54 protein-coding genes, 5 pseudogenes and 1 other annotated feature (1 of these 60 running past the window's edge) are annotated in these 57671 nt (G+C 34.7%); of the genes and pseudogenes, 18 read left to right on the forward strand and 41 right to left on the reverse strand.

The annotated features are described in order from the left end of the window. Together DN393_RS28215 and DN393_RS28220 are read right to left on the reverse strand one after the other, a co-directional pair. On the reverse strand, positions 1-700 hold a 700-nt coding region (locus tag DN393_RS28215), incomplete at its 3' end, for an SH3 domain-containing protein (protein ID WP_255449879.1). Between the two features lie 212 nt (positions 701-912). Further along, positions 913-1404, reverse strand: a complete 492-nt coding sequence (locus tag DN393_RS28220; protein WP_001067769.1) for a hypothetical protein — start codon at positions 1402-1404, stop codon at positions 913-915. Positions 1405-1584: 180 nt separating this feature from the next. Here DN393_RS28220 and DN393_RS28225 point away from each other — a divergent pair, with 180 nt between their 5' ends. Then, positions 1585-2070, forward strand: a complete 486-nt coding sequence (locus DN393_RS28225; RefSeq protein ID WP_149174149.1) for a GNAT family N-acetyltransferase — start codon at positions 1585-1587, stop codon at positions 2068-2070. Positions 2071-2350: 280 nt separating this feature from the next. Next, positions 2351-2635: pseudogene (locus DN393_RS28230) on the forward strand (hypothetical protein); the annotation flags it as partial. Positions 2636-2643: 8 nt separating this feature from the next. Here DN393_RS28230 and DN393_RS28235 read toward each other — a convergent pair. Continuing rightward, positions 2644-3645, reverse strand: a complete 1002-nt coding sequence (locus tag DN393_RS28235) for a DUF2332 domain-containing protein (protein ID WP_255449884.1) — start codon at positions 3643-3645, stop codon at positions 2644-2646. A gap of 425 nt (positions 3646-4070) precedes the next feature. On the opposite strand from DN393_RS28235, the gene DN393_RS28240 reads away from it, so the two are divergent. Then, positions 4071-5573, forward strand: a complete 1503-nt coding sequence (locus DN393_RS28240; RefSeq protein WP_064475616.1) for a malate:quinone oxidoreductase — start codon at positions 4071-4073, stop codon at positions 5571-5573. A 46-nt stretch (positions 5574-5619) separates the two neighbouring features. On the opposite strand, the gene lsrB is transcribed toward DN393_RS28240, so the two are convergent. The 4 genes from lsrB to DN393_RS28260 are packed head-to-tail and all read right to left on the reverse strand — an operon-like array spanning position 5620 to position 10077. Further along, positions 5620-6663 carry an autoinducer 2 ABC transporter substrate-binding protein LsrB gene (gene lsrB, locus DN393_RS28245; RefSeq protein WP_064475617.1) on the reverse strand — a complete coding sequence of 348 codons (1044 nt, stop codon included), beginning with the start codon at positions 6661-6663 and terminating at the stop codon, positions 5620-5622. Next, positions 6660-7649, reverse strand: coding sequence for an ABC transporter permease (locus DN393_RS28250; protein ID WP_064475618.1), 990 nt, complete (start codon positions 7647-7649; stop codon positions 6660-6662). The genes lsrB and DN393_RS28250 overlap by 4 nt, the downstream gene beginning before the upstream one ends. After that, positions 7646-8599: an ABC transporter permease subunit gene (locus DN393_RS28255; protein WP_149174150.1), complete on the reverse strand. Its 954-nt coding sequence runs from the start codon at positions 8597-8599 to the stop codon at positions 7646-7648. Before DN393_RS28255 ends, DN393_RS28250 begins: the two co-directional genes overlap by 4 nt. Beyond that, positions 8596-10077 carry a sugar ABC transporter ATP-binding protein gene (locus DN393_RS28260; protein WP_149174151.1) on the reverse strand — a complete coding sequence of 494 codons (1482 nt, stop codon included), beginning with the start codon at positions 10075-10077 and terminating at the stop codon, positions 8596-8598. Before DN393_RS28260 ends, DN393_RS28255 begins: the two co-directional genes overlap by 4 nt. Before the next feature lie 197 nt (positions 10078-10274). Here DN393_RS28260 and DN393_RS28265 point away from each other — a divergent pair, with 197 nt between their 5' ends. From DN393_RS28265 to lsrF, 4 genes are read left to right on the forward strand one after another with little or no spacing between them, the layout of a single operon-like run. After that, positions 10275-11207: a sugar-binding transcriptional regulator gene (locus DN393_RS28265; RefSeq protein ID WP_098102484.1), complete on the forward strand. Its 933-nt coding sequence runs from the start codon at positions 10275-10277 to the stop codon at positions 11205-11207. Next, positions 11207-12769, forward strand: coding sequence for an autoinducer-2 kinase (gene lsrK, locus DN393_RS28270; protein ID WP_149174152.1), 1563 nt, complete (start codon positions 11207-11209; stop codon positions 12767-12769). The genes DN393_RS28265 and lsrK overlap by 1 nt, the downstream gene beginning before the upstream one ends. A gap of 30 nt (positions 12770-12799) precedes the next feature. Further along, positions 12800-13162 (forward strand): cupin domain-containing protein, encoded by a 363-nt coding sequence (locus DN393_RS28275; protein ID WP_064475623.1) that lies wholly within the window; start codon positions 12800-12802, stop codon positions 13160-13162. 6 nt (positions 13163-13168) lie between these two features. Then, complete coding sequence (lsrF, locus tag DN393_RS28280) at positions 13169-13951, forward strand: 3-hydroxy-5-phosphonooxypentane-2,4-dione thiolase (protein WP_000219778.1); 783 nt, start codon at positions 13169-13171, stop codon at positions 13949-13951. Positions 13952-14089: 138 nt separating this feature from the next. On the opposite strand, the gene DN393_RS28285 is transcribed toward lsrF, so the two are convergent. The 7 genes from DN393_RS28285 to DN393_RS28315 all read right to left on the reverse strand — a co-directional run bounded on the left by DN393_RS28285 (position 14090) and on the right by DN393_RS28315 (position 19763). Further along, the gene (locus tag DN393_RS28285) at positions 14090-14593 is read right to left on the reverse strand and encodes a GNAT family N-acetyltransferase (RefSeq protein WP_064475624.1); all 504 of its coding nucleotides are present in this window, start codon (positions 14591-14593) and stop codon (positions 14090-14092) included. Between the two features lie 357 nt (positions 14594-14950). After that, positions 14951-15346 (reverse strand): VOC family protein, encoded by a 396-nt coding sequence (locus DN393_RS28290; RefSeq protein ID WP_064475625.1) that lies wholly within the window; start codon positions 15344-15346, stop codon positions 14951-14953. A gap of 202 nt (positions 15347-15548) precedes the next feature. After that, a complete protein-coding gene (locus tag DN393_RS28295; protein WP_098102486.1) occupies positions 15549-16253 on the reverse strand; it encodes a nucleotidyltransferase domain-containing protein in 705 nt (234 codons plus the stop codon). 78 nt (positions 16254-16331) lie between these two features. Continuing rightward, positions 16332-16919: a hypothetical protein gene (locus DN393_RS28300; protein ID WP_149174153.1), complete on the reverse strand. Its 588-nt coding sequence runs from the start codon at positions 16917-16919 to the stop codon at positions 16332-16334. 105 nt (positions 16920-17024) lie between these two features. Further along, entirely contained in the window at positions 17025-17351 is a 327-nt protein-coding gene (gene hmoA, locus DN393_RS28305; RefSeq protein ID WP_064475628.1) for a heme-degrading monooxygenase HmoA, read from the reverse strand. 96 nt (positions 17352-17447) lie between these two features. Next, positions 17448-18668 (reverse strand): MFS transporter, encoded by a 1221-nt coding sequence (locus DN393_RS28310; RefSeq protein WP_149174154.1) that lies wholly within the window; start codon positions 18666-18668, stop codon positions 17448-17450. A gap of 51 nt (positions 18669-18719) precedes the next feature. Continuing rightward, positions 18720-19763: an ArsR/SmtB family transcription factor gene (locus DN393_RS28315; protein ID WP_149174155.1), complete on the reverse strand. Its 1044-nt coding sequence runs from the start codon at positions 19761-19763 to the stop codon at positions 18720-18722. Between the two features lie 164 nt (positions 19764-19927). Between DN393_RS28315 and DN393_RS28320 the strand changes: the two genes are divergently transcribed. Further along, complete coding sequence (locus DN393_RS28320; RefSeq protein WP_064475631.1) at positions 19928-21121, forward strand: NupC/NupG family nucleoside CNT transporter; 1194 nt, start codon at positions 19928-19930, stop codon at positions 21119-21121. A 49-nt stretch (positions 21122-21170) separates the two neighbouring features. On the opposite strand, the gene DN393_RS28325 is transcribed toward DN393_RS28320, so the two are convergent. After that, entirely contained in the window at positions 21171-22418 is a 1248-nt protein-coding gene (locus DN393_RS28325) for a glutamate-5-semialdehyde dehydrogenase (protein ID WP_149174156.1), read from the reverse strand. 31 nt (positions 22419-22449) lie between these two features. Further along, the gene (proB, locus tag DN393_RS28330; RefSeq protein WP_149174157.1) at positions 22450-23553 is read right to left on the reverse strand and encodes a glutamate 5-kinase; all 1104 of its coding nucleotides are present in this window, start codon (positions 23551-23553) and stop codon (positions 22450-22452) included. 144 nt (positions 23554-23697) lie between these two features. Next, positions 23698-23908, reverse strand: a binding site (T-box leader). A 339-nt stretch (positions 23909-24247) separates the two neighbouring features. Between proB and proC the strand changes: the two genes are divergently transcribed. After that, positions 24248-25066, forward strand: coding sequence for a pyrroline-5-carboxylate reductase (gene proC, locus DN393_RS28335; RefSeq protein ID WP_064475634.1), 819 nt, complete (start codon positions 24248-24250; stop codon positions 25064-25066). Between the two features lie 201 nt (positions 25067-25267). Here the strand turns inward: proC and DN393_RS28340 are convergent, their stop codons facing one another. From DN393_RS28340 to DN393_RS28350, 3 genes and pseudogenes are all read right to left on the reverse strand, one after another. Next, a complete protein-coding gene (locus tag DN393_RS28340; RefSeq protein ID WP_098102492.1) occupies positions 25268-26908 on the reverse strand; it encodes a M20/M25/M40 family metallo-hydrolase in 1641 nt (546 codons plus the stop codon). Between the two features lie 76 nt (positions 26909-26984). Next, on the reverse strand, positions 26985-27734 hold the full coding sequence (locus tag DN393_RS28345; RefSeq protein WP_098102493.1) for an IclR family transcriptional regulator: 750 nt from the start codon (positions 27732-27734) through the stop codon (positions 26985-26987). Between the two features lie 301 nt (positions 27735-28035). Further along, a pseudogene (locus DN393_RS28350) lies at positions 28036-28158 on the reverse strand (fatty acid desaturase); the annotation flags it as partial. Between the two features lie 2 nt (positions 28159-28160). On the opposite strand from DN393_RS28350, the pseudogene DN393_RS28355 reads away from it, so the two are divergent. Then, positions 28161-28622, forward strand: a pseudogene (locus DN393_RS28355) (amino acid permease); the annotation flags it as partial. A gap of 312 nt (positions 28623-28934) precedes the next feature. Further along, positions 28935-29282 (forward strand): VOC family protein, encoded by a 348-nt coding sequence (locus DN393_RS28360; protein WP_064475637.1) that lies wholly within the window; start codon positions 28935-28937, stop codon positions 29280-29282. A 486-nt stretch (positions 29283-29768) separates the two neighbouring features. On the opposite strand, the gene desA is transcribed toward DN393_RS28360, so the two are convergent. The 3 genes from desA to DN393_RS28375 all read right to left on the reverse strand — a co-directional run bounded on the left by desA (position 29769) and on the right by DN393_RS28375 (position 35473). Then, the gene (gene desA, locus DN393_RS28365; protein WP_064475638.1) at positions 29769-30800 is read right to left on the reverse strand and encodes a Delta(5) desaturase DesA; all 1032 of its coding nucleotides are present in this window, start codon (positions 30798-30800) and stop codon (positions 29769-29771) included. 374 nt (positions 30801-31174) lie between these two features. Then, positions 31175-33559, reverse strand: a complete 2385-nt coding sequence (locus DN393_RS28370; RefSeq protein ID WP_179958539.1) for an immune inhibitor A domain-containing protein — start codon at positions 33557-33559, stop codon at positions 31175-31177. 255 nt (positions 33560-33814) lie between these two features. Beyond that, on the reverse strand, positions 33815-35473 hold the full coding sequence (locus DN393_RS28375; protein ID WP_149174158.1) for an alkaline phosphatase: 1659 nt from the start codon (positions 35471-35473) through the stop codon (positions 33815-33817). Positions 35474-35771: 298 nt separating this feature from the next. Here DN393_RS28375 and DN393_RS28380 point away from each other — a divergent pair, with 298 nt between their 5' ends. Both DN393_RS28380 and DN393_RS28385 read left to right on the forward strand, forming a co-directional pair. Beyond that, the gene (locus DN393_RS28380) at positions 35772-36254 is read left to right on the forward strand and encodes a DUF2975 domain-containing protein (RefSeq protein ID WP_064475641.1); all 483 of its coding nucleotides are present in this window, start codon (positions 35772-35774) and stop codon (positions 36252-36254) included. Positions 36255-36264: 10 nt separating this feature from the next. Then, on the forward strand, positions 36265-36480 hold the full coding sequence (locus DN393_RS28385; RefSeq protein ID WP_064475642.1) for a helix-turn-helix domain-containing protein: 216 nt from the start codon (positions 36265-36267) through the stop codon (positions 36478-36480). 40 nt (positions 36481-36520) lie between these two features. Here DN393_RS28385 and DN393_RS28390 read toward each other — a convergent pair. From DN393_RS28390 to DN393_RS28430, 9 genes and pseudogenes are all read right to left on the reverse strand, one after another. After that, positions 36521-36830, reverse strand: a pseudogene (locus DN393_RS28390) (hypothetical protein). A gap of 113 nt (positions 36831-36943) precedes the next feature. After that, complete coding sequence (locus tag DN393_RS28395; protein ID WP_088046666.1) at positions 36944-37330, reverse strand: DUF3887 domain-containing protein; 387 nt, start codon at positions 37328-37330, stop codon at positions 36944-36946. 2 nt (positions 37331-37332) lie between these two features. Then, a complete protein-coding gene (locus DN393_RS28400) occupies positions 37333-38010 on the reverse strand; it encodes a YhfC family intramembrane metalloprotease (protein WP_149174159.1) in 678 nt (225 codons plus the stop codon). Positions 38011-38099: 89 nt separating this feature from the next. Then, entirely contained in the window at positions 38100-39416 is a 1317-nt protein-coding gene (locus DN393_RS28405) for a GHKL domain-containing protein (protein WP_149174160.1), read from the reverse strand. Then, entirely contained in the window at positions 39416-40150 is a 735-nt protein-coding gene (locus tag DN393_RS28410; protein WP_064475645.1) for a response regulator transcription factor, read from the reverse strand. The genes DN393_RS28405 and DN393_RS28410 overlap by 1 nt, the downstream gene beginning before the upstream one ends. Before the next feature lie 178 nt (positions 40151-40328). Then, on the reverse strand, positions 40329-40907 hold the full coding sequence (locus tag DN393_RS28415; protein ID WP_064475646.1) for an HAD-IA family hydrolase: 579 nt from the start codon (positions 40905-40907) through the stop codon (positions 40329-40331). A gap of 23 nt (positions 40908-40930) precedes the next feature. Continuing rightward, complete coding sequence (locus DN393_RS28420; RefSeq protein WP_064475647.1) at positions 40931-41512, reverse strand: kinase; 582 nt, start codon at positions 41510-41512, stop codon at positions 40931-40933. Continuing rightward, positions 41512-42054: a GNAT family N-acetyltransferase gene (locus DN393_RS28425; RefSeq protein WP_088046664.1), complete on the reverse strand. Its 543-nt coding sequence runs from the start codon at positions 42052-42054 to the stop codon at positions 41512-41514. Before DN393_RS28425 ends, DN393_RS28420 begins: the two co-directional genes overlap by 1 nt. Before the next feature lie 14 nt (positions 42055-42068). Further along, positions 42069-42452, reverse strand: coding sequence for a VOC family protein (locus tag DN393_RS28430; protein ID WP_001049855.1), 384 nt, complete (start codon positions 42450-42452; stop codon positions 42069-42071). Between the two features lie 283 nt (positions 42453-42735). Here DN393_RS28430 and DN393_RS28435 point away from each other — a divergent pair, with 283 nt between their 5' ends. After that, positions 42736-42984 (forward strand): hypothetical protein, encoded by a 249-nt coding sequence (locus tag DN393_RS28435; protein ID WP_000433607.1) that lies wholly within the window; start codon positions 42736-42738, stop codon positions 42982-42984. Positions 42985-43308: 324 nt separating this feature from the next. Here the strand turns inward: DN393_RS28435 and DN393_RS28440 are convergent, their stop codons facing one another. Continuing rightward, positions 43309-43845: a DUF2812 domain-containing protein gene (locus DN393_RS28440; protein WP_000448680.1), complete on the reverse strand. Its 537-nt coding sequence runs from the start codon at positions 43843-43845 to the stop codon at positions 43309-43311. Between the two features lie 7 nt (positions 43846-43852). Continuing rightward, entirely contained in the window at positions 43853-44170 is a 318-nt protein-coding gene (locus DN393_RS28445) for a PadR family transcriptional regulator (RefSeq protein ID WP_000991836.1), read from the reverse strand. Between the two features lie 203 nt (positions 44171-44373). Between DN393_RS28445 and DN393_RS28450 the strand changes: the two genes are divergently transcribed. The 3 genes from DN393_RS28450 to DN393_RS28460 are packed head-to-tail and all read left to right on the forward strand — an operon-like array spanning position 44374 to position 47547. Continuing rightward, positions 44374-45303 (forward strand): AAA family ATPase, encoded by a 930-nt coding sequence (locus DN393_RS28450; RefSeq protein WP_064475649.1) that lies wholly within the window; start codon positions 44374-44376, stop codon positions 45301-45303. Continuing rightward, positions 45300-46463: a DUF58 domain-containing protein gene (locus DN393_RS28455; protein WP_088046662.1), complete on the forward strand. Its 1164-nt coding sequence runs from the start codon at positions 45300-45302 to the stop codon at positions 46461-46463. The genes DN393_RS28450 and DN393_RS28455 overlap by 4 nt, the downstream gene beginning before the upstream one ends. Continuing rightward, positions 46438-47547, forward strand: a complete 1110-nt coding sequence (locus tag DN393_RS28460; RefSeq protein WP_064475651.1) for a DUF4018 domain-containing protein — start codon at positions 46438-46440, stop codon at positions 47545-47547. Before DN393_RS28455 ends, DN393_RS28460 begins: the two co-directional genes overlap by 26 nt. A 57-nt stretch (positions 47548-47604) precedes the next feature. On the opposite strand, the gene DN393_RS28465 is transcribed toward DN393_RS28460, so the two are convergent. Together DN393_RS28465 and DN393_RS28470 are read right to left on the reverse strand one after the other, a co-directional pair. Further along, positions 47605-49062: an MFS transporter gene (locus DN393_RS28465; protein WP_064475652.1), complete on the reverse strand. Its 1458-nt coding sequence runs from the start codon at positions 49060-49062 to the stop codon at positions 47605-47607. Between the two features lie 301 nt (positions 49063-49363). Continuing rightward, positions 49364-50578 carry an aspartate aminotransferase family protein gene (locus DN393_RS28470; protein WP_064475653.1) on the reverse strand — a complete coding sequence of 405 codons (1215 nt, stop codon included), beginning with the start codon at positions 50576-50578 and terminating at the stop codon, positions 49364-49366. Positions 50579-50849: 271 nt separating this feature from the next. Between DN393_RS28470 and DN393_RS28475 the strand changes: the two genes are divergently transcribed. Beyond that, positions 50850-52229 carry a catalase gene (locus DN393_RS28475; RefSeq protein ID WP_149174161.1) on the forward strand — a complete coding sequence of 460 codons (1380 nt, stop codon included), beginning with the start codon at positions 50850-50852 and terminating at the stop codon, positions 52227-52229. 139 nt (positions 52230-52368) lie between these two features. Here the strand turns inward: DN393_RS28475 and DN393_RS28480 are convergent, their stop codons facing one another. The 6 genes and pseudogenes from DN393_RS28480 to DN393_RS28505 all read right to left on the reverse strand — a co-directional run. Then, positions 52369-52881: a hypothetical protein gene (locus DN393_RS28480; RefSeq protein WP_064475655.1), complete on the reverse strand. Its 513-nt coding sequence runs from the start codon at positions 52879-52881 to the stop codon at positions 52369-52371. Positions 52882-52993: 112 nt separating this feature from the next. Next, positions 52994-54748 carry an adenine deaminase C-terminal domain-containing protein gene (locus tag DN393_RS28485; protein WP_064475656.1) on the reverse strand — a complete coding sequence of 585 codons (1755 nt, stop codon included), beginning with the start codon at positions 54746-54748 and terminating at the stop codon, positions 52994-52996. 298 nt (positions 54749-55046) lie between these two features. Beyond that, positions 55047-56213, reverse strand: a complete 1167-nt coding sequence (locus tag DN393_RS28490; protein WP_064475657.1) for a serine hydrolase domain-containing protein — start codon at positions 56211-56213, stop codon at positions 55047-55049. Between the two features lie 258 nt (positions 56214-56471). After that, positions 56472-56978, reverse strand: a complete 507-nt coding sequence (locus DN393_RS28495; protein WP_088046659.1) for a DUF3902 family protein — start codon at positions 56976-56978, stop codon at positions 56472-56474. 276 nt (positions 56979-57254) lie between these two features. Then, positions 57255-57389: pseudogene (locus tag DN393_RS28500) on the reverse strand (AAA family ATPase); the annotation flags it as partial. Positions 57390-57533: 144 nt separating this feature from the next. Further along, positions 57534-57671, reverse strand: the 3' end of a protein-coding gene (locus DN393_RS28505) for a putative quinol monooxygenase (protein WP_064475659.1). The gene runs 156 nt beyond the window's last position; only the last 138 of its 294 coding nucleotides appear in the window; the start codon falls outside the window, past its right edge; it ends in the stop codon at positions 57534-57536.

The raw sequence follows: 57671 nt of genomic DNA on the forward strand, positions 1-57671 counted from the left end.
GGGCTTTCTCTTCTTCCTTAGCCTTCGCTATTTCTTGGGCTTTCTCTTCTTCCTTAGGCTTTACTACTTCTTGTACTTTCTCTTCTTCCTTAGGCTTTACTACTTCTTGTACTTTCTCTTCTTCCTTAGGCTTTACTACTTCTTGTACTTTCTCTTCTTCCTTAGGCTTTACTATCTTTTGTGTTTTAACTTCTTCTTTAGCTTTAACTGTTTTTTGTACTTTCGCTACTTGCTTCATTTTCTCTTCAGCTTTTTTTTCAACTGGTGCTGTACTTGATAGGAAAGAAACATTTATATAGGCTGTTTTTCCTTTATACTCAAATTGCAGCCATCCGTCTTTCACTTGATGCGTTGATTCAATGACATCATCTTTTTTCAATCTGCCAAGGATTTCTGATTCTGTATTTGAATCAGAACGGACATTTAACAAATTCGCTGTTACATGATACACATCTTTTGTAAACTCTGAACTTACAAACACCTCTTTACCGTTTAAATCAATTTTTGACCAGCCATCTTCGGTATTTATTACTTTTAACTCTTGTCCCTCCTTTACTTTTTCGACAACTTTTGATTCCGTAGTCGGTTTTTCACGTACGTTGAGTACATCTGCTGTTACGATCGTTTCTGCGATAGCCGTTGTGGTAAAAGCCCCCAATCCCAAAACAGTTGCTGTTGCTGCGCCAATTACTTTTTTCATATTAGCCTCCATTACGTTTTTTGTATTCTATGAAATATTTCCATAAAATCAGGAAATTCCACAGTGTATCAAAACATTTGCAACAGTATATTAATACCGCTTAATATACTGTTTTTAAAACTTCCTACTTCAATAGTATCAAATTCTCAATTCTAATTCTATACATTATCAATCTCCTCATCTTTTATAAACTCTTCATACCCTTCTTCATACTAAATAGTTGTCGCAATTCCCGCCAAAAATAAACTTACAATTGCTAAAAATTTTGTTCCGACTATAGCCCCTCTTAAATGAAACTTATAATCTTTATAACCCTTCATCCCTTCTGTACTAGGAATAACAACAAATCTCGGGGTAATCCAGCAAAAGATTAGCCAATCAATTATAAACAAATCTACTAAATTGAAAATCATTAAAATACCAAAAGTATGTAAATAGGCATCAACATATAATAATTTTTCATGTTTATGTAGTATATATGTAGAAACGACAGGCGTACCGAAAAGAATAGCATTATATGCAATATTAAAGTAGATTGTTTGCTTCTTTTCATAAATCGATTTTGGAAAAACTACCTTTTGAATATCTTTCGGATATTCAGTTAAAGAAAGACGGGGATTATAATATAAAGATCCTAAAATCATTACGGATAGTACAATAGACATAATGACACCAACGTACATCATTTGCTCAAATGGATTCATATGCTTCATTCACCCTTTTCTGCATTCACTCCATAGTGCACGCACTTAATTACACATTGTATGTACGTTACTAACCAAAAATTAATAATTACCTTTAATAATCTTTTATAATTGAAATTATGATTTACGTGTCATTAAACTTTTCTGAAGAACATTAAAAATTAGTTTGGAGGAGTTATTATGAAGAAACTATATTTTAATAAATTTGAACCAACAGATTTCAATTTATATTTCCAGCTCGTTTCAAATGAAGAAGTAATGGCGCAAATTACCGAACGCGCTATTCCGTTAGATGAAGCAAAAAATGACTTTACAAAGCTGTTAAAGTGCAATGAAACCCATCAACTATTCGGCTCTTATAAAGTATATGATTCTATTACAAATGAATATATTGGTCTTGGACATGTTACGGTAAACGAGGATAATGTTAAAGAAGCTGAAATTGGATATATGATTTTGCCAGAGCACTGGGGAAAAAGATATGGTAGTCCAATCGCAAAAGAATTAATGCATATTGCGAAACAGACAGATGTAATCGTTCTAAAAGCAATTATCGATCCAAATAACATCCCCTCTCGAAAAATTTTACTAAATGTCGGTTTTACATCTGAGAAAGTTTGTGAGATTGATGGATTGCCTGGGGAGATTTTTAGTACATATATTTAACAAAATAAGAAATGCTACTCTTAAACTAAAAGTAGCATCTCTTTACATATTACGTCCTATTCAATCATCGAAAGTAAAACTTTCTCAAGCTCTTTTTTAGAGAACATACTACCATTTATACAGCCATTCTCTTAATTGTACTTCATCCAAAATTACATTCTCCTCTCATAATCTTTCACACTATATTCGCCCGTTTTCTGCAAAAAGTTCATTTTACATAAAAATTTATTTATTACAATAAGAATATAATATATATTAAAAAAAGAGGTGAATTTCAAAAATGAATAAAGAGGATAAATGTCACGCTGAAAAAGCGTTAAAAAATCTCTTCATCGGATCACAAGTTGATGGATTACAATTTGGAATTTCTCCAGGCGCTATAAAGATTCATTTCACAAACTTTCACGACCCTGTTGAGTATGACGGACAATTATATATTAATATCGAATCAAAATGGTGTTTATTTAATAAACCTCAAAAAAGATACCCATTAAATGAAGATGAATTTGAGGATTATTCTGAGGAAGAAGAATATAAGAGAATATTTGAGATAAGAAGACAAAAAAAATCACTTTAACAAAACGTTTCCTTCCCAAGCTTCCAACTAAACCATCTCCCATGCCCTTCTGTTTCCCCAACCGTTTCACGATATTCGTTACCGTTAATATAATAATCAATATGAAGGTCACGATCCCACATGTTGTTATAAAGGTGGAATACATCACGTTTTGCGCCGATTTCTTGCACTTGTTTTTCTAATTTATGTTTTACTTGTTCAGGTATTTGATTTGCGACGTGTGTATGGAAAATACAGATTACAGCATCATCACTTATTTGTTCAATAATAGATGGCAATAGCTCCACACCGTCTCCTTCTATCAATTGGACAGATTCATTTTTCACTAAAGATGCTGCTTGGTCAAACATTTCAAGTCTTTCTTTATGTTCTGGCCAAATGAGTGCACGTGGCCATAAATAATCTTCATCACTATGTAAATCATTTACATGTAAGTCTAGTCCGATTCTTTCAACGACAGTTGGACTGTCTTTTAGAAAATGAGGCGCATTTTCCCCTCTTATTTCAGAAGTTACATGTACATTTGAATTTATATTTCCGTATGTTTCATCTGTTCCGTACGAATAGCTATATTGGTCCCAGAACAGTTGTAATCCAGAACTTGTCCCAATTTCAATTAACGCTAATGGCTTTTTCACTTTATTAAATATGTAACAGAAACTTGGGTATAAGTACGCACATCGCCTTACTTCATTCGTTTGAACAAGTTTTGTTTGTAACAAAGTAATGATTTCTTCTCGGTACGTTTTACAGAAATCTTTAAAATGATCAAAAGCTTGATCTAAATCCGTATTAGCATTTTCAACTAAGCTACTATAATACGTTTTTACATGATGTTCTTTCCCTGTTAGTAATAAATAATGTACGGCTCCTAATAGTAAGTTTGGGACTGGTTGACCTGCTTGAGCATAGGAAGATAGTGTTAGTACTTCCTCATCTTCAGCAATTTTTATTGATAAGTATTCATATAAGTCACTTGACCCTTTACATTCCTTTATTGAAAAATTTCAAAATAAGTTTGCGATTTGTTCTTGTGTACGCATTGGTATCACTCCTTTTTATTTCACAGAATAATCATACTATTATTAGGGGATAAAATTCCATAATAAGGTATCCTTTCTACCCATTATACGATACGTAAGCTTTTTCGAGATAATTTCGAACTGTGATTTTTTTCTATTTATCACCTTAAAAGAGCTTGTTAAATAAGATTTTTGGCGAATAAAACGTTAAATAGTTTAAAATTATCAGATAACACTAGATATTTTAGTCTATTAATTATTATAATAGAGTATGAGATGGTTATATAATTGAGACAAAAAAGGTATACACCTAGGTGGGGCCTAGGCGGTGTTTTCAATTTACGGCTTAGATAAAAAAACACCTACTCTTTTTTGCCAATATAGGGGATGGAGAGATTATCATGAGCAACATGCAGCAAAAAACAGACGTTATCTTAATTGGTGCAGGAATTATGAGTGCAACGTTAGGCTCATTACTAAAAGAATTAGCACCTGAATGGGAAATTAAAGTTTTTGAAAAACTCGCAAGTGCCGGGGAAGAAAGCTCTAATGAATGGAATAATGCAGGTACAGGGCATTCTGCGCTATGCGAACTGAACTATACTTCCGAAAAATCTGACGGATCTATAGATATTAGTAAGGCTGTAAAAGTGAATGAGCAATTCCAGCTTTCAAGACAATTTTGGGCATATCTTGTAAAAAGCAAATTAATTCGTAATCCACAAGATTTTATTATGCCTCTACCTCATATGAGTTTAGTACAAGGCGAAAAAAATGTTGAGTTTCTAAAAAACCGTTTTGAAGCGCTTTCAAAAAATCCACTGTTTCAAGGAATGGAATTTTCCGATGCTCCTGAAACATTAAAAAAATGGCTTCCACTCATTATGGAAGGACGTACACCTAACGAACCAATGGCTGCAACGAAGATTGACTCTGGAACAGACGTTAACTTCGGTGCATTAACTCGTATGTTGTTTGATTACTTACAAACGAAAAATGTCGAGCTAAACTACAAACATAGTGTCGAAAATATTAAACGTACGAAGAATGGTTTGTGGGAAGTGAAAGTACACGATATGAATAGTGGTAAAATTGAGCATCATACTGCAAAATTCGTCTTTATCGGCGGCGGTGGTGGTAGTCTACCTCTACTTCAAAAGACTGGCATTCCTGAATCAAAACATATCGGTGGATTCCCAGTAAGCGGACTATTTATGGTATGTAAAAACCAAAAAGTTGTAGAGCAACATCATGCAAAAGTATACGGTAAAGCTAAGGTTGGCGCTCCGCCAATGTCTGTTCCTCACCTTGATACGAGATATATAGACAATAAAAAAGCTTTACTATTTGGACCGTTCGCAGGGTTCTCTCCTAAGTTCTTAAAAACTGGCTCAAACCTTGACTTAATTGGCTCTGTAAAACCAAATAACGTCTTAACGATGTTAGCAGCTGGTGTAAAAGAAATGGGACTAACAAAATACTTAATTCAGCAAGTTATGTTATCGCACGAAAAACGTATGGAAGAATTACGCGAATTCATTCCGAACGCGAAAAGTGATGACTGGGATATTGTAGTTGCTGGGCAACGTGTGCAAGTAATTAAAGACACTGATGCTGGCGGTAAAGGCACACTTCAATTCGGTACAGAAGTTGTAAGTGCAGCTGACGGTTCAATCGCTGCATTACTAGGCGCTTCACCAGGTGCTTCTACTGCTGTTCACGTCATGCTTGAAGTATTAGAAAAATGTTTCCCAAGCCGTATGGTAGAATGGGAAGGAAAAATAAAAGAAATGATCCCTTCTTACGGCATTTCACTAACTGAAAATCCAAGATTGTTCCAAGACCTTCACACTTCTACTGGTCGTACGCTTGGATTAAATGAAAAAGAAACGGTTCATAATTAAAGAAGAAATTAAAAAACGTCCGATATATTCGGACGTTTTTTTGTTACTAAAAATTATATTTATCAATATTCTCTTTCGTAAATACAACTCGTTCTGGCAATACAATAATTCCATTTCCTTCTGCTTCATAATCATAACCTTGGATGGAATTTGGCTCTACTTTCACTGTTCCGATTCCTTTTACTTCAAAGCTATCCCCTACTTTTAACTTCTTCCCTTTTACAACGATTTCATTTGCAACATACGTAGCGAGTGCGCCTTGCTGTTTTACATCCCATAATCCAAATTGTTGTACCGTTCCTCGTTTTACGTAATCACGCATAACGTTTGGTGTAGAGAAGCCAGTTACGGCTACTTTTTTATCCATTTTTAAGTTTTCAGCTGCTTGTGCCATTGCCGGAAGTGCTGTTGCATCTGGGCAAATAACCGCATTAATATCAGGATACGTTTTTAATATGTTTTCCCCTACTGATAAAGATTTTTGCGCATTATTTTCACCGTACTGCGTCGTTACAATTTCCCAGTTTGGATATTTCTTTTTAATAATTTCTTTCGCTTTCGTTACCCATTGGTTTTGATCCGTTACAGTCGGGCTAGAATAAAAGAATGCTACTTTTCCTTTATCACCAATTTGTTTGGAAGTCATTTCAATTAATAAATTAGCAAGTTGGTCTGGTGTACCTTGGCTTATATAAAATGAACGGTCTTTCGGATTCACATCTGAGTCCCATGTTAACACCGTCATCCCTTTTTCCTTAGCACGTTGCAGTGATTGTGATAGTCCATCTACTGAAGTAGAAGAGACCATAAGTGCATCATAGTTTTGGTTAATAAAATTGTTTATATATTTCACTTGGCCTGATACGCTTGCTTCAGACGGCCCATCATATTTCACTTGTACGCCTAGCTTATCTCCCATCTCTTTTGCTCCTTCACCGCCCGATGTAAAGAAGCCAACTCCAGTTAGTTTCGGAATGAATGCAAATTTCACATCATCTGCTTTTTTCTTATCTGCCGTTTGGCTAGAACAAGCTATTAAACCGATTAAACAAATGCATACAATGAATACAATCCCTAGTTTTCTCTTCATGACATTTCCCCCTTATGCAAGTTCTTTCTTTTCCACGGTGTGAATTGATGTAATTTGAAATGTCTCATAATTACTGAAAGAATAAGAATAATACCAATTACTACGTTGGATTGTTCATTTGTTAAACCCGTCATTTGCAAGCCATACTGCATTACCCCTATAAAAATACTCGCCAGTACGGTACCGATAATGCTTCCTTTTCCCCCTGTAATAAGTGTCCCGCCTAATAAGACTGCTGTAATAATTGGTAAAATCGTTTCACTCCCCATATCTGCACGTGCGGAACCGAAATATGCAGTTAAGAAGGTGCCACCTAATCCACCTCCTAATCCGGAAAGTATGTAAGCGATGATAACTACTTTTTTCGTTTTGATCCCGGTGTATTTTGCTGCGTTTTCGTTCGCTCCTGTTAATTTTACGTGGCGCCCATATACAGTTCGGTGAAATAATAAAGTACATAAAACTGTTAATACGATTAGTATCCATAATAAATTCGGTATCCCTATAAAACTACCATTTGCCAGTTGTACAAATGCTTCAGGTATACCACTTATCCCTTCATATCCAGAAGTACCTGCCCCTCCTGAAATAACGAGTGCAATTCCGCCGTATAAAAACATCGTTCCGAGTGTAACGACAAGTGGCTCTACATCTGTCCTTTTTATAATGATTCCGTTTAAAGCTCCTGCTAAGCAACTAATTATTAGGGCTATTATGACAGCAAACAAAATAGGTATTCCGTTCATCCAAAGCACACCGATCAAGATTGAAGTAAGCCCCATTATTGAGCCAACCGATACGTCAATTCCTCCTGTTACAATAACGAAAGTCATTGGTATCGCCGCGATTGCTATAAATAGGAAATCATTTGTACTAAAAAGGAGATTACTAATATTTAAGAAATCACTACTTACAAAACTAAAGAGAATGAATTCTATAAGAAGTAATACAATTAGAACACCTTCCCATCTGTATAAATACTTCATAGATTCATCCTCCTTTCTGCCTTCCACTTTTTCATAACACTATCTAATATGACGATTAGTAATAATAAAAAACCTGAAATAGCATTATTCCAAAATGCTGGTATTTTTAAAAAGACGAGTGAACTACTTATCACCTCTAAAAATAAAGCTCCTAATGCAGCTCCAACTATAGAACCCGTTCCTCCTTTTAAATGAATTCCTCCAAGTACCGCAGCTGCGATAACCTGTAATTCTATCCCTGTTCCTGTTTGATTTGGAACGAACCCGATATTCATAACAAATATGCAACCAGCGAGTGCAGCGCTTATACCCGATATAATAAACGCATATATCTTTACTTTATTAACAGGTATACCAATGAGTCTCGCGCCATCTTCATTATCACCTACCGCATAAAAGTATCTTCCGAATGGCACTTTCCTTAAAAAAAAGTATAGTAGTAGTAAAATAATAAGAACAACCCATACAATTATCGGCAAACCAAGTATGACGATAGATGACAGTTGCTTAAAATCGTTTGGTATATCTTCAATCCACTTTCCGCCTGTGAAAATTAACATCGCACCTCTAATGACCCCTAACATACCTAATGTCATGATAATAGCTGGTACCCGAAACTTTGCAACGCCAATCCCGTTTGCGAACCCGATAATAGCTCCAAGTAAAATAGCAGCTGTAATAGACAAGAATGCATTATATCCATCCGATAACAACATCCCGCAAACCGCTGCGCTTAATCCCATAATTGAACCAACTGATACGTCTATATTTTTCGTAAATAAGACGAACGATTGGCCAATTGCTAGCACGACTAAAATAACGCTTGATTTCATCATTAAAGATAACGAGTTAAGCTGAACGAAACTTTGATTTATCATTCCGACAATGGCAATGTAAATTAGTAATAACAGTATGATAGAGGTTTCGTGCATTTTATACATACGTTTCATTCCGTTACACCTCCATATGCTAGACGTGTAACTTCTTCTACATTTATTTGTTCTTTCTCCAGATGAGAAACAAATTGTCCATTTCGCATTACATATACACGGTTTACTAATTGAACAATTTCTTCAATATCTGAAGAGATTAATAATATTGCGAGTCCTTCCCTTTTCATTTTTTCTATCGTTTCATATACTTCAAGCCTTGCTTTCGCATCAATTCCGCGAGTCGGTTCATCAAGAATAATAATTTTCGGATTACACGCAAGATATTTTGCAAGCACGACTTTTTGCTGATTACCTCCTGATAAAGATGCTAGTACTTCATCCATACTTCGTGCAACAATTCGAAACTGTTCTATATACGACTTCACTAAAGCGCTTTCTTTTTCTTGGTTAATGAAAAAACGACTATTTTGATGTAAACTTGCTGCAGTCATATTTTCTTTAACCGATGCAATTGAAAAAATACCATTTCTTGCTCTATCCTCTGGCACATAAACTAGTCCTTCGCTTAGTCTTTTATGCAAAGAGTATGAATCAATTGATTTTCCTTCTAATAAAATAGAACCTGATTTTATAGATTTCAATCCAAAAATCACTTCTGCTAATTCAGTTCTACCTGATCCAACAATGCCAGCAATACCTACAATCTCACCAGTATGTACAGTGAATGAAATGTTTTCGAATGCATGACTCGTTACATCAGTTACTTCTAATATTTTTTTCGTTTCTTTTGACTTTCGCACTATTTCTCTTTTCTCTTCTTGTTTATACCCTTTTGGCAATAATCCCTCCATCAACATGTCATATGTATAGTCACATACATCCCCTTGGCTTACAATCATTCCATCTCGTAATATCGCCACTTTATTAGCAATTTCAAAGATTTCTGGAAAGCGATGCGTAATATATATCATCCCAATTCCTTTTTCTTGCAAACTTTTCATCAGCACAAAAAGATTCTTCATTTCGTGAGTTGTTAATGTCGATGTTGGCTCATCTAAAATCAGAATCTCGGCTTCTCTTATTAATCCCCTAACGATTTCTACTAATTGTTGCTGCGCAACGGATAGTGATCCCCCTAGTTCTTTAAGATCAATCCCCCATCCTAAACTGTTAATCAATTGCTTGATTTTTACTTTTAATTCCTTTTTCTTTCCTTTTAGTCCGATACATATATTTTCTTCAATGGTCATATGCGGGAAAATGAGCGGTTCTTGTGGTATTAAATACATACTATTTCGGTGTGCTTCTGATGGATTTGAAAACTGTTTCCTCATTCCTTTTACATACATTTCTCCACTATCATACGAATATAAACCCGTTAATATTTTCATTAATGTTGATTTTCCAGCACCATTTCCCCCAACTAAAGCGTATATATCTCCACACTCTACCTGTAAATTCACTTCTTTTAGTACAAGTTGATTTGAAAACGACTTACTCATTTTTTTTACTTGTAATAAGGGCACTTTCTCCACATGATGTCACCTGCCTTTATGCAGAACATTTTTTGAGAAAATGATTATTTGTTCTACTTGTTTTGTAGCATTGTATATTCCTTTTTTCATATCTAGAACACTTTTTTCACCAGACTATTCATCGTTTCAACTGGAATAAACAAAATATACGGCACATATGTTTAAGCAGTGGTCAATTGTTGAAAGGGATGAAGAGTATGACACAGCTGAACTTTGAAGAGAATTTATTAACGAAAGTAGCTTGGTACTATTATAAAGATCAATTAACACAACAGGAGATCGCTTCACTTCTTCATATTTCAAGAAATAAAGTCGTCCGGTTATTAGATAAGGCGCGCAGTGAAGGTATCGTTACATTTCACGTAAAAGGGACTGGTTTTCACTGTTTAAGTATTGAACGTGACTTAATGAAAAAATTCCATTTAAAAGATGCTTTCATTATCCCTACTCCAATAGACAATTATCACGCTTCTCTCGGAAAAGCTGCTGCACAGTATTTAGAAACTCAGCTCCAACAAGGCGATTTACTCGGCATTGGATGGGGTGAAACAATTAGCAAAATGCTAGAAAACATTCATTTTGAAACTTCCATTAATCTTTCAATCGTAACGCTAACAGGCGGAGTAAATCACTATCTCCCGAGAAAACAAAACTATTTACACTACATGCAAGGCGATCTTCATATTATCCCTACACCGTTTCTAGCATCTACAACCGAAATGGCACAAAGTATTCTATCAGAACCGAGTGTCAAAGATATGCTTCATGTCGCTTCACTTGCTCATACAGCTATTGTTGGTATTGGAGGATTATCTCAAGACGCTACGATTGTAAAAGAAGAAAAATTAACGCTACGTGAAATGACATATATTCGTAGCCAACACGGCGCTGGTGATATTTTAGGACAGTTTTATAATACGAATGGTGATTTATTACATCTTCCGCATCACAACCGCCTAATTGGTACGCCACTCTCTATCCTTCGCAAAATGAAGCATGTCGTTGGTGTTGCTGGTGGTACAGAAAAAATAGACGCCATTTACGGAGCTTTAAAGGGGAGATTTATTCATACATTAATTACCGATGAGGAAACTGCCCTCTCCTTATTACGAAAGGATGGTGAGTGTTAATGTCTCATTTATTAGCTTTCGATGCTGGTACAGGAAGCATTCGAGCTGTTCTTTTTGATTTACTAGGTAATCAAATTGCGGTCAGTCAAAAAGAATGGGTTCATAAAACGGATCCTCGTTATCCAGGCTCTATGAATTTTGATGTAAAAGAAAACTGGCACCTTGTACAACAATGTACGAAAGAAGTTTTACAAAGAAGTAATGTCTCTCCCTCTTCTATTCAAGCTATTAGCGCTACTAGTATGCGAGAAGGTTTTGTTTTATATGATAAAGGTGGGCAAGAAATATGGGCTTGTGCAAATGTTGATGGGCGCGCATCTGCTGAAGTTAGTGAACTAAAAGAAATTCGGTCACATCTGGAAGAAGATTTATATACAAGATCTGGGCAAACTTTTTCATTAGGTGCTTTACCTCGCCTACTTTGGATTAAAAAACATGAACCAGACGTCTATAGCAATATTCATTCTTTTACGATGTTAAACGATTGGATTTTATATAAATTAAGCGGCGTACTGCAAATCGACCCCTCAAACGGTTGTACGTCCGGTATTTTTAACTTACAAAATAGAGTGTGGGATAACGATGTCGCTAAAGAATGCGGTCTAGCTTTACCATTTTCACCAACAGTAAATGAAGCTGGTACAGTAATTGGCACCGTCACAAAAGAGTGTGCAGCATTAACTGGATTACGTGAAGAAATTCCTGTCGTCGCCGGGGGCGGAGATGCACAAATGGCATCACTTGGAACAGGAGTCGTGAAACCTTATCAAACGTTAGTATGCGGAGGCAGTTTTTGGCAGCAAGAAGTGAATGTTACAGAACCAATAACGGATCCATATGCTGCGATTCGGGTAAATTGTCACGTCGCACCTAACCTATGGCAATATGAAACGATTGCCTTTTTCCCAGGCCTTGTTATGCGATGGTTTCGAGACGCTTTTTGCCAAGAGGAAAAGAAACTTGCTGACAAACTTGGTGTAGATGCTTATGAATTATTAGAAGAACAAGCGAAAGACGTACCTGTCGGTTCACATGGCATTATCCCTACTTTTTCAAACGTTATGAACTATATTTCTTGGCGTCATGCCGCACCTTCTTTTTTAAATTTAAGTTTAGACGCTGACAAATGCGGCAAAAAAGAACTGTTCCGTGCTATTGAGGAAAATGCTGCCTTCGTTACACTTGGTAACTTAAAATTAATAGAAAATCTCACAGGGACATTCCCTTCTGAAGTCGTGTTTGCTGGCGGTGCCGCTAAAGGAAAACTATGGCCACAAATTCTATCAGACGTACTCGGTATCCCAGTAAAAGTACCAGTTGTAAAAGAAGCAGCTGCTTTAGGAACTGCGATTGCTGCCGGAGTTGGTGCTGGCATATATTCATCTATGGCAGAAACTGCCGAACAGTTTGTACAGTGGGAGCACACATTCGAACCAATTACTGAAAATCACGAACTATATAAAGAGTTCTATGAAACATGGAAAACTGTATATGACAGTCAGCTCGCTTTAGCTGATATAGGGCTCACCTCACATATGTGGATTGCGCCTGGTGCACTGTAACAGATTACATTACATAAAGGAGTGAAATGTATGTTAAAAGTGAATGAAAATGATTTCTCCTATCGCTTCGGTGATAACGGGCCGAAATATTTAATACAAGGTCCGAATATTGATCTTGGCCTTGTTGTCATTCAGCCTGGGCAGGAGTTTCAAAATCACTTTCATACGACGTGCGAGGAAGTCTTTTATGCATTAGAAGGTGAAATTGATTTCTATGTGAATAACGAAAGAGTTCCGATTAAACAAGGCGATGTATTGCAAGTTCGTCCTCATGAATCTCACTATCTTATTAACCATTCTGATAAACCTTTTAAAGCAGTTTTTATAAAGTCACCACATTTACCAAATAAAGATACGGTACAAACGGAAAATCCAACATTAACGAAGGAGTGATTTCAAATGACTTGGGGATTTAAAAATCGATTAAACACAATCTTACCTGATGGCAGAGCGGTTATGTTAGCGATAGATCACGGCTACTTTTTAGGACCAATTCACGGCCTAGAACAACCGCTGGAAACGGTTAAAAACTTACTTCCTTATACAGATTCCCTCTTTTTGACGCGTGGTGTACTTAGCTCTTGTATTCCTGAAAACTGCAGCACACCGATGGTTATGCGTGTTTCAGGTGGAGCTACTGTCGTCGGTAAAGATTTAGCGAATGAAACAATTGTTACACCTGTAAAAGAAGCAGTAAAACAAAATGCAATTGGCGTCGGCGTTTCAGTTTTCGTCGGATCCGACTATGAAACACAAACAGTTTCAAATCTCGCAAATGTAGTTTCAGAAGCTCACGATTACGGTCTGCCAGTACTCGGCATTACCGCTGTTGCAAAAGAACTACAAAAACGTGAAGCTCGCTTTCTAGCACTTGCTTCCCGCGTATGCGTTGAAATGGGAGCTGACATTATTAAAACGTATTACTGCGAAGGATTCGAAAAAATTACAAGCACTTGCCCTGCCCCAGTCGTCATCGCTGGCGGACCAAAATTAGACTCAATTGAAGACGCATTAAACATTACGTACAATGCACTGCAAGAAGGTGCAATCGGAGTAGACATGGGCCGAAATATTTGGCAATCTGAACATCCTGCTGCGATGATTCAAGCAATTCATGGTATCGTGAAGAATGGATTGAATGTGAAAGAGGCACTCCAATTATACGAAGATGTAAAAAATTAAAATAAACGACAGACTATTACACTTAAATATATACAAAATCAATACTTACTATAAGAAAAAGCCTCTATGTTAGATTACTAAGTAACCTAACATAGAGGCTTTCTTTTACATTTTTTTGTTCCTGATTTGGTCAGATTTCTACAAATCGCGTACGTTCCAAACAATCTCACCGCGCTCCCCCCACGTACTGTGATGCCGATGAAACCCTATCTTTTCTAATACCCGGAAAGACGCCGTATTCCAAGCGCCTACAGTTGACCAAAGTCTTTGGCGCCCCGTAGCAATCGCAGCCTCTAGCACTGCTGATGCTGCCTCTGTCGCATAACCATTACGATGAGCACTTTGGAACAATTCGTATGCAATTTCCGGCTCTTCAAGCGTGGAACGACCGATGATTAAGCCACAGTATCCGATAAAATCCCCTTCTTCTCGCCTACGTATAGTAAGAAGAGAAATACCATTTTCAGTTGCTTTCTTGCGCATTTCAATAAGGGCGCTACGAACAGATTCAACAGTTGGCATATCCACACCACGTTCACCAATTAATTTTCTAAGCCAGACTGCATCGGATTCCTCCCACATATTCAGATCGAGTCGTTCTGTTTTCAGCTGGAACGCCATATCTTTAAAAACAGCTGTCATAGCCGTAACCTCCTATTCATATCACTGCACTACTTATAATAGTTTCGTACTTTACCATATGGAAAACCTGCTTCATTCTCTAAATTTTCTTGCATCAGCATACAAAATTGTTATTTTATACATAAGCAATTCCGCTGCTAAATAGACCTTGTAATGAAACTTCATTTTAAGTCTACAATATTTGATTTATGAATGATTTTAGATTTACACTTAATATTTACATTTAAAAATGTATCGTCATTTCGCTGACTAAAATCCGTTTATTTTTACTTTTATGTCCCTTAAAATAATCAAGCCCCTTTCCAAACTGGATAAGGGGCTTGATTGACATCTTCAAACAATTACTCTTGTTAATCGCTATTGAACTTTCTTACCGTCTTTATAGTCAAGGCAGGACACTTCAATTAACAATCCATTAAACATTGAAAAATAAAAACCATAACTACTACCTCTCATAGAATACGGTGCCTTTTCTATTTCAATGCCTCCAGCTACTAATCGATTATATGCTTGATCAACTTCACTTGAAGTATCGACTAAAAAACCAATATGAAAAGCTTCGGGATACATCACTTCCTTATTCCCCTTAAATGCTTTTGGATCGCTTAACACAAGTATAAATCCACTCTCATCACTCATTACTACTAGCGCCTTTCCCTTTTGCTCTAAAAATTGAAAATCAAAAAATGTTTCAAAGAAATGTCTCGCTTCTAATAAATCATCAACACATAGATTCAAGTGATTCAACTTCATTCGCTCATCTCCTTTTAAGCAGAGGGTATATAGACTCATTTTCATAACATTTAAATATGTAAGGAAAGATATTCAAGCGTTCCGTCTAAGACTATGCTTTATAGTCTAATACTTTTTTCTATAGTCTAGAACGTTTTTTAAGACTGCAATTCCATAAACCGTTCGACGTGAAATACTATTTTACCTATATAAAATAGCCACATTATTTATTTTTCAAATTGTGTAAAACCCAATCAATCAAGAAAATTGCTGAAGAGATACGCTCTGTCGTATCCCCTAAAAATAATTTATGAAGTAATGTCTCCAATTGAATTGGTTTATTAGGCAACACTTGAATATACCTTAAAACAGATCCCGCTGGCGGTGTAGGTTTGTTATTAATAGCCCATATCCCTTCTAACAATGTCCAAGTTGACGTATGAACAATGTATGAAGCTTTTAACTCATCATGTGCTTTCATAGCAGACTGAATTTTAATGAGCGAACTACGCAACCAATGAGAAATACCTTTCACTTTGTCACTAGAAACACGATAGTTTTCAAATTCATATGCAGCTATTTCCTTTAACTTTTTCAACTCATTGCTTCTATCAAACAAAATTTCCCCTTCTAAAAATGTGTATAGTTCCATCGGGTTGTTTTTTAAGTTTACTAGTATTTGATTAACATCTGCATACTTATATTCAACTAAAATACCTTCTCTCGTTTCAGAATGAAATTTTTTCTTTTGTCCTTCTTCTAAAAGAATATAGAAATCTAAATCCGAATCAGGATATGCATCGCCTCTTGCGACAGATCCGATAAGCATACATCCAGTTACCTTATCTATTGATAAGATTTCAGCTACTATTGTTTGCACTAATTTTTTATGTTGTTCATGTTTAATAGATGTTTGTGTTTCTAACATTTGTAACCTCCAAACATATTATTATGGAGTTATTCCTCCCCTAAATATATTGTACTTTTCTTATAATCTCCTACATACTTATTCAACGATTGTCAGTTCATATACAATTGCGTCTTCACTACTTTTTGTTTGATCTTGAATCGTAACAATATCTCCAGCTTTTATTTTCGAAGCATTCACTACTTTTACCATCTCTGGCGGAACATATCCTCCATTGTTCTCTTTATTTAGTGGTAACCACTTTACTGATTTATCAGTCGCTTCTAAAATTTTATATTTAATTGTACCATCATATTTTATTTCACCAACAAGATCTTTTACTAATGTTGGTGTATATTTACCCTCTTCTTTTTTCAAAGAGATATGATCACCTATATCTAGGATACCGTTTCTTTTAGGCGCCTTCCATTTTGTTGGGTTTAAATCATTTAAACTTACTTTCACACTATCTTCTTTATTTGAACTATCATCTTTTAGAAATATTTCATTATAATTCTTATCAAGAATAATATACTCCTTCTGCTCTACTATTTTTGCACTGCTTTCACGTTTTTCTTCCTCATTCTTAGATACTTCTTCTTTCACATCATTATTACTACACGCTGATAATAACGTTGTCGCTAAAGCTGTCATTAGTAACATATTCTTCACTTCATTTACCTCCATTTATAACGAAACAATAAATCATATATCACATCCATATTTTACTATACATCAAAAAAAGAGGATATTTGTTTATTACTAAACAAATATCCTCTACTTTTATATATATTACGACTGTTGATAAGCCGCTTTCGATGATTTTACATAATAAACTGCGTGATCAACGTTAATGATATGATCTGGTTTTGGTTTGCCACGGCTCGCTCTATGTCCTGCTAAATGTTCTTCACTTGTTTCCCAGTTTTTCCATGCTTCTTCAGATTCCCAGCGAATCATAACGACAACTTCTTCATCGCCGCGTCTTACTTTTTTCACAAGAACACTTAAGTCGATGAACCCTTGAAATTTTTCAATAATACCTTCTCCAGTGAAACGTTCTACAACTATATTTGATGTACCTTCTTTTACTGTAAATGTTTTCGTTTCAATAAACATATAATCCACTCCCTCTTCTTATTACGAATACTAGTATTCTTCTATTATAGTTGATTATGATAATTATTTTCAATTAAAAAGTTTTAATTGTTTGAATTAAGCTGTTTTCTCTTCAACAGCTTCATCTAAAAATTTGAAATAAGGAAGGAATAATCCTATTAAAGAAGTAACACATATAATCGCACCGATAATAAAGTATAGTGCTCTTATTCCCCACATTTCACTTAATATGCCTCCTAATAACACACCTAACGGCATAGAAGATCGTATGAAAAATAAACGCACTGAAAATATTTGTCCTATCATATTGTTTGGTACTGTTTGTTGGCAAATTGTTGTGTTATGAACATTGAAAAATGAAATACAAATACCTGCTACTACTTCAATGAACACCGCAATTACTATACTATGATTGAACCCTAGAGAAATGTATGTAAGTCCTCCTATAAACAATCCACCAAGCATAAGTATACGCCGGCTTTTACACGTTACTTTTCCGACTAGTATAGATCCAACTACATAGCCAAACGGGAAACCAGCCATAAAATAACCAAACTCCGCATATCTCGCTGACAGCTCATCTTTTATATAAGGAAGATTTGTAACCAACGTTACCCCAACCCCAAATTGCACGAAAGTAAGAAAAATACCTAGCCAAACGATAACTGGTTTTGTGAAAAAATATGTAAAACCGTGCAGAAACTGTTCTAACCACGTTTTCCGAATGGGTTGTGTTGTTCTCCTCTCTTTTATATTAAGTAATAATGCACCACTAACAAATAGACAAATACATACGCAAGATAATGTAAGTTCTGTTCCAATCAAATGAATGATTACTCCGCCTAATACCGGCCCAAGAAACATCATCAGACGAGCCATTCCATCAATAGACGCATTTGCGTCTTGAAGCTGTTCTTTACATACAATGCTCGATGTAATTGCTTGACTTGCAGGTGTATACAGCGGCGTAATAAGTCCAATTATTATTTGGACGGCATATACGTGCCAAACTTCTATACTACTAGTAAGTAACATGACTAACGGCAGTAAGAAGATCGAAGCTCGCACCCATTGCGAAAATATCATAATCCACTTCCGGCTCCATTTATCAATAAATGGGCCACTTATTAGTTGTAGTATGAGTGACGGGATAAAGTATAGTAACCACATACTACTTAATGCTGTTTTTGACCCTGTTAATTCATAAACAAGAATCGAATTACATAACGTTCCGAAAGCCCCGCCTAACTCTGAAATTGCACTGCCAATCCACATATAAAAGAACGAACGGTTTTTCAATACATTTTTCAATTTCATACACCAACTTTTCTACTAGATTCCTCCCTCTATGTGCATTCTAGTTGCATATTATCTATTTAAAAACGCGTCTAATTCTTTCGCTAACGACTGTACTGCTTTCTTTCTCAATACATATTTCCCCTCATGTATATCAACTAACTTCGCTGCACGTAACAATTTCAAATGGTGATGTACAGTCGATTTACCGAGTTGCAGTCTTTCTGTAATTTCCTGCAATGTTCGTTCTTTTTCAAACAACATTTTTACAATGCGTAATCTCGCCTCATCTCCAAGAGCTTTATGCTTTTGAACTAAAAAATAATTCGGTTCATATAGATCTTCAGGATGGATGCTTTCGTTTGCGACTGGGTAATGAAATACTTTCGTATCTTCAATATCCGCCTCAATATTCCACGGTCTGTACGTCATTTGCGGGATAAGAAGTACATTATGAACACTTGGTTCTGGCATATAGTTCACACCGCCAGTCGCCCACTCGACAAACTCTTCTGATTTCATCTTTTTATTCATTTCATTTTTCGCTTCATAATCTCGTTTTAATATAGATAGTATTTGCTCTTCCTCTTTCTGAATAACACTCTCATACCAACCTGTCATAACAGCGATTAAATGAGATTTCAGCACTGGTACATGAACATCACATATAAAACGAATATACGTAGAGAAAAACGGATGATCTTGTGTCAGTTCCTCTAGTTCATGTATTGCAGTTACGTCCCCACTTGCTGCTAAATGTCTTTGCCCTTCATACTTCTCACCTAAAAACGGTAAACATATATACTTCAAATCTACTTCTGAAAGCAAATCGATTTTAGCATGAAACTGTGATAAGTCCTGAAACTCTCCCTTATACAACAACTGAAGCAACGCTTTCCACGTATTATTTTCTTCTACAAACTGTAAGTGCTCTCTCATTTCTTCTGTTAATGATTCCTTAATTTCTTCCCATTCATTTTGACTCTTTTCAAGAGTATCGATTAACCTTTTATGAGTAATTGCCGCAATGCCAAGCCCGCATTCGAAAAGTATCGAATATTTTACTTGAACGTTATAAGTTTCCCTCTTTCTACTCGTTATGTGATAGACCTCCATTTTTATCCCCTCCTTGTTTGCTATATATCAAATTCTACTTTTATCGAATTTCACCTTCTATATTTTTAGAATTAACAAAATTTAAGTTAAAATACATTCATTCTAAATTAAGAAGAATAGGAGCTTTTTTATATACAAATAATAACTTTCAAGGAGTTGTTGACATGCATTTCATATTGAATATGTTAGGGATTTTCATTGTAATCTTATTCGTTTTCCTCTGTTCGCCTAATAAAAAACAAATAAAATGGAGACCAATCGTTATTCTAATCATATTGGAGCTCTTTATTACGTGGTTTATGTTAGGCACGAAGCTCGGCAGTATTATCATTAATAAAATCGCGTCATTTTTCAGTTGGCTACTAGCATGCGCGAATGAAGGTATTCGGTTTGCCTTTCCTTCAGCTATGGAAAATCAAACCGTTGATTTCTTCTTTAGTGCATTACTTCCTATCATTTTTGTTATCACGTTCTTTGATATTCTTTCGTACTTCGGAATCTTAACTTGGATTATTGATAAAGTAGGTGCAGTTATTTCAAAGATTTCTCGTTTACCAAAGTTAGAAAGCTTCTTTTCGATTCAAATGATGTTTTTAGGAAACACTGAAGCACTTGCGGTTGTTCGTGATCAATTATCCGTTTTAAAAGAAAATCGTTTATTAACTTTTGGAATTATGAGTATGAGTAGCGTTAGCGGATCCATTCTTGGCGCTTATTTATCAATGGTTCCGGCAACATATATTTTCAGCGCAATCCCTTTAAACTGTATTAACGCATTAATTTTAGCCAATGTATTAAATCCTGTGGAAGTTTCAAAAGAAGAAGATGTCGTATATACACCTGCAAAAGATGAAAAAAAGGATTTCTTTTCTACTATTTCAAACAGTATGTTAGTTGGAATGAATATGGTTATCGTTATTTTAGCTATGGTAATTGGTTATGTAGCATTAACTGCATGTTTAAATGGGATTTTGGGCTTTTTTGTAACAGGTTTAACAATTGAAAAAATCTTCTCCATTATCTTTAGTCCTTTTGCTTTTTTACTCGGTTTATCTGGCAAGGATGCTATGTATGTAGCTGAATTAATGGGGATCAAAATAACGACGAATGAATTTGTTGCAATGATGGATTTAAAATCGAACCTAAAGTCGTTACAGCCACATACGATTGCGGTTGCAACTACATTTCTAGCTTCTTTTGCTAACTTTAGTACAGTAGGTATGATCTACGGAACTTACAATTCATTATTTGGCGGAGAAAAATCATCCATAATCGGTAAAAATGTTTGGAAGCTTCTTGTTAGCGGGATGGCAGTTTCCTTATTAAGCGCTATGCTCGTTGGGCTTTTTGTATGGTAAATAATCTTTAAAATAAAAGACACCCAAGCTAATTGAGTGTCTTTTATTTTTATTTTCGAATCTGACCATTTCCACGAATCACATATTTTGTAGAAGTTAATGCAGGAAGTCCCATTGGTCCCCTTACATGTAGCTTTTGTGTACTTATACCAATCTCTGCTCCAAATCCGAATTCAGATCCATCAGTAAAACGAGTGGATGCATTATGATACAGTGCCGCCGCATCAACAGATGTGAAGAACTTATTGACGTTTTCCTCGTCCTCTGTAATAATCGCTTCGGAATGCATAGATCCATACGTATTTATGTGATGAATCGCTTCTTCTATAGAAGAAACTACTTTCACTGCCAGCGTGAGTGATAAAAATTCTGTACCCCAGTCTTCTTCTGAAGCAAGTACAGTTGAAGAATCAATTGCCAGTGCATTCTGATCTCCACGTAACTCCACGCCTTTTTCCTTCAAAGATGAAAACAACTCGCTACCAAATTGCTGCGCCCACTTCTCATGAAGTACAATCGTTTCAATGGCATTACATACAGATGGACGCTGCGTTTTTGCATTTATAATAATATCAATTGCCATTTGTTTATCCGCTGTTTCATCAATCAAAATATGACAATTTCCTGCACCCGTTTCAAGTACTGGAACAGATGCTTCTCTCACTACCGTATCAATTAATTGTTTGCCGCCTCTTGGAATAAGAACGTCTAGGTAATCATTCATTGTAAACAACTGCTTTGCGCTATCCCGCGTTGTATCTTCTATAAGTTGTACACTTTCTGGAGACAAACTTGTTTGTTTGAGCGCTCGGTGAATAACGGCAACGATGGCTTTGTTAGAATTGATAGCAGAAGAACTACCACGTAATATAACTGCGTTTCCTGTTTTTAAACAAATTGTAGCAGCATCTACCGTTACATTTGGCCTTGCCTCGTAAATCATCCCAACAACACCAAGTGGTACACGCATCTCCTGAATAGATAATCCATTTGGTCGCTCCCATTTACTTACACATTCTCCAACAGGATCACGTAATTCAATTAACTGCTTAATTCCCTCTGCCATATCAATAATACGCTGCTCATTCAGCATAAGACGATCAAGGAGAGAATCGGAAAATCCTTTCGCCTTACCTTCTTCAATATCCCGTTTGTTTTCCTCTAAAATATAAGCTGTTTCTACTATTAACTGATCCGCAATAGCAGCAAGTGCTTCATTTTTTTGACTTGTAGATTTTAGTACAAGTTCTCTAGCAATTTCTTTCGCTTTTTTTCCCTTTTCCAACACTTCATTCATCTTTTTTTCCCCCTTTTTAACATCACTATTCTTAAAGTGAAACCCAATAATCTCTATGAATGACTTCATAATTATGCCTATCGCCTCTTGCTTGAATATCTTGGCTTTGCATACCTTTTACATCTCTTAGTTCCTCAGCACTATATGTGCATTGCCCTTTTCCGATGACGCGCCCTTGTTGCGTCATTACTTCTACGACATCGCCAACTTTGAAAAATCCTGACACATTCGTAACGCCAGCAGGAAGAAGACTCTTACCATGTTGAATGATAGCAGTAGCTGCTCCGGCGTCTATTTCAATTTGTCCGCTAACAAGTGAATGCAAGGCGATCCATTGCTTGTTCATCTTCATTTCTTTTTGAGGAGCATTACCGATATACGTTCCATCACCTTTTCCCTTCAAAACATCTACAAATTTCTCTTGTCCATGTCCAGTTCCGATAAATACACTTACGCCGAGAGAAAGTGCTGTCTTCGCAGCATCAATTTTTGATTTCATACCGCCAGTCCCAAGTTTTGAACCAGCATCTCCTGCAAGAGAAGCGATTTCTTCCGTAACTTCAGGAAGGAAATAATATTTTTTCGCATCCTCATTTTTCTGAGGATTTTTGTCATATAGACCGTTCACATCCGTAAAAATCATAAGCGAATCCGCCGAAACAAGTCCGCTAACTAAAGCTGACAGCATATCATTATCACCGAACGTTAGCTCTTCTAAAGAGATGGAATCATTTTCATTTATGATTGGAAGAGCGGAACGGTTTAGTAACTCTCCTAAAGTAGCGTAAGCATTACTATATTGTTCTTTTCTAGAAAAATCACTTCTCGTCAGCAATAATTGCGCAGTAACGATACCATATTTACGAAATTCCTCCGTGTACGCCTGCATTAACAAACTTTGTCCGACAGCTGCAGCAGCCTGTTTTCCTTTAATTGTCACAGGTCTGCTAGGATATCCTAGAGCCGAAAAACCTGCAGCGACAGCCCCAGATGTAATTAACAAAACTTCATGCCCTTCATCTTTCAATCGAGCCAATGCGGCAACGTGATCTGAAAGTTGTTCTTTAGAAATGCCTCCGTGACTATCTGCCAAGGAACTACTCCCAATCTTTACAACAATTCGTTGTTTTTTCACTTTTTTATCCCCCAAGTCTAAAATCAAAGTTTTTTATAAATTACACTTCTATTTATACAGCTTGCAGCGATTCTATTCTTTTCAATGCTGCGCCTAGCCTATTTAAGAGCAAAATAAAAATGACCGCTTCGCCCTTAATAAAATAAAAAGGACGAAACGGTCATTGTTCCGCGGTACCACCTTAATTGATATACATAGATATCCACTTGGCGCCTATAACGCAGGCGAACGCCTAAACTTTCATTTAAGACTCAGGGATAGGTTCGATATATTCTATACGAGGAATCTTTCAGCCGGTGAATTCCACTCTCTTTCGCAAGAAGACATATGTACTATTTCCCTTCAACGATTTTCGGTTTAATTTTTTATATTATGCGATATAGTTTGATTTGGTGTCAAGAAGTATTTTTAAAAATAAATAGAGCGGCAAGTTACTTGCATGAAATTATTGATCTACTGAATGAAAATATAAATCGATATAAGTTTAACTCATATTCATAAACATAATACCTTAAATTATAGTGTATATATTTACAGAATGTCGAATATAATTGTTTTTTATCTTTTAGTGTTGCAAAAAGGAATATATTCTCTTAGAATGTTTCTTTATATTGCATGGAGATGTCATTGTTATTTTAAGATAACAATTTCAAAAGAATATAATTTATTATAAAAGGAGCAAGATTGAGTTATTATGGATAAACAAATTGGATTCATCGGTTGCGGAAATATGGGAATGGCTATGATTGGTGGGATGCTAAACAAAAAGATAGTGTCTGCAAATAATATTATTTGTTCGGATTTAAACAATACGAATTTAAAAAATGCTAGTGAAAAATATGGGCTAACTACAACTACTGACAACAATGAAGTAGCTAAAAATGCTGATATTTTAATTTTATCAATTAAACCAGACCTATACGCATCAATCATTAACGAAATAAAAGAAGTAATCAAAAATGATGTTATCGTCGTAACGATCGCTGCCGGGAAAAACATTAAAAGTACTGAAGAAGCTTTTGCTAAAAAATTAAAGGTTGTAAGAGTAATGCCTAACACCCCTGCTCTTGTTGGAGAAGGTATGTCTGCGCTATGCCCTAATGAAGTGGTGACAGAAAAAGATTTAGAAGATGTGCTAAACATTTTCAATAGCTTTGGTCAAACAGAGATCGTAAGCGAAAAATTAATGGACGTTGTAACATCTGTAAGTGGTTCGTCGCCAGCATACGTATATATGATTATAGAGGCGATGGCAGATGCTGCTGTACTAGATGGTATGCCTAGAAATCAAGCATATAAATTCGCAGCTCAAGCTGTATTGGGCTCTGCAAAAATGGTACTAGAAACAGGCATACATCCAGGTGAATTGAAAGATATGGTGTGTTCTCCTGGCGGAACAACGATAGAAGCTGTAGCAACATTAGAGGAAAAAGGATTACGAACTGCAATTATTTCAGCAATGCAGCGCTGTACACAAAAGTCTGTTGAACTATCTGGTCAAACGAAAAAGTAAAACGATAAAAGAGATTACGTTAGCTATAAATTCACATGAGTTCAACTAGAAAATAGTGGATTACATACTCTCCGGTTTTCACTAAATAATAAATGGACAAACTCATAGATGCTTGAGTTTGTCCGTTCTTTTGATTATACTACAATAATTTTATTTATATCTTCTTTTGAAATTTTAGTTTTACCCCTTCCTTATTCCCTACTATGATTGTGTAATTTTATTAGAAACTAATAATTTTTCAATGCATTTCGGTAACATATCTAATAGCGTTTCAAATGCGTAATTTACATCTAAACGTTCTGTCCATTGATGTGCATCTTTTCCTACCGGTCCCATATTTAATACTGGAACGTCAAACTCTTCCAATTCCTGAAGCGGAATCGAGTAACCTTTATCCCATAATGGCATATTGTCTACAAGTGAACTCATTGAATCTAGTGGATTCTGTAAGCCCACATAGCTCAAATCTGAAATTCCTCCAAAATAGTTTTGGTTTTTAAATGTAATGTTATGATTGTAGTGAGCATACTTTTCCATTTCTGCAACTACTTCTTTAATTAACAAGTTGTTGCGTGAACTTACAGCTGGATAATATGGCGGAGCAAAGAAAAGTACAATCATCGGAGCCTTTTCTTTACATAAAATAGCTAGTTTATCTACTAAATCAATTGTTACCGCACGATCATCTTGATCTTCTCTATTTTTTATTATACTAGATTGAATATCATCTATTTTCTCTTGCCCATGTTGTTCAATTGCATAAGCGATAAGCTCTTCATACGTTAAAACATTTACTTTCATATTAGGCGGTATAAACGGATTATATTTAGAAAAACGATATGCTTGCTTTTCATATGATTCTTCTATTTTCTCTGCTACTTTCGTTACTTTTTGACGTAACAATGAAATGACATCTGTCATCGTTTTTTCTAGTAAAAACAAATTGAACAATGTGACGGCACGATGCGGAATTTGTACAGAATAATCCTCCTTTAAGTCCCGTTGAAGTAAGTTAGTTGGCGGAGGACTCGCTTCTCCTTCTACAACATCACAAAGGTCCGTATTCAATTCTAATTCAGCCGTTAATAAAGCAGCCATATAACTCCCATTTAAACCTGCAAATGGTTCACCTACATGAGTTTCTTTGCCATAGCAAAGAAATCCAGGTAACACTTTACCAATAGAACCAGTATAAATATACTTATTTCGGTCACCAGGATGTCGTGAAAACATAGGCTCTGAATTTAATACCGTTTTATAATCTAAATCGTGTTCTCTTGCTAACTCTAATAATCTTGGAACAGCAGCCCTCATCCCCACCGAGTTCACTTCTTCATCTGGAACAGCTAATAAAAGAACATTTCCGTCAAATCTTCCTACACAAGCTTGCTCAATCATTGCCATTTGTAATGCGAGGCCGCATTTCATGTCCATTGTTCCTCTACCAAATAGCCAATCCCCTTGTTCTATATCTTCACGTACTTGATCTGGTAGTTCATCTTTATGAGAATAAAACATAGACGTTAACTTTTTAGGATTGAATGCATTTTCTTTCCACACTCCGTAATCTTGTACATCTACAACATCAAAGTGACTAACTAGAATTACTGTATTTTTCGTACTATCGCTTTTCTTTACTAGGGCTGTAACAAAAAATCGTCCGTCCCCCGTCGGATTTTTTTGCAAATGATGTGGGTTTTCTTTGAAGTACTGTAAATCAGATAATTGCTCCACAACAAAGTCTGGCAATATCACTTCGGCTTCTGTACCTGTAATACTAGGAATTTCAACAAGACTGCTTAATAATTGAATCAATTGTTCTTTTGATTGCCACTTTGACATGTAACCCCCTCCTATTTTTCCGCATTATGAAAATGAATTCCAGTATATGAATAAAAAATGACGACAGTTATCAAAATTATAGTTCTGATGTACTGCCGATTTTTATTGATATTTCATGAGCTGCTTGTTTTACCTTACTAATAAGAAAAGATAGTCGATCATCATTTATGAGATGACTAATTAACCCAACACTTAATGCTCCTACTACTTTATGATTAAATCCGATAATAGGTGCAGCTACTGAAGCTGTCCCTTCTGTTTTTTCACCATAACTTACCGCATATCCTTCAGTTTTTATTTGCTTTATTTGATCTAAAAGAATGTGCTTTTGTTCTGGTAATGAAGAAAGTAAATGTTCTACAATATGTTCCATTTCATTCGTTTTCATATTGGCAAGCATCGTTTTATTTGCGGCACCAATTGAAAGTGGAATTTGTTCCCCTAAGTTATCAATAACTCGAATTTTTAAAGGGCTATCCATTCTTTCAATGATAATAGAATGTGTGCCATTTGGAATGTTCAAATAAACACTTTCTTCCACTTCAGAGGCTAACCGCTTCATCACTTCTCTTGCAACCGATCTGTAGTCTACCTTCTCCAGTTGACGTAATCCTATTTCCATCCACATTGGCCCAATTTTGTACTGTTTCGTTTCTGAAATTTGCGTAACTAACCCATGCTCGATTAAAGAGTTAAGTAATCTATGTACTGTACTAACGGGGAGATGTGTTCTGTCCGCAATATCAGAAATAGCCCAATACTCTTTTTCATTTGTAGAATTTAACAACTTTATAATACTTATCGCTCTATCAATGGACTGTACCATAACTCACCTCAACTTGACTTGTAATATATTAGTACGCTCAATTACCTATCAATTTAACAAAAATTTAAAATGAAATCAATCTGTTTATTCAATTTTCTAAAAATAAAAATATACTAACGACAATAATTTGAAAGCTTAATCAAAAAAATATTGACTTTTCTTTTTTAATTACCTGAAAATTAAACTATGGCTGTGATTAAACTCCAATTAGGATTTGAACTCCCCTCATAAAAACTATTATTTAAATAAAAACTCTCCTTAAATAAAAAGAATTAAGGAGAGTCTTTTATAAACGATAAAATTATAGTTCAGATTTCACCCGAACAGAAACATTATTTTTAATTATATTTTTGACTTCTTTAAAGCTAACAAAATTGTTACTTTTCTCATCCCAAAGACGGAAGCGAAGTAAACGTAAGCTTGTAAAATGAAGTGGCTCCTGCCTTTCTAAAGAAATTCTCATCACGAGGAATCCCTTTAAACGCTTTAATTATGACGATCGCTATTTCTGCTTTTTCTCTTTTGACGAGCGTTGTAGCTGCCGAAATAGTTTACTTATGGTTAATTTCCATTTCTGGCGTCATAACTATAATTGTTTGGATGTCAATTTGTGTTTCTCAATTCTTTTTCCGTAAACATTATTTAGCCGAAGGTGGAAAATTACAAGACTTAAAATTCAAAACTCCACTTTATCCTCTCGTACCAATTCTTGGATTTGGATTGTATGGCATTATATTAATCAGTCTTATCTTTATCCCTGAACAACGACTTGGAATCTATTGCACTGTACCATTTATCATCTTTTGCTACACCTACTATCACTTTAAAGTTAAGAAAAGAATTTCTGCTAATACTCATAGTGAAACTAAAATTAGTGAGACTATGTAATACTATACTTATATATAAAAGACCGCACATGGCTTTCAATTCATATGCGGTCTTTTATCTTTTATCTTTTTCACTTTTTCTTTCGTTCCTTCATTTCCCTTTACTTTTGGAAGACAAGTCAGTATTTCTATACTCTTTTTCTTTGATTTCAAGTTATGCGAAGAATGATGTCTGTATCATTTCAACAGTCCATACTACTAGCACTTTTGATTTCTTACTGTTTATAAGTTAATAATTTTCCTTACTATCACTGTTTTGATATATTGAATATATAAAGCCAAAAAATTCAAAAATAGACAGGGGTTATCTACGATGATAAAAGGTTTCGGGGGAATATTTTGGAGAACTAAAAATATTGATGTTATAAAAAAATGGTACAGCGAAGTGTTGAAAATTGAAATAGACAATTGGAATGGGACTGTGATTAAACCGCAATTAGGAAATGAAACTATTCTTTCTTTCTTTACCGAAGATGATAATTATTTTCCAACAGAACAGCAAGTGATGTTAAATTTCCAAGTACATAATATGAATGAGACTATTCAGCATCTTGAACATATTGGCGTACCGCTTGAAAAGAAAGAAGAAATTAGTGAATTCGGAAAGTTTATTTGGATTAAAGATCCTGAAGGTCGTCTAATTGAGCTTTGGGAGAAATAATAGCTTTTAATCTTTTACTATTAAATTAACAGCTACTTTAATTCCAGGTAGTAAATAAAAGCTTCTTATCTTTGTGAATTCTTATCTTTGTGAATTCTTATCTTTGTGAATTCTTATGTTTCAGATTCTATCCCATGCTCATCAAACTAAGGACATTTACAAAAAAGCTATTCTTACGAAAGAATAGCTTTTTGCCTTTTTTTCAAATATTATTCTATAAGTATTTTCTACTATCCCCCTTTGCTATTAATTATCGGCGGATGTATGAACAGTCATAATAATATAAAATAATTCATAACTCCCCAAATTGTTAACATAATATATTTACGGTTACCTTATATTTTTGCCTAAGTACGAGCATTTCCTAACCCTCTTCGATTACATTTTAAATTATTTAAGTTTTCTTCTTATCAGACATCTTTTATTTAAACAAAAACTCCCCTTAAATCGAAAATGATTAAGGAGAGTTTTTTATATACGATGAAATTATAGTTCAGATTTCACTCGAACAGAAACATTGTTTTTAATTATTTTTTTGAATTCTTTAAAGGTAACAAAATTGTTACTTTTCTCATCCCAAAGACGAAAACGAAGTGATCGTAAGCTTGTAGCAAGTGTAATCGTTGGTACATTTTTTAACGGAAGCGTATTATTGTGTGCCTCTTCTAGTTTATAGTTAGGTACTCTTGGACTTAAATGGTGAACATGATGGAATCCAATATTACCAGTTAGAAATTGCAAGATTTTTGGAAGTTTATAAAATGAACTTCCTTCCACTGCCGCTTTCACATATTCCCAATCTTTATCCTCTTCAAAATAAGAATCCTCGAATGTGTGCTGTACGTAAAACAGCCAAATTCCTACTGAACCTGCTATTAAGAATATAGTGCCATGCACTAACAGAAACGATTGCCACCCAATTGCCCAGCAAAGTATAGCTATTAAAGCAACGATTATAATATTCGTCAAATAAGTATTCATACGTTCTTTCTGTCTAGCACCTTTTCGGTTAAATCTATTTTTAAGTAAGAAAACATAAATCGGACCTAATCCAAACATAACGAATGGATTGCGATATAAGCGATATGCTAAACGAAGTCTAAATGGCGCAGCTAAATATTCATCCACTGTAAGCGTCCAAATATCTCCTGTACCTCTCTTATCCAAATTACCACTTGTAGCGTGATGAATAGAATGCTCATGCCCCCATTGATCAAACGGGAATAAAGTTAACACACCCATACATGTCCCTACTATTCTATTCGCACGACGACTTTTAAAGAATGAATAATGGGTACAATCATGAAAAATAATGAAAATCCGTGTCATAAAACCGGCGGCTAACAGAGATGGAACTAACGATAACCAATAAGAAACGGACAAACTTTTATAAGCAAGGTACCATAAAATAATGAATGGCACGATTGTGTTAATAAGTTGCCACACACTTTTTTTAATCGTTGATTTTTCATAAGGAGCAACTTGTTTTTTTAAATTTTTAGTATTTTCTAATGTCATTGGTCTAATTCCTTTCCTTTATGTTGCTAATTCACATTATAGCATACTATTAGTATCAGGTGTTAAAAGTAGCTGTAATAAATATTATATAATATAAAAATCTCTTTTTTCTTACTCATTACTTACAAATTACTTACGGTCAAAAAAGCTTATATAATCGGACTGATGGAGCATTTCAATTATAAAAGAAACATCTATTTTTTCCAATAAATATATAAAAAAGCAGAGGACTTTTTCACTTCTGCACATCTTTTCATTTTTTTAAATGGTAATTTTTTCGATTTGTATTTATGTAACAGTTTTTTCTCACAAGAAGAAAAGAGCTGCCATAAGTCAGGTTTCACCGACTTATGGCAGCTCCTTTTCATTTTATTTTAGCGATGGATCCAAACTGCACCTGCAGACTTGTCTTCAGCTTGACCTACTACTTCAAACTTCAATCCAAGCTTCGGCAACTTACGCCCGGCATCTGGAATAACACTGTTGATGTATTGCTTAGAATCATCAAATTTCGCAACGCCTGGCAATCCTTTATAATCAAAGATACCGCGGGTTGGCGAATTTACTTTCCATGCTGGCGTTTGATCAAATGAGAATGCCGCATCGGCAATTTGATAACGCGTACTGCTCTTCACAGTTGGTTGTCCATTTAATGTTCCTACGATTGCCTCTGGATGAGAATCAACTACCCCAAGGAATCCTTCGCCTGGATGAACGCCTACCCAGTTATCTGTAAAGCTTTGATCCGCATACCATACAACCATTCCTGTATTAAATACTGGACCACGTGCATGTTGTAGCGCCGTGTCAGACCCAGCGTAATTTCGCCACTCGATATAGTAGTTATGTTTTTTCTGTTCAAATCCGTTAGACACAGTAAATCCTTTTAGCGTCATTGCTGGCTGGCCTTCTGCGTCATCAGAGAAAACAACTTTTCCATCTACAGTTAATGCTGCATTGTCTAACGCAAATCCTTTATAAGCTACTGCAATATCTGTTACATACTCAAATTGCAGTTTTACTTTCTTCCCTTTAAATTGGCTTAAATCATATGATTTATCAACCCACTTACCATCTGTTGTATCTACGCCGCCTTTTACATCTTTTTCGCCCATTCTATCAATACGTGTCTTCGTTCCATCTTCTGCAATCGCATTTACGTCAAGGAAATCATACTTCGCTTCCAATTCATAAAATGCCTTATAATCAAACTTAGCATCCGTTGCAGTCGTTAAGTCAAATACTGGTGTCTCTAGTGTTGTATGAATGTCATTTCCTTTTGTGCTGTAATAAAACTTCTTACCAAATGCTGATTCGATGTTTTTTATATCTTTGTCTGGCAAGTTAACACGAACGATTCCTGGTCGTTTTGATTTTGTAACACTTTGATCTAAAAATGTTGCAGTACCGATTCCTGTGCGCAGTTTATCATAATCTACCTCAACGATATTCACCCAGTTACCCTTCATATTCTTTTGGAAAAACTCTTTATTTTGTGGCGAGAAACTTGTTGGCTCTGTTCCCGCAATTTTTCCAGCCCAGCTACCGCCGCTCATAAGGGACCATGATTCAACAGGTTCACCTTGCCCTGAATACTTTGTATCATATTCATCTGGTAAGCCTAAATCATGACCATACTCATGTGCAAACACACCAACTGCTCCGTCTTCAGGCTCGATTGTATAATCATATGCCGCCATCTTTCCGCCCCAATTTGAAACAGAAGATTTCGTACCATCTATCGCATATGGTTTTGATCCTAGTTTTGAACGATGAGACCAAATCGCATCATCTTTCAATTTACCACCGCCAGCTTCTTGACCTACGCCCGCATGTACAACCATTAGGTGGTCAATAATTCCATCTGGCTCGTTTTTATTTCCATCACCATCTTGATCGTATTGATCAAATTGATCATAATCAGCTAAATTAATGCCTTTTGCTACAGCTGCTTTTAATGCTTCTTTCACAAAATCGCGTGGCCCTAAAGGACCTTTATTATCATGACCAGTTCCCGCATCCGCACCATAATCTGAAGCTTTTCCTGGAACAGTAAGCCATTCGGTTACAGTGCCATCAACTGTGTAGCTTCCGCCAGATTGCTCCTCATAATATTGTTTAAAAGTGTTAATCTTCGATCCATCAAATAACGTAAATTGCTCATCACCAAATAACATTTTTTGATAATGTTCACGATTAAAGTCCTTAGAATACATGTAACCCGGTTCTTGATCAATATTATTATGCTTAAAATCGCTAAATTCTACGAGTAAAACAAGCACTTTATCTTTTCGAACAGCTCCATTGTACTCTTCTTGCTTCGCTGGTGTAGTAGGTACTTTTCCATTTAGTTTTCTAGAATTCAAACCTGCATCTTGTCCAGCCGCTGGTCCTACTTCAGGTTGCTGCGCCTGTTCATTTTCCTTCATTTTTGTATCTTTTACTTTTTTCATAAAATCAGAAGCTTCTTGCGTAAGACTATCTCCTGTCAAGATTTCTTTCCCAGGGTTTTCCCCTTTCTTTTTCTCAACATAATTTTCGACAGCCTTTGATGTCTCAGCTTGTGATGCAGATTGATCAATTACTCCTCGTTGTTTCAGCGCTTCTGCCAAACGCTCTTCAGGTATTAAATGCTCATCAATTGGTAGAGATGGTGGCGTATCAGCATACGCTGCATGACTTCCAAAAGCAAAACTACTACTTAGTACTGCTGCTGTTGCTAAAACTGATAATGGTTTTAACTTCTTATTCTTTTTCAATGCATTTCCTCCCCAGTGTCTGCGAATTATCGTTTTTTTTGCCGATAGGAACATAACATTCGTTATAATACGAATATTCAATCTTTTTAGAAGGCTAAAATGTTGAGAAATATTTTTTGGAGGGTGAAAAACATACAATAGGTATATTTACAGGAAGTCTACTCTAGAAGTTATGATTCGCTTTCCTCTTTTTTTCGAGTAAAATCTCATTAAAAAAAGCCAATTCCTAAGTACTAGCTAAGGAATTGGCTTTTTTTAATGAGATTTTATGAATAAATGGATTGCTTCTTCTGGTATATAGAACTTGCCATTGCTTTCTACAACGACACTACTTAATTCATATTCTTTATTCTTAATACGAATTATATTTTTATTTACAAAGAATTGAGCTTTTACATTATTACGTTTTACTATGAGCACCGGGTTTTCTGCATCAGTATTATCTATTGTTACTGTTGCACCTTTTCGTTTAAAGGCTAATTCACTCTCTACAAATAATTTGTTTGTTACTTCTTCTAAGTTAAAGCCCATTGCTTTCGCCATCGTCTTCGCAATGTCTGTGTTTTGGATCAAACCGTTTGGCTTTTGAGGACCGTAAGAATACAAAAACACATCTTCACCTGTATGGCCTCCTGTTGTGAAGCCTATGTTCGCACGATTGGCCAATAATGTAGTAAGTATTGGACCTACATCCGATTTCTTTTTTGCTGCTTTTACTCTTTCTTTTTCATCATAAGTTAAATTGTCCAAACCGTATAATTTAGCTACATCTTCTACATTTGATAAATCAGATTTTAGTTTATTTGTAGCACCTTCAAGTGTCATTTTCGATTTTTTTAATGGACCAATGTATGCAGAGACCGGCGTAATATTATAGCCTTTTGTCGTATTCGCATTCCCAATAGAAATACCGCTGTTACCATGATCAGTTACAGCTATTAACATCGTATTACCATCTTTTTTTGCAAATTCCAATGCTTCTGCAACTGCGTTATCAAATGCTAATACATCACTAATCATCCCTATTGGATCGTTCACATGAGCTGCCCAGTCTGGCTTACTTCCCTCTACAAATAAAAAGAAACCATCTTTATCTTTTGATAGTGTTTGAATTGCTTTTTCCGTCATTTGAGAAAGTGTTGGTTGCTCCGGATTTGTTGCTTCACGATCCATATCAAATGCTAAAGCATTATGTGAGAAAGAGCCCCAAATTTTCTTAGATTTAGAGTTCAATAATGCATCTTTCGTTTCAACAAAGTCGTATCCTTTGTCTTGAATCACCTTTACTAAATCTTCACCATCTTTTCTTTTTATAGGTAGCAGTGCCACTTTTCCCCCACCTAATACGACATCTATATTTTGATACACTTGCTGCTCCGCAATTACGTCAAAACGCTTACGGTTAATATGGTGAGCAGAAAATCCAGCGGGAGTAGCATGCTGAATTTCAGCTGTAGCAACTATTCCAGTTGCGCGACCAGTGCGTTTAGCACCTTCTAGAACATTGGCAACTGGACGTAACTTGTCCTCTTCTTTTATTGATTTTAAGCCAGGTGAACTTACAATAGAAGGTAATATACCTACATATCCTGAATTCGATTTATTCCCCGTCGCTAAAGCTGTAGCTGCTGGGGCTGAGTCTGTTATAGCCGATTCCGCCGAATAGGTACGAACTCCTCCTGTTACCATTTCATCTAATGCAAGTGGTTTCCCTTTATACAAGCGAGCTAATGTCGTTGCTGAAGAACTCGTTCCGTCCATAACCATTATGATTACATTTTTCGGTTGCCGTTCTACTTGTTTCACCTTAGCTTCCACCGAATAATAATTCATCATGCTTTCAGTACATAACATACTTAGTGTGATTGTTCCTACTAACAGTAACTTCTTCATCAGTAAACCCAAATTCGACATTGTTGTTCCTCCGTATGTTTTACATTCATTTATATATGTTTTATTAGTCCCCAATTTTCATGAAGCTAACAATCATTACCTTCACTTTCTTTTATTAGTAAAGCAACGAACGGTACATATCATAGCTTTTTATGTTCAAATAACTAGAGACCACACCTTTTTTATAAAAACGTCTTATCATTCTCTTCACTAAAATTTGTTTCTCAATAAAAATCCGATTGAAATAAATAAGAATTTATTGTTAAACGATAAAATTTATGTTAAATTAAAATGATAATTTAAAAATGAGGTGCTTTATATGAAACAAGGATCAACACTCTTTTTAAAGACAGCAATTATCCTTATCGGTATTCCTGTTTTTGCTTTGTGTATATTTTTAATTCCTAATATCGGGAATTATGCAGCGGAATTGTACCCGGATATTGCATATATAAAATATCTTATTTTAATTAATCTATATGCAACGGTGATACCTTTTTATTTTGCTCTATATCAAGCCTTTAAACTTGTAAGCTACATTGACAAAGGTAACGCCTTCTCGAAATTATCTGTTAGAGCTTTAAAGAAGATTAAACAATGCGCTGTTACAATTAGTGTATTATATGTAATAGGTATGCCACTCTTCTATCTCATAGCGGAGAAAGATGACGCACCAGGTATTATTATAATAGGCATGCTCCTAATCTTTGCTTCAATGGTAATCGCAGTCTTTGCTGCCGTTCTCCAAAGACTTTTAAAAGATGCGATAGATATAAAATCAGAAAATGATTTAACGGTCTGAGGTGAATAACATGGCAATAATAATTAATGTTGATGTAATGTTAGCGAAACGAAAAATGAGTGTAACTGAACTTTCGGAGAAGGTTGGAATTACAATGGCTAACCTTTCTATATTAAAAAATGGAAAAGCAAAAGCAATTAGAATTACAACTTTAGATGCTATTTGTAAAGCGTTAGAATGCCAACCAGGGGATATTTTAGAATATCAACCAGAAGAAAGTGAATAAAAAGAGTCCTTCTCGTATGAAGGACTCTTTTTATTCGGTATTATGGCGCAAAACTAACTCGACCAGTCAAAACTAAAATAATCGCGATAATCCAAAATATAAAGAAGGATAAGGACAGTATTAATGAAAGAATAGCAATTCCCTTCTTCTCTGTTTTTTTCGTCATCGTAATGACAGAAAGTATGATACCTGCAACAGTGAGGGCAACTGTAATATAATCTCCCACTATATTACCTGCATTCGCTATCCTTGTCGGAGTTACAAAAACGAACAGAAAACATAAAATACCGATGAGTAAAGATATATAGCTTATTATGCTGTACTTCTTTAGGAACTATTTCAGTTTTCATACTAACCCACCCCTTCTCTATAGCTATGTGTTTATATTAGCATGAATAACCATAATTTGGTTAAAACAAAAACAGATAAAGTGGACACAACCACCTTATCTGCCATTACATTTCTACCTAATTACTAACCCAGCTATTTCTTCTTTATCGTTATAAGTTACGATAAAGGTACGTTGTTCTTTACTATACTTTGCTACAAGAATAACAGTATATAAACCATCTTTTTCTTCAATCGATTTTTTCTCAATTTTTTCGAATGTACCAGCTTTTTCAATTATAGGAGTAAGTTCTTTCATTTGCTCTTCTGATAAAGCTGATTTCATTTTACTATCAAATTTTTCATGTACTTCTTTATACTTTGCTTCATTTAATAATGATACAATTTCTTCCGCCTTCGGAATAAATTTTTTTGATGTACTTTGATCTACTTTATTACCGGTACATGCTGCAAGTGCGAACGCCGCGATAGCACTTATAATAATAAGTAACATTCTTCTCATTTTCATACACCCTTTCTTTTTAAAATAAAACTATAGCTAAAAACGACTAAAGTACAAATTGCTATTGAAACTTCTGACATAATGATCCCGTTTTTCCCTGGTACATATAGCGATATAATGCCAGCTAATGCATTTGCGGTCCCATGGATGAGAATTGCATATACAACATAACGGAATTTCTTTTGGACGACAGCTTGTAATACAATGAAGGAAAGTCCAATATGCAATATCATCGCGAAGATGCGCTCAATACCGCCGAAATAGTAACTGTCACCATTTTGAATGACTGTTTGTGACAATAATAGAGATATTACCGGGATACCAACTATCAACACTGCCTCAATACCACCATGCCCTGCTCCAAATAAAAAACCAGACTGCCAATCTCGTTGCTTCATAAAATAACGCATTGCAATAAAACGAGCTATCTCTTCAAAAATTCCAGCTGATAAACTAAGCAAAATTACAAATAATGCAGGCTGCATTACTGAAAACATTTGAAAATCTGTGCTAGTTCCATTTACATAATTCAGTATTGGTATGCGGATCAATATTTGTGATACAACAAAAGCCAATACACCTAACATATAAGGAATATAGCGTTTCTTCCAAACAGCATATAATAGTGCTACAAGCGGTAAACCAAAACTAATCATTGTTGTAAAAATAAGACCATTCATCTCGCTTCACCTCTTACTTGAAGTGTATAAAAATAAGTGAAGGAAGTATGTAGTTATTTCCTATTCGGTTTCATTTTCATCATAGATGGTCATTTCATCTCTTTTAGTATGAATGTTTGCGTGAAATAAGGACTTACATAAGTTGTTTCTAACGTCGCGTTATTTGTTTTATTTATAATCCGTTTTAACGAGAATAGCCCGTATCCTCGAGCTCCTTCTTTACTTGAATGGTTTTTCTCATAAATTTTTTGCAAATTAATCGCTTCACTCTTTGAACTATTACGCACGATAAAATATTGTCGTGAATCCATTTCAAAAAATGCGATTTGCAAAATCTTTTCCTCACTATGTACTGCTTCTTCAATTACATTGTCTACTAAAACTGAAATGATGCGAATAAATGAAATGATCGTCATTGAAACACTTTCAATGTTCTCTGGTATATCGAGCAGTACTTTTATTTGTTGTTGCTGGGCAGTGCCAACTTTCGCCCTTAATACACTTCTCACTTCAGGAATATGTATACGAGATAATTTCGCAATATCAAGTTCATGATCATTTATTGTTTTTAACGTAGGAGCTACAACGTCATAATACACTTGCTCAATTTCTTTCACATTTTTTGTACGTATTCCCTCTTCTAACGATAGTAATACATTCATATAATCATGACGGAAACTAGCAAGCTCATCATGCATATCCTCTAATTTCTCCACATAATCTAATAACTCTTTATCTAAACGTTTTTCATGCTCTTCTCGTAACTTTTCTTTCGATAAGTGTGAGCTTATTAGTACAATGATTAGTAATAATAAAAATACAATAATAGCTGAAATATAACTTACTTCACTGTATTGTTGATTTAATTGTGCTAAAAACGCAGTAGAAGGCTGAGTTAAAATTAGTTCAATAATAAATCCGGCAATTAATAATATATAAGTTACATAGTATAGCGGACTACCTACTATATATTGAGCAATGTTTTGGATTCTTTTACGAGCTACTAAAATACCGATAAAAGTAAGTGTCGATACGATAAGATGAATAACGCTACCTGTCCATAAATATAAATTAAAAGCTGTTAACATAAAGATTTTCATTCCTAAATCAAGTAGCAACATTTTCACTAACGTAATAATTACCATACTCACTAGTGCAAAATATACATTATGCTTAAATTTCAATTCATTTTGCATTAATCCTAAACTTATTAAAAACAACACAATCGTACTATTCAATTCTGGATATCTCGTTACTGTTACGACAATAGCCAGTAAAATAATGAATACTGCACTTAAAGCTATTAACATTCTATATGACAATCTATTGTACCGGATTAATTGAATGTATAAAAACGTATGGCTTATACTAGTAAGCAGTATTGCAAATATATCATAAATATACATTACATCTCACCCTTTAACATGTTACGTACTTTACTCACTAAACGCCGTGATACTGGAATACGTTTCCCGCTTTTTAAAACTATCATTTTTTGCTTCGCATCATAAGAAGACATTTGCTTCGTATTTACGATATATGATTGATGACAACGAAATAAACGTTCATCTATTATTTCAATCTCCTTTAAAGTTCCGTAAAAATAAACGATCCGATCTAACGTCACTAATGCTAAACGGTGTGGTTCATCGGTCATAACATATTCAACTACAAGGAACGGAACTCGCACAGTCGCATTACTATTTTCAACGATAAAGTCATCGGACGGAATAATTCGCTTATTACGCGCTTCATACTGTAGTAAACATTGTTCAAAAACGTTACGCCTCTCCTCGTATGGCAACCCTTTATCAATAAATGTTAAAGCTGATACCATATATTGATATGAAATAGGTGCAAATTCAGAATGCGTCGTTACAAACACAATAATTCCTTGCGTATCATACTTTCGTATCTCTTGTGCCACTTGTAACCCTTTACGCTCTTCTCTTTTTATCTCTATATCTAAAAAATAGATTGGGATATACTTCGCCTTAGGAATGTTCGTAATAATGTTTTCACTTTTACTAGTTACCTCTATAAAATCAAAAGGCAACATATACTCCTCACAAATCTCTTCAACTAGCCGCTTCATTTGCTGTGCTTGTATGACATCATCTTCTAAAATGAAAATACTCATGTGATCACTCGCTTTATTGAAATCTTTTCATCTATAGATTTATCTATAACTATATAATTCAAATCGTTATACCAATCTCCTCCTAATTACTAGAAAGTATTAATTTTCTATAGTTTTTATAAAGCATAGAAAATAACCTCTACTTTCAAGCAAAAAGTAAAGGTTTTATTTGAATTATTTATAAAATAACCTCTCTATCAATCACTACGTTAAAAAATTCCGAGTAATGCGATAAAGAATAATTCGCTACATCACAGTTCCCTTGAAACATACATGTTGAAATACCTAATTCTTTTGCAGGTAATAAATCTAATTCTCTATCACCAATAGCTAAATCAATATTGTGCTTTTTATGCAAATGATCATAAGATAAAGCGTTCGGTTTTCGGGGGAAACCATCGTCAATTGTAACCATGTCTACGAAGTATTTGTTCCAGCCGTAATGATTTAATATAGATAATACCCCCGCTCTATCTTTATGAGTCATAATGACATTTTTATCGGCAAACTTTAATACCTCTTCCACTTTTTCAAATGGTTTTATATCTTCTATCATAATACGACTCTCTAATACATCAATTTCATTTAATTGTTTTTTAGATATTTTATAATAATCAATTACGTGAGAAAATGAAACCTTTAACTTTGTATAGATTTCCTCTTCACTTATTTCCTTCCCTAAAACTTGAGAAAGAATTTTTGTATAAACTGGATACGTATCAAATAACGTCCCATCAAAATCCCATAAAATATTCATTCTGTTCTCCTTCTATTTTCCAATCATTGTATGACTAAATCCGCCCGATCCTTCGGCAATTCCGTTTCTAAGTAAAAACCCTCTGCTTTCCAATACCTATTCTCAAACTTTGAAAGGTTCTTCTGCGTTTCCGGACTCTCCCGAAGAAAACGTGTCTCTCTTGGACAATCTAAATACACCATATAATGAAAGAAATCTCTCCACTCTTTTCGCTGTAGAAAAACACCTTCAATTACAATTACACCTACTATGGGTATCTGTACTTTTTTCATCTCACTTGAATCTGTCTCATTATTATAGAACGGTAATTTCAGTTTTGTTTCATTTTGTAACTTCTGAAAAAACTTCTGCCGAAGCGACTCAATATCCCATTGCAAATAATAATACTCATACCATTCTTCATAGCCAGTATGATATCGTTTATTACGCTCTACTATATGATCATCAATATGAAAAATATGAAACGGGATGCTTTCTTGTTTCATATTTTCCTTTAAGTTTGTTACAAATGTTGTCTTTCCCGATCGACTTAAACCATCTATACCTAAAATGAATCTATTTTCTTTATGCTTCTTCATAATATTTATAAGCTCGTTTGTATTCATTACTTCTTCCACTCTTCTTTTAATAACGAGTATAAAATTGTATCATGAGCAACTCCATTTTGAATCATATGTTTTCGAAGTAATCCTTCTTCTTGAAACCCTGCTTTACTTAATAATTTTTGAGAAGCTTTATTTTCTACATATACAACAGCTGCAATTCTTATAAGTTGTAACGTTTCAAATCCGTAACCTAAAATCGCCTGTAACGCTTCCGTTGCATACCCTTGTCCCCAATATGTATCGTCTAATTCATAACCAATTTCAGCTCGCTTATGATGCTTGTTTATTAAATGAAATCCGCACGTTCCGATTAATTGGCCCGTACCCTTCTTCTCAATTCCCCAGCGAAATACTGTTCCCTCTTCATAACGATTTTTAAACGTTTGAATAGTCGTTTTTGCTTGCTCAATATTTTCGAAAGAATCCATCCCGAAATAACGTATAACAGATTCTTTTGAAAAATAACGGAACATAGTTTCTGCATCGAGTAGTGTAAGTTCTCTTAATTGTAAACGTTCTGTTTCTAGTTTCGGAAACCCCATCTCTTTTTCTCCTTCTATTCTAATGAACTGCAAATTTCAATATAATTCCCATCTGGATCGGCAATGTATGCAATTGTTTGTCCCCACGGTTTCACAATTGGTTCAACTAAGATCTTAATTCCTTGCTCTCTAAATTGTTCGATTGTTTCTTGTACATGATCAACAACGAATCCCAATTCAAAATGAGAAGATTGTAACTCGCCTTCTGTAAGTGGTAGTCCTGTTAATTCTTTCACATCTTGCCTCGTGTTCATCGCTAAAATTGTAGAACCAGTATTAAACTCAATATATGTACCATGCTCTGCTTTTATAGGTAACTGTAAAATATCTTTATAAAATCTTAAACATTCTTCAAACTTTTCTACATATAAAATGATGTACTTCATTTTTAAATTCATTTTACATCCTCCTTTATATCCATCCCTAAAATTTCGACAAATGTCTCATAAAAACCTTGTTCCTTATAGCAACGAGCAAAAAAAAATGAGGCCGATTTCTCGGCCCCCCAGCTTATTGGCATAAAACAGGAGATTTGGTTTGGACATAACCAGTTCGTACTTTTATTATATTTTATTTTTTCTGAATTTTGAATACTTTAAATACCCATTTATATTGAGAAAGTTTTTTTGCTTGCATAAAATTAATGAGTTTAAGAAATGCTACAAATGGAGGTGTATACATATGGAACCAATGCTATGTCCAAGCTGTAAAACGAACCGTACTCGCTTTAATATTCTTGAGCAACAAGTAAAACCAGTCAAGTTAAATCCACAAACTGGTCAAGTAGAAGAGGAATACACAAATGAAAATATGAATGCTTTTCATATGGCTTATCAAGGACCAACATACAGAGTCCAATGCGCTGTATGCGGACTCGTTGAAAATCCAGAACAATTTATTAAACCTGCTCAAAATCAGTCTTTTTCTTAAACATTTTTATTACCCCCTACCAATTTTCTGTAGGGGGTTTTTCGATTTAATATGTTAATCAAAAAATGTTTTTCTTCCTTATTATAAGTTACACCCCACACCTCTTTAGTCATCTTTTATTTTTTTGATCTTCGATATGAATCATTTTTTCTTCATTTATTATTTTTGGGTTATTTGTGGTTCTTCGTAACTGTTAATTCTGTGCCTTTATATAGATTTTTATTATATAAAAAAGAGTGAACAAAAATACAATTATATAGAAACAAAAGAAGTTAATCCCGGTATTTCCCTACAACATCAACTTCTTTTTAACTCTACTTTTTATTATAATATTTCACTTTTTAATTTCTTAATTTTCCAAGTGAGTCTTATAAAGAAGTATATCCACATACAACCTGTAAGACCCGTCATAGCTTTCGCCCACATTGGCACTCTTGATTCCATCGGGCTTATAAATAGATTGTACATTGATGGTAATATAGCTGCTAACATAATAACAAAGAATACTAATAACTCATTTAGTTTTTGTATCCTCGTCTCCTTTTCTGAGTAAATATCAGGCAATTCATTTACTTCTTCTACTTCTTTACAAAAATAATTCCATCTTGTGAAACTTGTTACACGTTCCCAACCTGACATTTCATATATTTCAAAATACTCTTGTTGTTGTTCTTTCGAATCTCTATAAACTAATCTAAAATCAGCTTTGTATATTACATCTTTTGGCTCAGTTTTCTTAAACGTATACATTAAATTATATTTTTGTAATGCCCAACCTTGCTGATGCATCTTTCGTAAAAAAGCTTCTTCTTTTTCTAAATTCCATGCCGTAAAAAACTTAAATACCCTTTTAGTCTCCATCTTCCATTCACTCCCCTAAAATACTATTCCCATTCCTTACAGATCTCTGCAACCTGTTATACTCTAGCTCTAATACTTCTTTACCAAGTAGCGTTAACTCATAGCACTTCTTTCTATCTGTAGAGGCCACTTCAACTATTAACTTCTCTTTTAGTAACTTTGTCGTATTCCCATATAAAGTACCTGGACCGAGCTTTACTTCTCCATTTGTCATCTCTTCTACCATTTGCATAATTCCGTAACCATGCATTGGTTTCACTAGTGATAACAATATGTAATATGTCGCCTCTGTTAACGGAATATATTTTTTCGCTTTCGCATTCATTATAACCACCTCCGATACATCGTTACCTGATATATCGACTAACGATACATCGTGTATCGATATTATATAATCATATTCCAAAATATGCAAGGTAATTTAATAACTTAATATCTATTTCTTTAAATTAAAAAATCATATCAATTTTCTGAATAATTTGTTAAAATATAGAAATATCCGCTTATATTTTGAAAGGAATGATACATATGATAAATAAATTGAAAGAAAACATAGGATCCGTTTTTGTCGGTAAAGAAAATGTTATTGATCTATTACTCGTTTCATTGCTTGCTGATGGACATGTACTGCTTGAGGATGTGCCTGGTACGGGGAAAACGTTACTTGCGAAAACACTTTCTAAAAGTATAGGTGGTAATTTTTCTCGCGTCCAATTTACACCGGATGTACTTCCGAGTGATGTAACAGGTATTGAATATTTCAATCCGAAAACGAGCGAATTCGAGTTAAGACTTGGACCAGTCATGACCAACATTTTGCTTGCGGATGAAATTAACCGCGCTATGCCTAGAACACAGTCTAGTTTATTAGAATCGATGGAAGAACGACAAGTAACGCTTGAAAAGCAATCTACTCCTCTTCCGAAACCGTTCTTTGTTATTGCAACGCAAAATCCAATTGAATCACAAGGAACGTTCCCTCTACCAGATGCACAGCTTGATCGTTTTTTAATGACGATTTCAATTGGTTATCCGTCTCCAGAGGATGAACTACAAATGATGCGACGTTTTCGTAGCGATGTACCACTAGAAAGTATCACATCTGTTATTTCTTTAGATGATATTTTAGAAGCACAGAAACGAGTAAAAGAAATTTTCGTATCAGAACCGTTAGAACATTACATTATTAAACTTGCTCACGCTACAAGAAATCATGATTACATCGCCAATGGTGTAAGCCCGCGTGCCACATTAGCTTTAGTACGCGCAGTTCAAGCACTAGCCTTTTTACGCGACAGAGAATATTGCACGCCTGAAGATATACAATTTTTAGTTCCTTCTGTTTGGAATCACCGTATCGTCTTATCAATGGAAGGTGCATTACGTACGACAAAAAATGAAATTATGCAAAGGATTTTAAAAGAAGTTGACGTACCGGTGGAGATTGAACAAACATGAATGGACAGCGTGTTGTAACTGTACCTTTATTTTTCCAACTTCATATTATTCAACTAACTGTCCCAGGCGCTATACTATTTACATTTTTTATGCCACAACGAATCATTATGTTTCTCTTTTTTTTCTATTATTTATTTGCGATTTTCATTTATAAATATGTCGCTTACATAGAGAAAACATTTGAAGTCGTAAATGGGAAACAAACTACTCGGCTTTTTCCTAATGAATCTGGGCAGTTTTTTATTCATTTAAAAAATGGAGCAAATATACCACTCGTTAACGGTGTTTGTTATTTTCATTTAAATCCGTCACTACTACCACAAAATGATCAAGGAATTGAACAAATATCAAAAACACTATTCTCTTTCCCGTTTTCACAACCTGCTCATTCGGCGCAAAAGTGGGATTTAACATTAACTGCAACGAAACGTGGTGTGTTTCAAATTGAACAGTTCGAATGTGTCTTGAAAGATCCTTTTCATCTTTTAACTGTGCATTTGCCCATTTTTGATAAATTAAGGACTGAAATTATTGTGTACCCTTCTCCTAAAGAAGTAGCAGGCCTACAAGAACTACAGCAACTTTTAAACGGATCTTATCGAACGAATTTTTCTTTTTACAATGATGAAACATCTATTATTGGAGTTAAACGATATGAACGTGAGTCTTTCCGTTCTATTCATTGGAAAGCATCTGCTAAAATGCAATCATTACAGGCGAAGCAATATGAGCCTGTAAAAAATTATAGTTGGACGATTTGTCTTTCATTAGCTGCTGATCGCGGATTTGGTTGGAAAGATAATATAGAAGACCTTATTTCATTTGCAACATACATTTGTCAATACGCAACGAAGCATCAAATACCGTTTGAACTATTTATTAGTGTATTAGTTGAAGGTGGACCTCTGCACTTACCATTAAACGAAGGGCTAACCCATTACGGGATATCTTTAGAGGAATTAGCGCGTATTTCAGATGATAGTACGTTACTTCCGAAACAAGGATTTCTTCATTATGTAACGAGAAAAAGAGAACGATCGTCTACAATGATATACATTGGTTTACAGAGAAATGAACTCCCTCTTCTCTCTCAGCCTACGTTTCTCATTAATAACGAAGGGATGGTGGAAAAGCTTGAAAACTTGGCTTTATCACATTAATGACTTTATTCTGCTGCTCCTCCTTTCGTTATTAACGGAAAGAGATGAACTCATCGGTATTGCTATATTTTTAGCAACAGGCTATATGGGAGTATTTCTTATCCATAAACTAATGAAGAAAAAAACAACAGGTTTTGTCATACTGTTAATTACTCAAATAATCGGTTGTTCTCTCTTTCTCTCTTTCTCTCTATTTGGCACAATAATGTTACCACTTTTCTTCTTTATCGTATATGTAGTCGGACCAGGATATCCAGTTCAAAAATCATTAAGCGGTATTGTTTGGTTTGGTGTTTCAGCTATATTTTATGCGCCCTTTCCACCTTTGTGGAAACTGTTACTGTTAGTCTTACACATAATGATTACATTTTGGTTAACTGGGGCTAATCGTAATCAGCAGTTATTACGTTTCGCTTCTCTTATTACGATTGGAATAATTAGTGCTTTCCTCATTCCTATTTTCCCATACATTCGGCTTCTTTTTTCTTATGCCGTACAAGTAGTTGCTTTAGGATTTGGATACGCCATTAATCCGTTATTTTCGGCAGCTGAATCAAAAGAAACTGACGATTTTTGGTCGAATAAAGGGAATTTAAAGGATCCTCAAATTAAGGATGACTTTGGACAGCGTTCTTTTGATCCAACTCTCATAAATAGCATTACAATAATAGTATGTACAACCATTGCTATTTACGTCGTTTGGAAAATAATAAAAAAACGAAAATATTTAAGTTTGCCAAATATGCCTGCCTTCGAATCTACTATCATCACTGACAAAGAAGGAATGAGTTTAAAACAATTTAAACGAAACAAACCACCACATAACGAAATTCGAAAAGAAATTTTTAAGCTGGAGAGTAAATTAACTCCTCCTTTAAATAGAAAACGAGGAGAAACTGTTGAAGCATGGTTAGAAAGAATAAATAGTGAAGAAGATGTAAATATTGAGAGTCATATTATTGTAAATGCTTATAATACAGTACGTTATTCAAATAGTGAGGATATGATGCTACTTCAGGAATTTAAGGAAGAGATTCATAAACTTTACTTGTATCAGAAGAGTTTGAAGAAAAGGAAGAAATAACATAACAAAAAAGACTCCTATTTTCATAGGAGTCTTTTTATACTTCTACATTACTTTTTAAATTGAAGCGTTTTTCCCTGCTTCAATTTCTAACGACTCTTCATGCCACCAAAGTGTTTCTTCAGGGTCTTCTTTAGCGATTAGATGTGCTTCCTTTTTCGTTTCAACTGTAGGATATGAACCTTTAAGTGCACGTCCTGAAGTTGTAACGAATAATACACTAAATACGACTAATCCAATAATACTTACACCTGCTAAATAAAATGCCGGTGCAAGCGGGTTACCGGTTGCATGAACTAAGTATGAACATACGAGCGGTGTTGTTCCACCGAATATCGATACAGAAATATTAAATGAGATCGAAAGTGCTCGATAACGTACATCGGTGAAAAAGAGTGATGGTAATAATGAAGGTAGCGTTCCTTCATATACACTTAGGAAGAATCCTAAAATGAAAATACCTGCAAATATAGCTGCAATATGTCCATTACCTATTAGTAAAAATGCTGGAATTGCAAATACTGCTAAACCAAGTAAACCAATTTGCACGACACGTTTATTACCAATTTTATCACTTAATTTACCGAAATAAAGTGCCAGTGGAATCATAAGTGCCATCGTAATAGAAATAATTAATAAGCCAGTTGTTTCTTTGACTTTAAGTACTTGAGTTAGATAAGAAGGAATATACGAAAGAATCATATAATTTGTAATGTTAAAGAAGGCGACAATAACTGTGCTTAATAAGAAGTCTTTTTTGTGATATTTTAATATATCCATAAACGAAAATTGTTCGTTGTCTTCAGATTCCTCTTGTGCTTTTTCCATCTCTTCAAAGATGGGAGATTCATCTAAATGACGGCGTAAATATAAACCGACCAAACCAATTGGTGCAGCTATTAAGAAAGGAATACGCCAGCCCCAGCTGAGCATTTGTTCATCTGTTAACAATAACGTCAAAATGGTAACAATTACCGATGCAGCAATGTAACCTGAGAGTGTGCCAATTTCAAGACCACTACCGAGTATACCACGCTTTTTATCTGGAGAAGATTCTGCGATATAAACCATTGCTCCTGAATATTCGCCGCCTGTAGAGAAGCCTTGAATCATTCGGGCAACTAAAAGTAGTATTGGTGCCCATACACCAATTTGTTCATAGGTTGGTAGTAATGCGATGAATAATGTAGAAAGTGCCATTAAAATAATAGTAGTACTTAACACGATTTTTCGGCCGTACTTATCTCCTATTCTACCAAAGAATACACCTCCGATTGGTCGAACGAGAAAGGCTGCTGCAAATGTACCGAATGTAAGTACAAGTTGCAATCCACTATTATCAACACCTGAGAAGAATAATTGACTTAAAATAACCGCTAAATACGCGTATAATCCGAAGTCAAACCACTCCATTGCATTCCCTATACCAGTAGCAATTACTGCTTTCCTGGCTTGTTTAGAGTTGACAATATTAACGTCTTGAGGTTCAAAATTTAAATCATTATTTTGTTGCATATAATAAAACAGCTCCTTGTTTAATTTAACTTCTTTAAGCACACCTTCTCTTATTGAATAAATTAATTCGAAGCACTTAAGGAAAATTAATGTCTCCTTATCTGTTATTATTGTTTCACATAATTAATTATTTGTCCAATGAGATGCTCTTTAAGTTAAGTAATTTTAGTATTATAAAAAGCTGAAGAAGGCGCTATATGAGTACCTTTTTCAGCTTTTTATTTTTTTACGTAAATTTATTTTTTTACCACTATTTTCTTCCTATTTGCATTAAAAATAAGGTGATTTTTCATTAAAGTTTTTAAACACTTGTAGCTGCTAAACTATGCATACAAGAGATAAACTCATTAACAAATGTATCGATTTCTTCTTTTGTAATTATATATGGCGGAAGTAAACGGATGATGTTCCCTTGTGTAACGTCAACTAACATCCCTTTCTCCATTAGCTTTACCTGTAATTTCTTCACATTTTCATTCGTATCATTCAAACTAATTCCAAACATCATACCAGCATGACGTACTTCACCAATATAATAAGAATTTTCTTTCTGAATTTCTTGCAATTTATCATTTAGATAGTGTGACATTTCATACGCTTCTTGCATTAAACCATCGTCAATCAATGTATTTAAAACCGTTAATCCTAAAGCCGTTCCCATTGAAGAATGAGCAAACGTTGTGCCGTGATCTCCTGGTGCAAATACATCACATAACTTTTCACCTACAATAATTCCGCCAAGCGGTATCCCGCCTCCTGCCCCCTTACCAATTTGAATAATATCCGGAGTAATATTGAAATTTTGATAAGCGAATAGTTTACCAGTTCTCCCCATACCACTTTGAACTTCATCAACGATAAGAATGACATTATATTTATCACATAAGTTTTGAACACCATGTAAATATTCACTTGATAAAGGGTATATCCCCCCGCTTCCTAATACAGGCTCTAGCATAATCGCAATTGGATTTTCTTTAACGATTGTTTCTTCTAATTGCTCTATATTCTCACGCTCTACTTCATATGCTGGTATAGATGTTTTAGGGAAATTTTGATATACACTTTCTTGTCTCGTAAAATGAAGTGCTCCTAACGTACGTCCGTGGAAACTATTTTTCAACACTACGATTCCTTCACGTTCTACACCCGTATTAGCTCTATATTTATCAATTAATTTCAACGTCGTTTCTGTCGCTTCCGTACCAGAGTTTGTAAAAAAGACTTTTCCATTTTTTAAAGAGCAATCTACTAATTTCTTTGCATACTCAATCGCAACTGGGTTTAAAAAATGAAATGGAAGATGCAATGATTTTGTAACTTGTTCCATTGTCGTTTGCACAATTTTCGGGTGATTATATCCTAATACGTTCACTCCGACACCAGAAAATAAGTCTACATACTCTTTACCATCCACATCATAAAGCTTGCACCCTTCTCCTCTTTCTATCGCAACCTTCGTACGACAGTATGTAGGCATCATATATTCTTTATCTAATTGAAACCAATCCGACATTTTAAATTCCTCCTAGTTATTTTCCTTGTTTATTTATGTTCATTCTCTATAAATTCATGTATAAATTCATTTTTAAGATTAATATTTTAATAGTAATTTTCTTCCCGATATTCATTTTTCCATAATTTCTTCTATTTCAACAGGTCCACTACATGTGCATTTTTTTCATCTAGCGGTCTGTTACCATTTTGGACTTTGCGTGTCATACATAATCAAGGCTATGAAATCATATTTAGTAACAATGGACAAAAAAGATTTGGAGGCTATATCGATGGATGAAAACTATGATAAACAGGGGCAATCTATACTAGGGAAAGGCTTTAATGAAAATGGAGAACGTAATGAACAAGCTACACTTCACTCACAAACAGTTGGTTCACGTGGACCAGTTCTAGAGCAAGATAGTGTACTTCACGAGACGTTACAAGAATTTATTCACGAAAAAATTTTAGAAAGACCTGTTCATGTAAAAGGATTTGGTGCGTTCGGTTATTTTCAAACAATCTATCCAATGTCTGAACATACAAAGTTAAGTTTTCTACAACATTCTAATGAGAAAGTTCCTGTTATGGTTCGATTTTCATTAGCTGTTAGTACGAAAGGAACACCTGACACTTCTAGAAATGTGCGCGGTTTTTCTACAAAGTTTTATACAAAGGAAGGCATTTTCGATCTTTTATGTAATCACATTCCTGTCTTTTCTGTTCGTGATCCGATGCGTTTCCCTGAAACGATTCAAGCGTTGTTACCTTCACCTATAAATAACTTAATAGACCCTAATAAATTCTGGAGCTTTGTCGCTAGCGCACCTGAATCCATTCATTTCGTTGTCCATTTATACTCTGATGCTGGTACAGCCAAAAGTCTGCGCCACATCCCAGGACATAGTGTTAATACATATGTTTGGAGAAATGAAGAAGGTTACCGCAAGTATGTAAAGTATCATTGGTACCCATTTGAAGGTGTACAATTCATTACTAATGAGGAAGCGAATAAACTGGCTGCTGAAAACCCTGATTATAGCGGGAAAGATTTATATGATGCAATTGCAAATGGTAAACCAGTGGAATACGGGTTATATGTCCAGCTCATGGATCCGAAAGATGAATCACATCTTTCTTATGACCCTTTAGATGATACAAAAGTATGGGATGAAAAGTCATACCCTCTTATACCAGTAGGCAAAATGGTATTAAACAAAAACCCTGGAAAATATATGGAAGAAGTAGAAAAAGTCGCCTTCTCTCCTTCTAATTTACTAGACGGTGCAGAACTATCAGATGATAAAATGCTGCAAGGACGCGCTAACATTTATAGTGATTCTCAAAGAAGAAGAATTGGTTCCGAATTTCGCAAATTGACCATTAACCAACAACAAAATTGGACACCTGCTAATCAAATAACGAGCGGTGACGGAAGATACGTTGAAGGTAAACTTGAAAGAACTTCTATTACGAAACAGGATGACTTTACGCAGCCTAGTGAATTTTATGCGAAGTTAAAACCGATTGAAAAAGAACATCTTGCTAAAAACTTAGCTAGTGATTTGAAAGTTATATCCGATGATATTAGTAAGGTCGTTTTAGGGTATTTCCATAAAGTGTCTGCTGATTTAGTGAAGAGAATTGAGAGTGCGATGCAAAAGATTTAATGATATAAAAAAACGTCATTTTAAACATTAAAATGACGTTTTTTTATGGCGAAATTACTAGTAATTTCTACCGCCTCATTTACAATTCTTAACGGAATTTTACCCCTTCAAAATTTCCGTTATTTCATTTTAGATTATGTTACTCATTTCTCTTTTTCAAATAATCTTTTTCACATTGTAACGGCTTGAATTTCACTTTTTTCCCTTTCTTCTTTTTCGTTTCTATAACGATCCATTCCCCTTTTTCAATATCTAGATTTAAGTGTTTCATTACATTGATATTATCTTTTTCTTTATAAAGTAAAAATGCTTCTTGCACTGCCACAAATAAACTAGGCTGCTCTCTAAATCCACCACTATTATAAATTTTAGTTAGCGAATTATAATAAGAATCATTTTCTCTTCCGCCATACATTAAATGTGCAGCATCCAGGTCTCTTTGGCTCACTTCCCAAAAACTGTGTTCATCAATATTTAAATCAAACGTAGATTGAATGTCCCTCATAATATTTTTCACATACTTCTCATCTCGAATTTTCCTTTTTTCAAGACAATCAGAAGATAGCTCTGGTGCATCTGTTTGAGAATGTACAACTTGTTGAATAGATACACATAATATAAATACACTTAAAATATACAATATTTTTTTCATACTTACGTTTCACCTCAAGTAATTTAGATACTATATTATTTGAGGCTCACAATATTCTTATGCTAACAATGTGAAAGGCCCTATAAATGGGACTTTTATAGGGCCTTTCATATTAACATTGCTTTATTAAATTCACCGGTGAAGCCACTACCTTACTATTTTTCACATCATATATTCCTATAGGCGTTACTCTTATAAAAGGCAAGTGCGTCGCGGAAAAGAATAAAATGGTAAATGCCGGATCATCATACGCGTAGCCACGCTCTTGCAATAATTTCACCAACCGTTTCTCTTCCTGTATTAATTCATTCATTTTTAACTTAGACATAATCCCGAGCAATGGTAATGCGATTTCGTGTAATACTTCATTCTTTTCAGCTATTACCATTCCCCCACCAATCTCTTTCACTCTATGAAAAGCTGTAAGCATATCTTCTTTATTCTTCCCAATAAGAATGATGTCACCGGTACCAGAATAAGAGCTAGCAAGGCCTCCTAATTTATTTGCAAAGCCTTTTACAACTGTATTCACTCGCCACGTACCATCACGAGCAATCATCATAAGGAAACACTCATCATGATTTAGAGAAAGTTCATCACGGTTTAAATCCATTTCACTCGTGTATGGTTTAGTTATAACGTTATTCAATAAATGTATACCCATTTTATGAGAAAAAATCATATCCTCTTTTTCTATGGACCAGTTTAATAATAATGAAGTTACTTTAAATTTACTCCAGTCTATTTGTACTGATTCACTTTTGTTTATTCCGTCACGCTTCACCCATTTTCCTTTTGCAATTACACTTATTGGAACCGGGTTTTCTTTACTTTCCAAAATATTAATATTAGCTATTCTACCTGTCGCAATTGAACCATGTAGATGTTCCATATTATAATAACGAGCGATATTATAGCTTGCCATATGATAAGCATCTATTATTGGCACTCCTTGTTTTATCGCGGTAGCTATCATTACGTTCGTCATTCCATTTTCATAAAACGAAGGATGTGAGCCGTCTGTAGTAAGAATGAATCTATCAAACTGCTTTACTCCTAGTTCTAGCAATTCTTTTAGTAACACTTCTAAATCTGGACGGATTGAAGAATTTCTTAGTGAAACCGTGTAACCTTGCATAAGACGAATGAAAGCTTCCTGCCCTGTCATCGCTTCATGATCACAATCTGTACCTAACAATTTTAATTTCGCTAAAGTCGTTTCAGATGCTCCTGGAAAATGTCCTTCCACTTTTTTATGTAATCGTTTCGTTTCCTGCACCCAATATAACATTTCATCATCGCCATGTAATAACTTTGGCCACGCTGTTAGCTCGCCACCTTGAAGAACTGCTTTATGCTTAAGCCACTCTATTATTTCTTCACGATTAAATAAAGATTCCCCTTTTTGCAATTCAGTTTGCCCATCAAAACGACACCACCAATACATACTTGCTGGAATCTTTTCAAATTCATCTAATAAACGAAATGCTTCTTCACGTTGTAATGTGAAAAATAAAGTTAAATTATCATTAATAAAAGTCGTTGTCCCAAACTGCATCGCATAATTCGCTAACGTTTCAGGATTATATAATTGATATGGATGTGCATGCGGTTCTATGTAACTTGGAACTACGTACTTTCCATTACAATCAATGACTTCACATTCATGCAGTTGCGCTGGCAGCTTTTCTCCTACATAAACAATCCGGTCATCATAGATCCAAATATTTGCTTGCACCCACTCGCGCATATAGGAATTTAAATAAGTTGCGTTCTTACATAAAATGTGCGGATTTCTTTTGCCATCTATTACTTCAACATGTTCTCTTAATTGCTTGTTACTCCATCTAAACTGATTTTCTCCCAATGAATTTCACTCCAAATCAATTTACTTTTATTTATTAAAATAAAAACAATTAACAAACTAAAGTATTCTCCATTCATAACTCTCTTGTACAACCCCTATACCCTTTATTATATGTAATAATTGCAAAAATAACAATTTTCAAAATTTAAAGTATACCTCTTTGGTCCTCAATAAAAAAGGATGTCGTGTAACTGACATCCTTTTTTATACTAAACTATACGATTGAATTACACTTGATGTCATACTATGAATGCTAATACTGTCCTTTAAAGCAGGATCCCATTCACATTCTTTTCATTTATTTCTTAAATTCAATTTGCATCATTTTATTAAACTGTGTAAGAATATCAACCGGACCTAAAGAGTTAACATTGACAGCAAATGTATGCTTGCCTCCAATTACTCCACCAGCAAAAGTCATAAACCCAGGAATTGATCCTCCGTGACCCCAAACGGAAATACCATTTGGAAGTTTAGTCTCATAGATCCCAAGGCCATATCCATCACCAACACCTTTTCCTTCTATAGGAACTGTAGTAAGCATTTCTTTTAGCTCACGTTCTTTCAGTAACTTACCACCAAGTAAAAATGAAAAGAATTTATTTAGATCGTCCGCATTAGAAATCATATCTCCAGCTGAATTAGCTAAACTCGGATTATAATACGTCATATCTTTCAGCTCACTTTTTTCATCAATTTTCATATATCCACGAGCATGATTCTTACCTGGAATTACGGGTGAATTCCCTGGTAAAAACGTATTTGACAGATCCAAAGGTTCAATAATTCGCTTTTCAATTTCTTCCGCATAACTATTTCCAGTTATTTTTTCAATAAGCATTCCCAATATTACGTATCCTGTGTTTGAATACAGCCATCCCTTACCTGGTGAAAAATCTGGAGGTAGAGAAAGTCCTATTTTCACTATTTCTTCTGCTGTATACGTTTTTTTCGAATTCATAATATCAGCGTCTTTTGACTTTAAGTATTCAGCTATACCACTCGTATGATTCAAAAGTTGACGTATCGTAATTTGATTGCCATCATACCCATTTCCTTGAATGAGACCCGGTAGCCACTTTTCAATTGGATCGTCAAGTTGCACGCGATTTTCTCCTACTAATTGAAGAACAGTCGTAGCGGTAAAAGTCTTCGTCACACTCCCAATCCGAAAGCGATATTCCGATTTCATTGGTTTCTTACTATTTAAATCCGCGACACCAGCAGTATAACTACTAATTTTTCCGTTATTAGATGTCTTAGCTAATACCCCTGGCGCTCCAACTTGGATTGTTTCCTGCATGACTCGTTTCCAACCATTCCGATTCTTTTGGTCATGTGCTTCTGACGAATTAGAAATATTTTGAGTAGACTCTGCTTTTACAGTAAAACCTGGTGTGAATAAAGTAGTACCCGCTAATAAAACTGCTAAACTCGCTAACTTAATTGAATAACATTTTTTCATAAGGCTTTCTCTCCTCTATTTATATCGTATTGATTTAAGCTATACTTTCATCCTAAATGATAAAACTCTCTTTTTTCTTATCCATTCCTTACGAAATACTTACTTTCAAAATTTGGCGACCAGATGAGAAAAAGTTCTGTAAGAAAATAAAAAAGAACGTGTCTTCATTTTATGAAAACACGTTCTCTTACATACTTTAAACCCTATATTAACTTATTATTCCATTCACTTCTTTAAACTACTAATCTTCATTCACTTTTACCATCCTGCACTAGCGTTCATACCATTTCCTATAATAGTAAGAAGTAGTGGCCACAGTACTGGTCCTAGCGTAAGAAATAGATTAATCAATATAAGTATTCTATATCTACCAGGAATATTATAATTTTTACGATTAACAAATACTACAAAAACTAATAATATTATAGTCGTTGAAAATAAAAGTAACACTAACAACCAATACCAAACCATTAAACTGAGACTCCATGGCTGTAATAGCTCGTGTACAATACCAAAGATGATTCCCAATACCGCAAAACTAAAGGTAGTAACTGTTGCTTTAATAAACAATTTACTTAATTTTTTATCGTATGTATACTTACAATATAAATCTATTATCGTGTATAAAGATAAAAATGCCATTAATACACCTAACCAAGACAATAACCAATCTCCGCCTCCTCTAACTAACAGAAACAGAAACCAACACATCCCTACTGCAGAAAAAACAAAGGAAAGAAGTATGTTTTTCAATACCGGTTTCATTCTATTTTCACACCCTTACAAAAATTTAAAAATAAATTATAATTTTTTATTTACATGCTACTCGTTATTGGTTAAACCCTATTACATCTCTTATTCATTCTATATTAATGAAACAAATATAATCTCATGAAGAATTTAATGAGAAATACTCTACTAAGGCAACCTTTTTTCCATTGGTTAAGATATAAAAAAAGTAAGTATACATTACCACGTAATTAAATATAAGTAAATAAAATTAATTTACAGTTAATTTCATTCACTTATATTAATGTCACCTTTTCCCGTCCCAGGTACATCTTCTAATAACATATGCCTCCTTGCTATGAGAGCTATGGCTGCAAGTTCAATCGATTCATCTTTTCCTATAATAACCTTCGAAATATTGTTAATAATTTTCTTTAATGTACTCATATATTTATCTCCCACCTATAATAATTCAGAAAATTAAGAAATATTATTCCCGAATTATAACACATTACGTTAGAAGTAAATATATTCCTATCAAAATAAAAAAGATGACCTCAGCCATACGCTAAAGTCATTTTTTTCTACTAATTATTTTACTAGTTCACCACTATAAACTTTTATATCAAGTGGCGCAGTTAAAAATTGTCGTGCTTTGCTAACGAAAGATGTGAAGTGTTCACTCGTATTATGACTCGCAACTGCCTCTTCATCTTTCCATACTTCTAC

Origin of the sequence: Bacillus sp. BPN334 (assembly GCF_008368885.1) — a bacterium.
GTDB lineage: Bacteria > Bacillota > Bacilli > Bacillales > Bacillaceae_G > Bacillus_A > Bacillus_A wiedmannii.

Excerpts from the sequence above, each read along its gene's own strand:
- DN393_RS28375 (WP_149174158.1), bottom strand. The coding sequence starts at position 35,473 with ATGTCGAATTTGGGTTTACTGATGAAGAAGTTACTGTTAGTAGGAACA.
- DN393_RS28475 (WP_149174161.1), top strand. The coding sequence starts at position 50,850 with ATGGATGAAAACTATGATAAACAGGGGCAATCTATACTAGGGAAAGGC.
- hmoA (WP_064475628.1), bottom strand. The coding sequence starts at position 17,351 with ATGTTTATTGAAACGAAAACATTTACAGTAAAAGAAGGTACATCAAAT.
- DN393_RS28435 (WP_000433607.1), top strand. The coding sequence starts at position 42,736 with ATGGAACCAATGCTATGTCCAAGCTGTAAAACGAACCGTACTCGCTTT.
- DN393_RS28300 (WP_149174153.1), bottom strand. The coding sequence starts at position 16,919 with ATGGAGGTAAATGAAGTGAAGAATATGTTACTAATGACAGCTTTAGCG.
- DN393_RS28455 (WP_088046662.1), top strand. The coding sequence starts at position 45,300 with ATGAATGGACAGCGTGTTGTAACTGTACCTTTATTTTTCCAACTTCAT.
- DN393_RS28320 (WP_064475631.1), top strand. The coding sequence starts at position 19,928 with ATGCATTTCATATTGAATATGTTAGGGATTTTCATTGTAATCTTATTC.
- DN393_RS28345 (WP_098102493.1), bottom strand. The coding sequence starts at position 27,734 with ATGGTACAGTCCATTGATAGAGCGATAAGTATTATAAAGTTGTTAAAT.
- DN393_RS28405 (WP_149174160.1), bottom strand. The coding sequence starts at position 39,416 with ATGTATATTTATGATATATTTGCAATACTGCTTACTAGTATAAGCCAT.
- DN393_RS28285 (WP_064475624.1), bottom strand. The coding sequence starts at position 14,593 with ATGACAGCTGTTTTTAAAGATATGGCGTTCCAGCTGAAAACAGAACGA.
- DN393_RS28360 (WP_064475637.1), top strand. The coding sequence starts at position 28,935 with ATGATAAAAGGTTTCGGGGGAATATTTTGGAGAACTAAAAATATTGAT.
- DN393_RS28325 (WP_149174156.1), bottom strand. The coding sequence starts at position 22,418 with ATGAATGAAGTGTTGGAAAAGGGAAAAAAAGCGAAAGAAATTGCTAGA.
- DN393_RS28250 (WP_064475618.1), bottom strand. The coding sequence starts at position 7,649 with ATGAAGTATTTATACAGATGGGAAGGTGTTCTAATTGTATTACTTCTT.
- lsrF (WP_000219778.1), top strand. The coding sequence starts at position 13,169 with ATGACTTGGGGATTTAAAAATCGATTAAACACAATCTTACCTGATGGC.
- DN393_RS28450 (WP_064475649.1), top strand. The coding sequence starts at position 44,374 with ATGATAAATAAATTGAAAGAAAACATAGGATCCGTTTTTGTCGGTAAA.
- DN393_RS28465 (WP_064475652.1), bottom strand. The coding sequence starts at position 49,062 with ATGCAACAAAATAATGATTTAAATTTTGAACCTCAAGACGTTAATATT.
- DN393_RS28495 (WP_088046659.1), bottom strand. The coding sequence starts at position 56,978 with ATGAAACCGGTATTGAAAAACATACTTCTTTCCTTTGTTTTTTCTGCA.
- DN393_RS28240 (WP_064475616.1), top strand. The coding sequence starts at position 4,071 with ATGAGCAACATGCAGCAAAAAACAGACGTTATCTTAATTGGTGCAGGA.
- DN393_RS28415 (WP_064475646.1), bottom strand. The coding sequence starts at position 40,907 with ATGAATATTTTATGGGATTTTGATGGGACGTTATTTGATACGTATCCA.
- DN393_RS28225 (WP_149174149.1), top strand. The coding sequence starts at position 1,585 with ATGAAGAAACTATATTTTAATAAATTTGAACCAACAGATTTCAATTTA.
- DN393_RS28395 (WP_088046666.1), bottom strand. The coding sequence starts at position 37,330 with ATGAGAAGAATGTTACTTATTATTATAAGTGCTATCGCGGCGTTCGCA.
- lsrK (WP_149174152.1), top strand. The coding sequence starts at position 11,207 with ATGTCTCATTTATTAGCTTTCGATGCTGGTACAGGAAGCATTCGAGCT.
- DN393_RS28410 (WP_064475645.1), bottom strand. The coding sequence starts at position 40,150 with ATGAGTATTTTCATTTTAGAAGATGATGTCATACAAGCACAGCAAATG.
- DN393_RS28315 (WP_149174155.1), bottom strand. The coding sequence starts at position 19,763 with ATGGAGGTCTATCACATAACGAGTAGAAAGAGGGAAACTTATAACGTT.
- DN393_RS28420 (WP_064475647.1), bottom strand. The coding sequence starts at position 41,512 with ATGAATACAAACGAGCTTATAAATATTATGAAGAAGCATAAAGAAAAT.
- DN393_RS28295 (WP_098102486.1), bottom strand. The coding sequence starts at position 16,253 with ATGTTAGAAACACAAACATCTATTAAACATGAACAACATAAAAAATTA.
- DN393_RS28220 (WP_001067769.1), bottom strand. The coding sequence starts at position 1,404 with ATGAATCCATTTGAGCAAATGATGTACGTTGGTGTCATTATGTCTATT.
- DN393_RS28290 (WP_064475625.1), bottom strand. The coding sequence starts at position 15,346 with ATGAAGTTGAATCACTTGAATCTATGTGTTGATGATTTATTAGAAGCG.
- DN393_RS28310 (WP_149174154.1), bottom strand. The coding sequence starts at position 18,668 with ATGAAATTGAAAAATGTATTGAAAAACCGTTCGTTCTTTTATATGTGG.
- DN393_RS28275 (WP_064475623.1), top strand. The coding sequence starts at position 12,800 with ATGTTAAAAGTGAATGAAAATGATTTCTCCTATCGCTTCGGTGATAAC.
- DN393_RS28425 (WP_088046664.1), bottom strand. The coding sequence starts at position 42,054 with ATGGGGTTTCCGAAACTAGAAACAGAACGTTTACAATTAAGAGAACTT.
- proC (WP_064475634.1), top strand. The coding sequence starts at position 24,248 with ATGGATAAACAAATTGGATTCATCGGTTGCGGAAATATGGGAATGGCT.
- DN393_RS28490 (WP_064475657.1), bottom strand. The coding sequence starts at position 56,213 with ATGAAAAAATGTTATTCAATTAAGTTAGCGAGTTTAGCAGTTTTATTA.
- DN393_RS28380 (WP_064475641.1), top strand. The coding sequence starts at position 35,772 with ATGAAACAAGGATCAACACTCTTTTTAAAGACAGCAATTATCCTTATC.
- lsrB (WP_064475617.1), bottom strand. The coding sequence starts at position 6,663 with ATGAAGAGAAAACTAGGGATTGTATTCATTGTATGCATTTGTTTAATC.
- DN393_RS28430 (WP_001049855.1), bottom strand. The coding sequence starts at position 42,452 with ATGAATTTAAAAATGAAGTACATCATTTTATATGTAGAAAAGTTTGAA.
- desA (WP_064475638.1), bottom strand. The coding sequence starts at position 30,800 with ATGACATTAGAAAATACTAAAAATTTAAAAAAACAAGTTGCTCCTTAT.
- DN393_RS28440 (WP_000448680.1), bottom strand. The coding sequence starts at position 43,845 with ATGGAGACTAAAAGGGTATTTAAGTTTTTTACGGCATGGAATTTAGAA.
- DN393_RS28400 (WP_149174159.1), bottom strand. The coding sequence starts at position 38,010 with ATGAATGGTCTTATTTTTACAACAATGATTAGTTTTGGTTTACCGCTT.
- DN393_RS28445 (WP_000991836.1), bottom strand. The coding sequence starts at position 44,170 with ATGAATGCGAAAGCGAAAAAATATATTCCGTTAACAGAGGCGACATAT.
- DN393_RS28265 (WP_098102484.1), top strand. The coding sequence starts at position 10,275 with ATGACACAGCTGAACTTTGAAGAGAATTTATTAACGAAAGTAGCTTGG.
- DN393_RS28255 (WP_149174150.1), bottom strand. The coding sequence starts at position 8,599 with ATGAAACGTATGTATAAAATGCACGAAACCTCTATCATACTGTTATTA.
- DN393_RS28480 (WP_064475655.1), bottom strand. The coding sequence starts at position 52,881 with ATGAAAAAAATATTGTATATTTTAAGTGTATTTATATTATGTGTATCT.
- DN393_RS28340 (WP_098102492.1), bottom strand. The coding sequence starts at position 26,908 with ATGTCAAAGTGGCAATCAAAAGAACAATTGATTCAATTATTAAGCAGT.
- DN393_RS28470 (WP_064475653.1), bottom strand. The coding sequence starts at position 50,578 with ATGTCGGATTGGTTTCAATTAGATAAAGAATATATGATGCCTACATAC.
- DN393_RS28385 (WP_064475642.1), top strand. The coding sequence starts at position 36,265 with ATGGCAATAATAATTAATGTTGATGTAATGTTAGCGAAACGAAAAATG.